A 57671-nucleotide genomic window follows, 5' to 3' on the forward strand; every position below is an offset into this window, starting at 1 on the left:
CCATGTTTTCTATCTTTCCAATATCATTCTTGTATTTCCTTGTTTTTGATATCTCATAATTAGCCGGCTTTATGAATACTATCTGATTATTAGCTTCAAGAAACAGATAGTTTTCCTCGCTCTCATAACCAGCATCTGCAGTTATGTTCTTATAATTGTTAATACACAGGCAAATAAAAAATTATTCAGTAATGCTCCACACTTCCCTATTACAGATGATTTGTCGGTAATGTATTACTTACAGATTGAACGTGGTGCTCCTGCAACTATTACTAATCAGATGTTAGACATATGGGGAATAGATAAAAATGATGCCGTAAATAAATTGTGGGATTATGCTTATAAGAATACTATGGAACAAAATACACCAGAATTTTTTAATATAGCAGAAAAGTTATACCCTTATATGGATAAAGATGATTTTGATACAAGCCTTTATGTGCTATCTAATAAAGACAGAACATTCGGGGTATCTTTATTGCTTTACGATAACACAGACATTTTAAAGGATTGTTTAAATAAGGTGAAGGATTAAACTGGTAATAATTGTAAAGGGCTATATGTTTTACCAAGCAGCATACACGAACTTATATTAGTTCCTGATAATGGTGATATGAATAAAAATTATATGATGCAGATAGTGCGTGAAGTTAATTCAACAGAAGTCAGACCAGATGAAATATAATGGTAAGAAATAATTGACGTTTAGCACTATGTGAGTTAGCATAGTGGTAGACAATTACTTCTTTGTATCACGCAAATCTAATTTCCGAAATTCTTCATAAAAAAGGAAATATAATTTTTCAAAAAGAAGCAAGGTGAAAAGAAGAAAATGAATTTATTTAATGCAAAACTGTGGAAAAGAAAGTGAAAAAATAAATTCCATTTTGGGGGCTAAAAAATGGAAAAATAGTTTCCCCTGATACAAAAGCCTGTTTAGAACATATATCAATTAAGAACCTTAAATATATCGTCCTGTTTTGGATATTGTAAAACTATGAGTGATTTATATGACAGAAAGAAGGTTAAATATGATAATTGAAAAGGAATATTTTGATTCAGAAGAAGTCAGGAAAGCGAATGCCATGAATGATAAGACGATGGCACCACCAAGAAGAATACGTCTTGCGACAACGGACAGTAACAAATATTATGCCAAAGCTGTATTTGTAGCCGATAAAGAAAATATAATTACCGGTGAGCTTCTTTACAGACCAGATTTTCAGGAGTCAGAAGAGGGAGTAGCATTCAGTGAGGTTGTTGTTAAGCAGACAGCAGATGTGGAAGAATATTTCAAGAATCTTATAAGGTTTGAAGGCTATAAAGTGATTCCGGAAGAATATGATGAGAGTGATATGCTTATACATTATGATGAGCTGAGCATACAGGCTAATAAGCTTTTGTTTCTTGAGAGCAGGGAGGAGTAGATATGACAGATACGCAGAATGAGGTGTTTAAGACACCATTAAACAAAATAAGGCTGTTTGAGCATGGGGCTCCGGGTTCGCAGAACCTTAAGCTTACAAGAAAATATTACACTGAAGATATGCCTGATGGAAGAGTAAAGCATATAGTGCAGAACATTACAGATCCGGATATTGTTCCTTATATACCTGATGGTATTGGTAACAGTACAGACAGACAAAGGATTCCGGCAGTATTGATTATTCCAGGAGGTGCGTTCAGACGCCTTGTATACAACTTTGAAGGTGAAGATGTTGCAAAGTGGCTTAATAGTATGGGAATAGCTGCATTTGTTCTTGAATGCAGACTTCCATCAGATGAACATGATAATGCGGAGGATGTCCCACTTATAGATGCTATGCGCGCAATGAGAGTTATAAGAGGAAGGGCGCAGGAATTCGGTATAGATGAAGCTAAGATAGGCGTTATGGGCTTTTCAGCAGGAGGCTTTATGGCAGCGTTATTATCAACAGCGTATGAAAGTGATGTGTATGCGGATTATAAGTATAAGGATGAATATGATAAACTATCAGCAAGACCAGATTTTGCTGTTTGTTCATATCCGGTTATAAGTATTGACGATTGTATTGAAGCAGGCAAAAGATATATGTCTGAGGAACAGGTGCTTGAGAGAATCAGTGACAGTAAGGCAAAGATACTGCATAAGTATAATCCGGATAAGCTTGTAAGACCGGATATGCCGCCAGTATTTATATGTGAAACGGATGATGACAGAACAACATTGTCTGAGAACAGTGTGGGCTTTTATATGGCAGCAAGAAAAGCCGGGGTAAGTGCTGAACTTCATATATTCAGAACAGGTGGCCATGGTTATGGCTGTGGTGATGATTTTGCACAGACTGGTGAGTGGAAAGTACTTTTTACAAAGTGGATTAAGAGTATTGGAATTATTAGTTAAGATGGATATAGTATACGAGGATAAAGATAAGATTATATTAAACATGCCGGTTGCTGGTGATGGAAAGTATGGTGGAAATATGGCAGTCCAGGCAGCTGAAAGGATAAAAGGCATACGTATTAAGCGTGGCTGCATAGCGTTATGTGCGGTTAGTCTTAAGGTTGATGGCAAGTTATACGAAGTGAAACCAGGATTTTAGATATAGGTATAAGATGGGGCTGTCGCACTAAGAAATTAGTGCGGTGCCCCTTCTTTTATGTTAAGGCGGTATATAATCTAAAAAATAAATCCCAGGCTTCGAAAAACCTGGGATTTATGGTAAAATATTAATATGCTATTACATAATAAATTACAAAAAGATTATACTTTAAATCAGAGTGGATATCAACTAAAACTTCCACTCGAATTAGAAACAATTATTCCTAAGAATGATTCTGTGCGGTTACTCAGTCAGTTTGTAGAGGAGATGGATTTGACTGATTTGTATTCTACTTATGATAGAATAAATTCTTTATCGCCAAGAACACTTTTGAAGATTGTTTTATACTCTTACATGAATGGCGATTATTCATCCCGTTCTATGGAATTAAACTGCAAAAGAGATATCAATTTCATGTTTCTTTTAGAAGGGCATTCTGCACCTGACCATGCAACACTTGCACGATTCAGAAGCATTCATTTTGCTCCCTTGTTCTAAGCGTATTCTCGCAGAAGTTTCAAATATTCTTTTTGATTTAGGTGAAATATCTGGTGAAACTATCTTTATTGATGGTACCAAGATTGAGGCAAATGCCAATAAATATACTTTTGTGTGGAAAAAAGCCGTTACAAAAAATCAGGCAAAACTGTTAATTAAATTAGCTGATTTTGTAGCTGAATGTGAACAACTTTATGACATAAAAATAGTTTATGGAAATGTAGTAAAAATCAAACATTTAAAGAGACTACGCAAGAAACTGTATGCTCTCAAAAATGCTGAAAATATCACATTCGTGCACGGTATAGGCAAAAGAAAAACACCATTACAAAAAAGTATCGAAACATTAGAAGAAGCTCTTTCTAAACTTAAAGAATACACTCAAAAAATACATATATGTGGGGAAAGAAACAGTTATTCAAAAACGGATAGCGATGCAACATTTATGAGAATGAAAGAGGATGCCATGGGAAATGGTCAATTAAAACCAGCATTTAATCTTCAGCAAGGTAATAACTACAAAACGCCATTAGGAGAAATAACCAAGGTATTACAAGTTGCAAAAACATTTATAAAACACAGAAAAGAGGATTTGGAACGAATCATATCTGATGAAGGGGTATTGTATCGGATGAACCGGAGCATTCAGGCCGAAGGCTCATTTGGAGACATAAAACAGGACATGCAGTTCAGAAGATACCTAAGCAAAGGGACTGAGAATGTACTCGCTGAAAGTACTCTTTTAGCAATTGCAAGAAACATAAATAAACTTCATAATAAGATTCAGAACGGGAAGACAGGAACACATTTATTTCCTTTAAAAAGTGCCTGAATTTAGAAATATCAAAATAAAAATTTTTAAAACCTGTATAGGTTTATTAAAGTACGCCAATTTTTGGAACATCCCATTCATTTTAATAAATAGTAACTTAAAAATCGTATTTTTATAGGAAAAAGAGGCTGGTACCTTAACAATTTTCAATCGTTAAAGCGACAGCCCCTTTTGTTATCTAAGAGAGCGCGAGACGGGGATCGAACCCGCGACCCCCTCCTTGGCAAGGAGGTGCTCCACCACTGAGCCACTCGCGCATATTATATTGTGTTGTTCGTTTGGTTTCTCGCGAACACAAGTGATATAATACACGCAAAAGTTAAAAGTGTCAAGCACTTTTTTGAAAAAATTTCAAAAAAATTAAAATAATTACTTTGTTGAGAAGAAAGCGACAGTAATTCCCCCAGGTCCAATATGTGTTCCGATTGTAGCTCCTACTTTTATTCTGGCCGGAACAGGAATCTTATTTTCCCATAAAGAGCTGCTGTCCTTAATGTATTTGTCGATAAGTTCTGTTGAACAGCCGGTGTAGCCAAGAAGGACAGGCATAGAATAATCAATTCCACCGTAGGTGTTGACCTGTTCAATTAAGAAGTTGTTGCCCTGCTTTGAGCCGCGGGCTTTACCTAATATGGCAACTTCACCATTATCAATTGCGATTACAGGTTTTATTTTTAATACATTTCCTAAGAAAGCGGCACTGCTTGATATTCTGCCACCTTTTTTAAGATATTCCAGAGTATCAAGAAGTGCTACAAGACGTATGCGTTTTTTCGCGGAGTTTAACTCATCAGCGATTGCTGTGGCTGACAGTCCATCATTAATAAGTTTTAAAGCATATTCAATTAGAATCTGTTCGCCTACAGTTACATTTTCGCTGTCTATAATATATATTTTCCCCTGGCTGCCGGCGTGTTCGCTTTCATAATCCTCGGCGGCTATGCAGGCACTCTGGTAAGTTCCCGATAATTTAGAAGAAAGAGTTATCACTATAACGGCATCAGAATGGGTGAGTGCAGTTTCATAGGCAGAGGTAAATGCGAAAGGACTTACCTGGCTTGTCTTAGGGAGAGTGTCGCTTTCGATGAGTTTCATATAGAACTCATCTGCTGAGAGTGTGACACCATCTTCGAATTGTTCATCTCCAAATGATATAGTCATAGGAAGAACTGTGACCTGATTGTGTAAATTTCTTGGCATATCCGATGCTGAATCTGTTATAATTGTTATCTTAGAAGCTGAATTCATAAATAATCCTCATTTCTGCGTACCATTGCTGACAGGCAGGTGCTGGTACGCAAAGCCACAAGCCTGAAAATAGTATTGCAATACAGGAAGTGTGTAAAACCCCAAAATTGAACGTGAAAATAGTATTGCAATATGGTCTGTAAATATACAGCTAAGATACATTTTCCAATTAAATCATAATAATATTATCAAATATTTTTATAATCAAAATATAACAAACGGGATTATATAACATATTACTTTGTATGTCAAACTATAATTGATTTTCTGGTTGAATTACTGTATATTAATATTGTTGTTTATGCGGCATATAAGTGTATTGAAATAACTGGAATATTCTGGTTAAGATATGGTATATGCTTACGGAAAGATGAGGAATATTAATGGACATAAGGAAGAAATTTGCTAAATATGTGTCACAGAACATATTCGGTATGCTTGGAATATCGTGTTATGTTGTTGCAGACACATTTTTTATATCTAAATTCGCAGGGGCAGACGGAATTACAGTTCTTAATCTTGTACTTCCTGTATTTAATGTTATATTTGCTGTTGGCTCAATGATAGGTGTTGGTTCGGCGATAAGATTTAAGATATTAAGAGCCAAGAATGATGAGAGGGCAGATGATTATTTTTCAAATGCAATAATGTGTGCGTGCCTGTTAAGCATAGTATTTATACTTGTGGGCCTGTTTGCACCAGATAGGCTTTTAAGGCTTATGGGTGCAGATGATACAATTACGGCACTTGGAACCTGCTATACAAGGACATTTCTTATGTTTACTCCATTTTTTATGTGTAATTACATTGTAAGTGCATATGTAAGAAATGATAATGATCCCTCAAGGGCGATGATTGCGACACTTTGTGGAAGTCTTTTTAATATAGTGTTTGATTATATATTTATGTTTCCAATGAAGCTTGGGCTGTTAGGGGCTGCGATGGCTACTGCAGCTTCACCTGTATGCAGTATATTGGTGTGCCTGACACATTTTTTTGGTAAGAATAATACGGTTGTGTTTAAATGGCACTTTCCGTCTTTAAAAATGCTCTGGGAGTCGTGTATGCTTGGAACAGCCGCATTTATTGGTGAGATAGCATCGGCGGTTACTACAACTGTATTTAATATGCTGTTACTGTCAATCACAGGAAATATCGGTATTGCAGCATATGGAGTTGTTGCTAATTATGCTTATATTGGAACAGCTATATTTAATGGTATTGCCCAGGGAACACAGCCGCTTATTAGTGAATGTTACGGCAGGGGTGACAGAAAAGATGCTGAAAGGCTGTACAGAATGAGTGCTGCTACAGCGGTTGCACTTTTTGCAGTAATATATATAATTGTATTTAGATTTACAGACCAGCTTGTTGCACTGTTTAACAGTGAGGGTGTTGAGACACTTGCTGTATATGCACATAGCGGAATGATAATATATTTTGCAGGATTTTTATTTGCAGGATTTAATATAGTATCTGCCGGATATTTTAGTGCAGTGGAGTGTGCTAAAGAATCATTTGTGGTATCATTATTAAGAGGAATTGTGCTTATGCTTATTATGTCAATCAGCCTTTCAAAGCTGTTTGGAATGACAGGAGTATGGAGCAGTTTTCCAGCAACAGAATTAATAACGGCAGTTGTATGCGTAGTATTTCTTATACTAAAGAATAACAGAATGCGAAATCATAATAATATATAGTCGGAGGATATGATATGGTTAATCCAGCATCAATTATGAAAATAATGAACTTAAAGAATAAATTTGCCGCAAACCATCCAAAGTTTGTGTCATTTATTAATTACTGCCTCAATGGTGGAATTCAGGAGGGAACAGTTATAGAGATAACTGTGACAAAGCCAGGAGAACAGCCGGTAACTTCTAATATGAAGGTTATGCAGTCTGATATAGATATTGTTAATGAACTTAAGACTTTATCCAAATAAGGTTTATTAAGCATTTGCTGGGGGTGTATATATGGGAAATATAATGGATTATCTTGACTGGCGTGGGGATATAACATTTGAACAGTCACCTTTTAATGAGGTTGATAATGTTATTCTTGCACAGCTTGCATACGTTAATTTCAGGGATATTATACCATCACCTGAGGAGAAGAGAAGCATTACATTAAAAGAAGCATCGCAGATGTTTTTTGATATGTATACAGAAAATGAACTAAAGCAGGATAAATCATTTATTAGTGAAGCTCCATTTCTTATGAAAAAAGCGGCAGCTTCCAAAAGATTTGGAAATCTGATTTTATCTAATTATGTAGATACAGTAGATGAAACCTTGGAAAAGCAGTTCGGGGCATTTCACATAAGAATAAGCCCTAAGCATACTTATGTTGTATTCAGGGGTACAGATGATACACTTGTCGGCTGGAAAGAGGATTTTAATATGAGCTTTATTATGCCTGTTCCGTCACAGGAGGCGGCGGTAGAGTATATTAATAGTACATGCCAGTACATAAGAGGAAGGCTTTATATAGGCGGACATTCCAAGGGTGGCAATCTTGCTATATATTCGGCTGTAAAATGCAGTGAGAGAGTAAGAAAAAAGATAGATTGTGTATACAATAATGATGGCCCTGGATTTGATGTGAATATGATAAAAAGTGCGAAATATCAGGCAATGTTACCGCTTATCAAAAGCATAGTCCCAGAGAATTCGATAGTAGGAATGTTACTTGAACACGATGAGGATTATATTATTGTTAAGAGTTCACAGAGCGGGCTTATGCAGCATGATGCAATGTCGTGGCAGGTGCTTGGTGCTTTTCTTGTAAAGGCTAAGAAATTAAGTGCACAGAGCAGAAGGCTTAATAAGGCATTAAGCAGCTGGATTAACAGCGTTGATAATGAACGCAGGGAGGAGTTCGTTGAAACTTTATTCGGACTTTTATATGCCAGCGGTGCTAAGAATTTGTCAGATGTGTCAGCAGACAGATTAAGAAGCACAAGGGAGGTTATACGTCAGTATGCCGGACTTGATAAGGACAGCAGAACACTTATTAAGAATATGCTTTTGTCGCTTACTGATAAGATAAGCAAGGCAAGATTTGAAAAATGATATTATAGAAATATTATAGAAGAAATGGAGATTAGATATGTCAGGAATTATTAATATTATACTTGGTGCAGTTGTACTATTTGTTGTAGTTGTATTGTTCCTGTGGGTTTCATCTAAGCACAAAGAGAGCGGACTTGGAGATACCTGTAGCGGCAATTGTTCTTCGTGCAGTGCCCATTGTTCAACTGGTTCTAAAGATAAGAAGTAAGAAAGAGAATAAATATGACTAATGAATTCAGGAAAAAGGCTGTCGAACTTGGAAAGCTAATGAATAACAAGTCTAAATTATCTGTACCGCTTGTAAAATGTATTATTGAGTGTTTTGAGATAGTATTCAGTGAGCAGGATATAGATTATATGCTTCTTATGAAGGACGGATATTACAGCAGGGATGAGCTTAAAGAATTGTGGCAGCTTGACGGTGAGGCATTTGAGAAAGTATTTACAAGCATAAGGGACAAAGGCGGAATATGGGAGAGCAGGCAGGAAGGTGTCTATGATATAACGCCGATATTTCCGGGCTGGGTTGAACTGTATGCCTCTGGACCGCTTAATGATAAGAGAAGACAGCTTCTTATTAAGTTTGCAGAATTTGAGGAGCTTCTTATAAAGCTTAATATAGCACCTGTAAGAATGTATATGAACCGTGTCAATGAGCGCAATATGCAAAGAGAGCAGGGAAGAATGTCAACGCTTATACCTGACTTTGCCAATAATCTGAGTGCTAAAAAGAGAATTATTAAGATTAATAAAAATGTAGATGCCGTGCAGGCTGTGTATACAGAGGGTGAGGTTATGGATATTCTTAACAGGAATAAAGAACATATTGCTGTTATGAACTGTTTCTGCCGCACCAAAAAGATGCTTGAGAATGGAAAATGTGACTATGATATGCCGATTGAGTCGTGTATGGCGGTTGGAAGAATGGCTGTACAGCTTGAAAAAGCTGGCGTTGCAAGACACATTTCCATAGATGAAGCCAGAAAGCTTATAGATACGCTTGAGAAAAAAGGCTGTATACATACATTATATCACTATGGCACATACTCTGGTAATGAAGAGATTGTGCTGTGCAACTGTTGTATAGACTGCTGTTTCTTATATGGAAGCTTCAGGGAGGGTGCTTTATCGCAGCTTATGATTAAGGCATTTTACAGACCACAGATAGTTGATAACGCGAAATGTACAGGCTGTAACAGGTGCGCCTGTTTCTGTCCGACCAATGCAACGTGGTATGATAAAGAGCGCGCAGAGCTTGTATATGATATAGACAGGTGCATAGGCTGTGGACAGTGTGTAACGCAGTGTCCGTCAGGTTACAGAAGTATGGTTAAAGATGAGAGAAACATTTTCGTAAAGACCAGAAAGAAGGTGGATTATGGTAGAAATCTATAAGACAGATAATAAGGTACTGCAAAAGCTTGATAATATAGAAGAAGGCTGCTGGGTTAATATGATTGACCCGACAAGCAGTGAATTATCCCTTGTATCAGGCTATTTTGAGATAGACTTAGCTGACCTTGCGACAGCACTTGATGAGGAAGAAAGTTCACGAATAAGTCTTGAAGACGGTTATACACTTATTCTTGTGGATATACCAACACCTGAGGTACGACACGAGAAAAAGATGTATACAACAATACCATTAGGTATTATATTAAAGAATGATGCAATAATAACGATATGCAGGGAAGATACACCCGTGCTTAACTATTTTGTGCGCAATAAGTTAAAAGAGTTCAGTACTAAGAAGAAAATGCGTTTTATATATGAAATGATGTTCCGCTCGGCTATGCTTTATCAGGCTTACTTACGTGGGATTGATAAGAAAAGAACTGAGATAGAAGAAAGAGTTGGCGATGATACACACGATACAGATATTATCGAGCTTCACGAATTAGAATCGACGCTTGTATACTTTGCTACATCTTTAAGGGCGAACAGCATTGTGCTTGAAAGATTGAGACGATACAAAAGACTTGAACAGTATCCGGAGGATATGGAACTGCTTGAAGATGTAACAGTCGAATACCAGCAGGCTATCGAGATGACGTCTATATACAGGGATATTATAGATGGTACAAGAGAGCTGTTGTCATCGGTTATTAATAACAGGCTTAATAATGTAATGAAAATTCTTACATCAATCACTATAGTTATGGCTATACCTACAATAATATCGGGAATATATGGAATGAATGTTGCCGGTGAGTGGATGCCTTTATCAGCAACCAGGTATGGATTTTATATAATTGTTGTAATAATATTTATTATATGTGTGTTTGTATTGTGGTTCCTTAAGAAGAAGAAAATGCTTTAAGGTGTTTAAGAAGATTTATTATATATAAAAAATATAATATACAATGGTAAAATTATATAATTTGTTTAATAAAAGCTGTGGAACAGTAATTATCTTTAAAAGTAGTCTTTATCCCGAAGTAGTCTTTATCCAAGAGTAATCTTTGCTTAAAAATAATCTTTTAAAGATAATGCTTGTCCACAGCTTTATAATTGCTAGTAATATTTGTTATTATACTTATATGCTTACTTGTAAACTTCCTGCCAGCGTGACACCATCTCTTCAGCTTCTGTCTTAGATGATACTTTTGTTACAATGACCCCGTCAAGATAAATCTCATATACCGGAAACTTCTTAGGACTGTCTCCGTGATACACCTCTACTCTGCTGAATTTCACACGCTCCATAATAAAAAACCTCCACATATTAAATTAATAATATATAATTGTTAAAACAAATTAACAATATGTTGTATTGTATCACATACATATTTAAAATAAAATACAAGATTTGCCATTGGTACTAAAGTACCAAAAAACAAATAAAATTGTTGCATATTTGTGCATTATAAACTATAATAATCGCAGGGTTATTTCGACAATTGAATTAAGGAGAAGGTTTAGATATGTATTCACAACAGAATGTTGGAATCGGGGATGACTATGTGACAGCACATAGACTGGACCGCCGGCTTGCGGTCATAGACAGATTTTATCTTACTAATGTAACGAACCGTGCCTTTAATGACTATTTTGGAAATACGTCATATGGCTGTCTTACGGAGTTCGTACATCCAGATGATAAAGAGAAGTTAATAGAGCTTATTGATTCGTTTGATGGAAGTCCTGTGGGTAAATGCTTTTTATTCAGGGACTATAAGGGGGAGTACAGACAGAATCTTATTAAGCTTTTGTCATTTGAGAATAATGATGCTCTGCGTAATATTGATATAGAGATGATCGATATAGATAGTGTTGTAGAGACTAATCGCAGGATATGTGACGATATCGCAATGGAAAGAGTAGTTATGGGACTCACAGGCGAGTATGTATTTGCGTATTCTGAGAAGACTGGGGATATTAAGATTGTAAGATATGAAGGCATTTCAAGAGAAGTAATAACTAGAATGCCTATTGATGAATGGGAAGCATATATGCTTGATGGCAGAATTCTTGAAGAGGACGTTGTTGAACTGAATAATCTGATAAGGTATATAAAGCTGTATACATCAGAGTTCAGTGTCAAGCTTACAACTAATATGAGAACATTTGGCAAAGCTATGGAAAAGGTTAAGTTCGTAGGAGCTGTATATACTAAGTATACAGGTGAGAATATGGTTATTGGAAGGATTATTCTTGCTGACGGAACTAACAGTATGGGTAATATTGTTGAGATTGCCGATGAACTTACTATGGATTCGCTTACCAAGGTGTATAATAAGAAGACTATAACAGAGTATGCACAGAAGCTTGTTAAGAAAGAGAAGATTAACAGGGTAAGCATAGTTATACTTGATGTTGATTATTTCAAGCAGGTTAATGACAGATATGGACATCTCTATGGAGATAAAGTACTTACAAGAGTAGCCAAGAAGCTTAAAGAGGTTGTTGGTGAAGATGGTGTTGTCGGACGTATAGGCGGAGATGAATTTATGATCGTCTTAAATGGAATTAATGACGATTATTCATTAAGAGGAATATTAAGAGCTATACGAACACAGGTTAAGTGGGAATTCAAGAATGATTATGAAAATTTTCAGGTCACGACATCAATAGGTGTTGCATTCAGTCCTAATAATGGACACGAATATGAAGAATTGTTTAAAAAGGCTGATTTCTGTCTTTATGTAGCAAAGGAAAAGGGCAGGGACAGGTATGTATTTTTCAGGGATGAGATACATAAAGAGTCTTATGAGAATTCTCTTAACCAGAAGGATAAGATATTTAATGACGGCAGGGAGATGCGCGAATTAAGATATCTTACAGACATTATGTTACAGTTTAACACAGACAGAAAGGGTGCTGTAAGCAATATGTTTGAACATATGATTCAGACTTACAAGGTGGACAGCATAAGCATTTATAAAGGTAAGGCTTTAAAGAGGTGTTTGACATTTGGACAGCAGCTTGAGGATGCGGAGTATCTGCCATATGTTAATACAGATGGCTTTAATAAGCTTATGGGAGATAAGAATTATATATCAGCCGATTTCGTCAACAGAAATCTGGATGTAGCTCCTGAATTTGTTGAGGAGATGAAGAAGCGGCATATATGTTCAACAATCCAGTGCTTTATTGGTGGCAGGGATGATATAAAAGGTGTTCTTACAATAGATAAGACCAAAGAAGCTTCACAGTGGGCAGAATATGAGATAGAGTGTGCTGTGATAACATCAACTTTATTGTATACAATAATAAGTGATGAAGAGCAGGATTATGTTGCAGCGATGAATATTACAGATTAAAAACAGCCCCTAATTACTATTGGCATAAGTAATTAGGGGAATTTTATATATTGCAGTATATTGTATTTATATTGTATTAAATCCACAACATATTGTGTTTGTATTGACTTGAAGATATATGTGATGTAAAATTTAAACTGCGCTATACAAGAGAACTCTTGTGTAGCGCATTATATACGATTAGGGTAGATAAAGCCCCAATATGATATATTTTATTATTAATAAATATTACGCGTAATTTTATTTGTATACTAAATGTGAATAGAAATTTATTGTCAGGTAAAAAGGGAGGGTTTACTAATTATGAAGATAATCAAACGTAGTGGATCAGAAGTTACATTTGATATTAGTAAAATAATGGCAGCAGTTGCAAAGGCAAATAAGGAGGTTGTACATAGCGAAAGACTTTCTGATGAGCAGATTGAAACAATATCTGATAATGTCGAGAGCATCTGCCAGGAGATGAACAGATCACTTAATGTTGAAGAAATTCAGGATCTTGTTGAGAACCAGATTATGAATATGAGGGCATTTGCAGTAGCCAGAAAGTATATCACATACAGATATAAGAGAGCTCTTGTAAGAAAGTCTAACTCAACAGATGAGCAGATATTAAGTCTTTTAGAGTGCAATAATGAGGAAGTAAAGCAGGAGAATTCCAATAAGAATCCTACTGTTAATAGTGTACAGAGAGATTATATGGCAGGAGAGGTAAGCAAGGATATTACTAAAAGATTTCTTCTTCCAGCAGATATTGTAGATGCACACGAGCAGGGGCTTATACATTTTCACGATGCAGATTATTTCGCACAGCATATGCACAACTGTTGTCTTGTGAACCTTGAAGATATGCTCCAGAACGGAACGGTTATAAGTGAAACAATGATTGAGAAGCCACATAGCTTTTCTACAGCCTGTAATATAGCTACACAGGCTATTGCACAGATTGCCAGCTCACAGTATGGCGGACAGAGCATTTCATTAGCACACCTTGCTCCATTTGTCCAGATAAGCAGGGAAAAGTTCATTAAACAGGTTGCAGAGGAATTCAAGGCGACTGGAATTGATGCAGGAGAAGATAAGATTAAGGAAGTCGCAGAATTAAGAGTAAGAGATGAAATTAAACGTGGTGTACAGATGATTCAGTATCAGGTCATAACACTTATGACAACTAATGGACAGGCTCCATTTGTTACTGTATTTATGTATCTTGATGAGGTTCCAGAAGGACAGACAAGAGAAGACCTTGCCCTTGTAATAGAGGAAGTTCTTAAGCAGAGAATACAGGGTGTTAAGAACGAAAAAGGTGTATGGATTACACCAGCGTTTCCTAAGCTTATATATGTGCTAGAGGAAGATAATATAAGAGAAGATTCAAAGTATTGGAACATTACACAGCTTGCCGCTAAATGTACAGCTAAGAGAATGGTTCCAGATTATATATCAGAAAAGATTATGAAGAAGCTTAAGGTTGATAAGTTTGGAGAAGGACATTGCTTCCCATGTATGGGTTGTCGTTCTTTCCTGACACCTTATAATGACCCGGAGAATGATAATAAGCCTAAATATTATGGACGTTTTAATCAGGGTGTAGTTACGCTTAACCTTGTAGATGTAGCCTGTTCATCAGGTAAGGATATGGATAAATTCTGGAAAATTCTTGATGAAAGACTTGAGCTTTGTAAGAGAGCACTTATGTGCAGACATTATAGATTAAAAGGTACTCCATCAGATGTTGCACCAATTCTCTGGCAGAATGGTGCACTTGCAAGACTTAAGAAGGGCGAAACTATTGATAAGCTTCTTTATGGTGGATATTCTACTATTTCTTTAGGGTATGCTGGTCTGTGTGAATGTACTTACTATATGAAGGGTGTTACACATACAGATCCTAATGGTACAGAATTTGCATTAAAGCTTATGACGTATTTAAGAGATACCTGCAACCGCTGGGCCAAGGAGACTAATATTGATTTCAGTCTTTACGGAACACCGCTTGAATCAACAACTTATAAGTTTGCTAAGAATCTTCAGAAAAGATTTGGCAAGATAAAAGGTGTTACGGATAAGAATTATATAACTAATAGTTACCATGTTCATGTAACAGAGAATATCAACGCATTTGACAAGCTGAAGTTCGAGGCTCAGTTCCAGGAGCTTTCACCAGGTGGTGCAATAAGCTATGTAGAAGTTCCAGATATGAATGATAATATACCAGCAGTTCTTTCTGTTATGCAGTTCATATATGACAATATTATGTATGCAGAGCTTAATACAAAGAGCGATTATTGTCAGGTATGCGGCTATACAGGACAGATACAGATTATAACTGATGATGATGGAAAGCTTATATGGGAATGTCCTAATTGTGGCAACCGTAATCAGGATAAGATGAATGTTGCAAGAAGAACATGCGGTTATATTGGAACACAGTTCTGGAATCAGGGACGTACACAGGAGATTAAGGAAAGAGTGCTTCATCTTTAATATTTAACAGTATATTAAAAGCCAGCCGGAATAATATCCGGCTGGCTTTTTGGTGTATTATTCATCAAATATACTAACGATTTCACCGTCCATAATTTTATTCATATTCTTAACGGCACAGAAATTACCGCACATAGAGCAGGTATCTTCTTTTTCTGGCTTGGCTTCCTGTCTGTAGCGTCTTGCTTTTTCTGGGTCTATGGCAGCATCAAATTGTGCATCCCAGTCAAGTACACGTCTTGCTTTATCCATCTTTAAATCCCAGTCGATTGCACCGGGAACACCTTTTGCAATATCAGCAGCGTGAGCTGCAATTCTTGCTGCAATAATTCCTTCTTTAACATCATTTAAGTCAGGAAGACGAAGATGTTCAGCAGGAGTTACATAGCAGAGGAAAGAAGCACCATATGTAGCAGCGATAGCACCACCGATAGCAGAAGTTATATGGTCATAGCCAGGTGCAATATCTGTAACAAGAGGTCCAAGTACATAGAAAGGAGCACCCTTGCATATGGTTTTTTGGATTTCCATATTAGCCTGAATCTGGTTGATTGGCATATGTCCAGGTCCTTCAATCATAACCTGAACGTCCTTTTCCCACGCACGTTTTGTAAGTTCACCTAGAGTAACAAGCTCCTCAATCTGTGATATATCAGAGGCATCCATAATACAGCCAGGCCTGCAGGCATCACCAAGACTCATAGTAACGTCATATTCACGGCATATATCAAGTACTTCGTCATAGTATTCAAAAAATGGATTTTCATTGCCTGTCATTTCCATCCACGCATAGATGATTGAACCGCCTCTTGATACAATGTTCATAAGACGTTTGTCGGCTCTGAATTTCTTAGCTGTAGCTTTGTTAATTCCACAATGGATAGTCATAAAGTCGACACCATCTTCAGCGTGCATTCTTACAATATCAAGCCATTCCTTAGCAGTAATTTCCTTAAGAGCCTTGTGATAATATACAACGGCATCATATATTGGAACAGTACCGATGATTGCTGGACATTCAGTAGTGAGCTTTCTTCTGAACTTCTGTGTGTCCCCAAATGAACTTAAATCCATTATGGCCTCAGCACCCATTTTTACTGCATTATTTACCTTATCAAGTTCCATATCAAGGTCAACACAGTCTCTTGAAGTACCAAGATTGACATTAATTTTAGTACGAAGCATAGAGCCTATTCCGTTAGGGTCAAGGCATTTGTGATTTTTGTTAGCTGGTATAATAACCTGTCCACAGGCTACGAGTTTTACAAGTTCATTAATATCCATGTGTTCTTTAGCTGCAACACATTCCATTTCTTTAGTGATAATGCCTTTTCTGGCGGCATCCATCTGTGTTGTGTATTCCATAAGTATCCTCCATTTCCACACATAATACAAAATAAAAATTCATAATAAGTATTGGTGCTTTCGTGTAATGTATTAATTAGGGAACTGACTGGAAGAATTAGGAAGATGAATATTTATACAGATTAAAAAATAGAACGTAACATAAAATTATAATATCTGCATTTAATTTAACATCATATATTTGATTAAAATGACTAGAGAATAATAATCTTCCTACGGTGGCATTATCCACATCAGGTATATGGGTCGGAACCGGATTCCCTCTCAGCCAGGCAAAAGCCTTCTGCTCCCCAGTTAATATCTTATGATTGATAGTATAACATCTGCCCGATAAAAGTCAATCTTATGTAAAGACTTTTATCGGGCAGGTTATAATAATATTATTGTTAGTCTGTTATAGACTGCTGCTGGCTTTCAGCTTCGCACTTTGCTTCTGTATTTCTTTCTGGCAGAATGTAAAGCATAAAATACATAAATGCCATAAGAACGATACCTCCGATAACATCATATACAGAGTGTTGTTTTAAGAATATTGTTGACAGGCATATAAGTATACATAATATAAGTGAAGCATTGACAATATATTTGTGCTCTTTAAGTGCCTTACACTTTGAAAGGGCAGTGTGGACGGCAATTGAATTATATACATGTATGCTTGGAAATACGTTGGTTGTCGTATCGGTAGCATAGAGTACAGCAACAAGCTTTCCAAATATATTATCAGGGATGTTATCAGGTCTTAATGTTAGACCATTAGGGTATATCATACATATAAACATAGATACCGACATACCGATAATAAGTGAAAGAGCAAATCTTATAAATTCTTTATTGTCTGCTTTCAGAACCATATATATGCATGAAGCAGCTATATAGACAAACCATAAAAGATAAGGGATTATAAATATCTCAAGGAAAGGTATATAGCTGTCGATTGTTCCGTTTAATATGTGAATTCCGGGATAATCCATAGTTATTTTATGCTCAAGATAAAAGAACCAGGGAAGATATATAAAAGCGTAAAGTGCAAAAAGTAGACGCCACCATATTTTTTTAAATGTTTTCATCATAACCTTCATTTCCAGCAGATAACCGCTATAATAAATAATATTAAGATGTTAGCATTGTTTCTAATCAAAAGCAATAGCAATTTGATTATGTGTTTACAAAGTTATAGATTTTTAATATAATATTTTGTTGTGATTTAATATTTAATAAAAAATTATTATAATAGTTAGAAAATGTTTGTAAAGTAAGTGATGGATTGGTATACAATTATGTTGTAGATGTCCGGATATATTAACGGCTGTCACTTAATTATATGATATGAATTGGAGAAAAATATGCTTAAATTAAGCCATATAAAAAAGAGCTATAAGAAGAATGAAGTTCTTACAGATATATCCTTTACATTTGAGGAGGGACAGATATATCCTATACTTGGTGGACCGGGAGCTGGAAGAACAACATTATTTGAGTGTATATGTGGAGATATATCTGTTGATGACGGAAGTATAGTTACAATTGATAAGTGTAAATATTTTTATGCGGCAAAGCAGAGTGTTCTTCCTGTATACATAACAGGTTATGAGTTTATAAGTATGCTTTGTGATATGGAGAGAGACGATCCTGAGCCAGAGGATATATTTGACAGAATTGGGTTCAGTGTTGCCAAGAGAGATGAGCTTATAGCGGATTATACATTTGAGGAGAAGAAGCTTTTACAGCTTGCCAGTATTCTTGTAATAAGACCTTATGTTGTGCTTTTTGATGAGCCACTTGATTATTGCAGTGAAGAATACATTAATAAGTTTATCGAAGTTATTAATACAATAAAAGAAGGCAGGATAATACTTATCTCAACAGGACTTCTAGAGATTTCCAAGAGGATAAGTGAGGATACGCTAGTCTTAAATAACGGAGAATTTAATCACATAGATAAAAAGACTATGGAAATTCCAGAGATAAGGAAGGCAGTTTTAGATATATTAGGGGAGACAGACAATGAGATTATTTAGGAAGCTGTTTGCTGAGAAGATTTTAAGGTTTTATGAGGGTACTAATGCAGGTATAAGATATATAAGTAATGCACCACTTATAGGCAGATGTGTTAAAGAGAATACATTTGCAGAGAATTCCAAGGCGAGATTATTTGTTGGAATTATGGCACAGTTATTTATGGTTTTATGGGAATTTATAAAGAAGTTTGCATATGTATTTATTCTTATATATATACCATATGTGCTTATAGGTCTTGAGTGTCCATTGATTAAGGCCAATCAGGAGCTTACAATTATATATATGTTTGTTATGCTTTCGGTTATATGCGGAAGTCTTTCTAACAACATATTATTTACTATAGGTGACAGGGATTACCTTATGATAAGAGTTATGTCAATAAGTCCATATATGAATTTTTTAGGAAAGCTTCTTTATAAGATGGCTACGGAATTCATATTTTATTTTATTATTCTTAATATATTCGGCGTTTCGTGGTTTCATTCGCTTATGCTCTGTATGCTTACAATATGCGTAAGACCTATAGGCGAGATGTTTGCGATTATGTCTTTTGATCATTTTATATGGGTATATGAGAATAGAAGCGTGTTTAATGGAACTGTTATGGCGGTATGTGTTTTACTTGCGTATGGTGTGCCATTTTTTGTAAGACGACTTTCCCATAGCTGGCTTTATGCAGTACATCCTTTTGTGGTGCTGGTATTTTTCCTTGCAGGAGCTGGTGCAATGTATTTCTTATGGTGGTATAAGTATTACAGAAAGATTGTCAGAGAGGCTATGCATTTAAAACACGAGAGCTGATTAGGATGATGGAGAACGAATATGAAGAAAAAGAACAGAGAAAAGTTAAGATTGATTACATTAAGGGTATGTATAGGGGTTCTTTGTGCTTTTGTTATAGCTGTATTCATACGTTCGTATTATTACAGAAGCAAGGAAAGTAATCTTGATATTAAGTCAAGGTATACTTTTACAGTGGATATAGATGCTTACGGGGATGTTATTGATGAGCAGTATCAGACAAGGGCAGCTATATATGATGATTCTAATATCATAAATACGGTGCCTGATGTATCACAGGTTAAGACAGAAACAGTGGCCAGGACGTGGCTTAATGAGTATGTTAATCAGTATATGAATGAGTATCTTCCGTATAATAAGTCAGTTAAGAGGATGACAATAGATGATATTAATGTATTGAATGAAGATGAACATACAGCGTTAATAAGTTTTTCGGTAATTCTTAAAAATGCTGCTTCTGATTATTTTCTTTCGTGGGACGGAGTTACTGATGATGACAGATTGAAATGTGAGTGGGTTGTATCTTACTATATTGATGCACATACTGACAACACTGCTACGGTGTATGTTACATCAGCATTAAGTCCGGAAGAATACGGAATAGCACAGTACAATGAGAAGGCAGCCCTGGCAGCAGATAGCGAGAACAAGACCAATGCTTCTACAGACCTGCTTGCAAGATATGTTATAAGAGATGATATATTGAGTGTAACTTATGATGATGGTGAGCATTATGCAACTGTTCCAGTAGATGTTGAAAATCTTATGTATGAAAGCGGAAGTACAAGCACGTTGAAGGATGGAAGCTATCTTATAACTACATCAAAGACTGCATTTTTATTTGGCGGCAGGATGGGAAGTTCTAAGAAAGTACCGGTAACTCTTATATATTCTGATGATAAAGGTGTTAACTGGACCAGCTGTGAACTTGATAATATATATAACGCAGAAGATTACTATGTTGATTTCTTTGATGAGAATAATGGTGTTATTGTATGTGGTTATGCCAGGACTGATAATGAAAAGGAGTCTTACAGGATATACCAGACAGCTAATGGTGGCGAGACGTGGACAACAGTTGGAAGCGGTCCTGCTAATTATATATTAAAAGGTGTTATGTATGTGGACGAAAATGTTGGATTTTTCTGTTACAATTATGCAGAAGGAATGGACGGCAATCTTTATATGACTAAAGATGGCGGCAAGACATTTTCTAAAGTGACACTTCCAGAACAGGAGCTTGACAGTACAGCTAAGTCATCAACGGCTTCAAGCACGGTAGCAGATGATGAGTTAAAATGGAATGATGTATACAAGGAAGCGTTAGTTCCTACAGTTGATGATAAAGGTATTATAACTGTATATCTTACACAGGGTTCTGATGGAACTTATAATGATGGAAAGACGGCGGCTAAGTATCAGTCATCTGATAAAGGTGATACATGGGTGTTCGTAAGGCAGCTTGAGATTACGCAGAATAATAATAAGCATAATTGACTTTTTGCTTGAATTATTATTCATTATATGATAATATTTATAGAGTTTAAGAAAAAAAGACATTTTTGTGTCTTTTTTTTTGCGCAAAAGTCAATTGAAACTATATAAAGACTATTAACAGTTGTGGTTTGCGCACTATAATCAATTTAATATACGAAAGGGAATAGGTGGCATTCATGAAAGCATTTTTAATACTTGAAGATGGAACAGTATTTAAGGGAACAAGTATTGGTTCCACTCGCGAAGTCATTAGCGAAATAGTTTTTAATACTTCGATGACAGGATATCTGGAGGTGTTAACTGATCCTTCATATGCAGGACAGGCAGTTACAATGACATATCCTCTGATTGGCAACTATGGCATATGCTATAAAGATATGGAGTCTGAAAAAGCATGGCCAGATGGATTTATTGTGAGAGAATTATCAAGGATGCCAAGTAACTTCAGAAATGAAGCTCCTATACAGAAGTTCCTTTTAGATAATGATATACCAGGTATCTGTGGAATAGATACAAGAGCCCTTACTAAGATATTAAGAGAAAAGGGTACTATGAACGGAATGATTACAACTAACGAAAACTATAATCTTGATGAAGTACTTCCTAAGATTAAGGAATACAAGGTTGCGGGAGTTGTAAGAAAGGTTACATGCAAGGAAAAGTATGTACTTAACGGAGATGGACCAAGAGTTGCACTTATGGACTTTGGTGCTAAGAAGAATATTGCTAAGTCTCTTAATGACAGAGGCTGTGAGGTTACAGTATATCCAGCGTATACTAAGGCAGAGGAAATCTTAGCTTCTAATCCAGATGGTATTATGTTATCAAATGGTCCTGGAGATCCTAAGGAATGTGTAGAGATAATAGAAGAGATAAAGAAGCTTTATGCAAGCAATGTGCCTATATTTGCCATATGTCTTGGACATCAGCTTATGTCTCTTGCGACAGGTGCTGATACACACAGATTAAAGTATGGACACAGAGGTGCTAACCACCCAGTTAAGGATCTTGCTACTGGAAAGGTATATATATCAACACAGAATCATGGTTATGTTGTAGATGAAGCAACACTTAATCCAGAGGTTGCAGAACCAGCATTTGAAAATGTTAATGATAAGACTAATGAAGGTCTATCTTATAAGGGTAAGAATATATTTACTGTACAGTTCCATCCGGAAGCTTGTGCAGGACCACAGGATACAGCGTATCTTTTTGACAGATTTATGGATATGATGAAGAAGGAGGACTAAGACAATGCCAAAGAATCCTAATATAAAGAAGGTTTTAGTAATCGGTTCAGGTCCAATCGTAATCGGACAGGCAGCAGAATTTGACTATGCAGGTACACAGGCTTGCCGTTCTCTTAAGGAAGAGGGAATAGAAGTATGCCTCGTTAACTCTAACCCAGCGACTATCATGACAGATAAGGATATTGCTGATGAAGTATATATTGAACCTCTTACTGTAGAAGCATTAAAGCAGATTATATTAAAGGAAAAGCCAGACAGCATCTTACCTACACTTGGTGGACAGGCTGGTCTTAACCTTGCTATGGAGATAGCAGAGACAGGTTTCCTTGAAGAGAATAATGTACAGCTTATAGGTACAACTGCACTTACAATTAAGAAGGCAGAAGACAGACTTATGTTCAAGGAAACTATGGAAAAGATAGGTGAACCTTGTGCACCTTCATTAGTTGTTAATGATGTTCCATCTGGTGAAGCATTTGCAGCTAAGATTGGTTATCCGGTTGTTCTTCGTCCTGCTTACACACTTGGTGGAAGCGGCGGTGGTATCGCCCATAACGTAGAAGAATTAAGAGAGATTCTTGAGAATGGTTTAAGACTTTCAAGAGTTGGTGAAGTTCTTGTTGAAAGATGTATATCTGGCTGGAAGGAAATCGAATATGAGGTAATGCGTGACAGCAACGGAACATGCATAACTATATGTAATATGGAGAATATCGATCCTGTTGGTGTACATACGGGTGATAGTATCGTAGTTGCTCCTTCACAGACACTTTCAGATAAGGAATATCAGATGCTTAGAACATCTGCCCTTAACATTATAGATGAGCTTGGTATCACAGGTGGATGTAATGTACAGTATGCACTTCATCCAGACAGCTTTGAGTATTGCGTTATCGAGGTTAACCCTCGTGTAAGCCGTTCTTCAGCACTTGCTTCTAAGGCTACAGGTTATCCTATTGCCAAGGTTGCAGCTAAGATTGCACTTGGTTATACACTTGATGAGATTAAGAATGCAGTTACAGGAAAGACATATGCAAGCTTTGAGCCAGCACTTGACTACTGTGTAGTTAAGATACCTAGACTTCCATTTGATAAGTTTATCTCTGCAAAGAGAACACTTACAACACAGATGAAGGCTACTGGTGAGGTTATGAGTATATCTGATAACTTCGAGGGTGGTCTTATGAAGGCTATACGTTCACTTGAACAGCATGTTGACAGCCTTATGTCATACGATTTTACAGGACTTACAGATGAGGAACTTTTAGAAGATCTTGCTGTAGTTGATGACAGAAGAATCTGGAAGATAGCAGAAGGCTTAAGAAGAGGCATAGAGCCAGCAGTTATGCATGACATAACAAAGATTGACAGATGGTTTATAGATAAGCTTCAGATTATCGTTGAGATGGAGAATTCTTTAAAGAAAGGTCCTCTTACAGAAGAATTATTAAGAGAGGCTAAGAGAATTGAGTTCCCTGATAATGTTATTGGAGAACTTACAGGACATACAGAAAGAGAAATAAAAGAACTTCGTGATAAGTATGATATTCACGCAGCATTTAAGATGGTTGATACTTGTGCCGCTGAGTTCGCAGCCACAACTCCGTATTACTATTCAGTATATGGCAGTGAGAATGAAGCTGCAGAGACTAAGGATAAGAAGAAAGTTCTTGTACTTGGTTCAGGTCCAATAAGAATTGGACAGGGTATTGAATTCGATTTCTGTTCAGTACATTGTACATGGGCATTTAAGAAAGAGGGTTATGAGACAATTATTATCAATAATAACCCAGAAACAGTATCAACAGACTTTGATATTGCTGATAAGCTTTACTTTGAGCCACTTACAGAAGAAGATGTTGAAAGTATTGTAGAATTCGAGAAGCCGGATGGAGCTGTAGTTCAGTTTGGTGGACAGACAGCTATCAAGCTTACAGAAGCTCTTATGAAGATGGGTGTGCCAATTCTTGGAACTAAGGCAGAAGATGTAGATGCTGCTGAGGATAGAGAGTTATTTGATGAGATTCTTGAAAAGACACAGATTCCTAGAGCAAAAGGACAGACAGTATTCACTGTTGAGGAAGCCCTTAAAGCTGCTAATGAACTTGGTTATCCTGTTCTTGTACGTCCTTCATATGTACTTGGTGGACAAGGTATGCAGATTGCTGTATCTGATGAAGATGTAGTGGAATTTATGGGAATTATCAACAGAATTAAGCAGGATCACCCAATCCTTGTAGATAAGTACCTTATGGGTAAGGAAATTGAAGTGGATGCCGTATGCGATGGCGAAGATATTCTTATTCCTGGTATTATGGAACACATTGAAAGAGCTGGTATTCATTCTGGAGATAGTATTTCAGTATATCCAGCTAAGTCAATCTCTCCAAAGATAACTGAAATGATTGCTGATTACACAGGAAGACTTGCGAGAGCACTTCATGTAAAGGGTATGATTAATATCCAGTTTATTGTATACAACGATCAGGTATATGTAATTGAAGTAAATCCACGTTCAAGCCGTACAGTACCATATATCAGCAAGGTTACTGGTATTCCTATTGTTAAGCTTGCAACTAAGGTTATTACAGGAGCTAAGATAAGAGATTTAGGTTATGAGCCAGGTCTTCAGAAGGCTGCTGATTACTATGCAATCAAGATGCCAGTATTCTCGTTCGAGAAGATCAGAGGTGCTGATATAAGCCTTGGACCAGAAATGAAGTCTACAGGTGAGTGCCTTGGTATATCTAAGAGCTTTGATGAAGCACTTTACAAGGCATTTGAGGGAGCTGGAATAAGACTTCCAAAGCATAAGCAGATTATTATGACTCTTGCAGATAAGGATAAGCAGGACGGTATTGATATAGCACAGAGATTTGAAGCACTTGGATACAAGATATATGCTTCAAGAGGTACAGCTAAGGTTCTTAAAGAAAATGGCGTACACGCTATTCAGGTTAATAAGATTGGACAGGAAGCTCCAACACTCCTTGACCTTATATTAGAGCATAAGATTGATCTTGTTATTGATACACCAGAAAATGGTATTGAGAGAGCAAAGGATGGTTTCCTTATAAGAAGATATGCTATCGAGACAGGCGTTCACTGCCTTACAAGTCTTGATACAGCTCACGCACTTATCTCAAGTCTTGAGCATGCATTTAATAATCAGGAACTTTCAATAGTAGATATTGCTACAATTGATAACAGAGGTTAATTGAATTAATGCAAATAGTATAATTATGCAGAGTGATATATATATAATGAGCACAAATGTGCTCATCCTAAAAGCTACGCAAAAATTGTGATATAATGTTTATATAATACATTTTATAATTAATATTATAGTCCTCCAGAAGCTAAGTAAGGCGAATGTGCCTTAAAAGCTTTTGGGGGACTTTTATAATCAGAGGGATTATGTTAAAATGCTTAATATGTCCTGAATAATATATTTGATAATCAGGGCAAAAAGGAGAATATATGAGATTATTGAATATAGGTGATAAGCTTATTAATCTAAAGAATAAATTGAAGTTAAAAAATGCAGTGTCAATAGCGGCAGCTGTTATGCTTGGTGTAACTTCACTTGCAGGCTGTGGCTTTGTGTCTAACCCGGTTGAATATATGAGCCAGGCAGATAATGAGAATGGTACGGTTAGCGATAACACTGATAAGATAACAGATAATAGTGGAAATAATGCGGGCGGTATGAAAGATAACAGCTCTGATGCCGGAAGTATTGTTAATGGCAGCGACAATAGTAATGGTAATAACCAGACCAGTGGTAAGCGAAAGGTTTGTATTGTTGGGACATATGGAAGTGTGAGCGAGCTTGTTAATACAGCAGATTATGAGGATAAAATAGATATTGAATTAATTCAGGAAAATAAAGATTTTGATGAAACAAAGGATTTAATATCATTAGCTTCTAAAGTCCAGGAAATATGTAGTGGTGATGCGGATATAGTTATCGTATCGGCAAGGAAAAGATTTGCAGACCAGATCAGATATTTTCTTACTTATACAATAGATACAGATAAGAGTATATATGTTGTTGAGGAAGATAATAACAATTATAAGACAGAAATAGCTGATATTGTTGATAATAAAGCGAATAAGGTTAATGATAGTGCAAAACATCATTTTGACGTGACAGAGATTAAGGATATGGGCTATGTCGGTATGGTTAATGATTATATAGGCAATGATGTGTATACAGCACAGAAAATAATGGCTTCATATGAGTCTGTAGTAGTAGTCAGCGATACTGCTGACGGAAGTCTGTCGCCAGCAATGACACAGCTTGTAAAAGATGTATCAGGTTATATTAAGGTAATTGTTGTTAATAATTCTGGCAGTGAATATGACTATGCGGCTGATGGTTTAAATGTCATCACAGCACAGACAATGACAAGCTGGCAGGCAAGAATAATGGCAATGTTATGTCTTACAGATAAGAATATAACTGACTGGCAGGAGTTCTTTAATTAATGGCAGCTGTGAAGCTGTAATGTGGCAGTGCAATTTGCAGATGCGGTATATTACATAATTCGTGCAGTTATATCAGGGCAGCTGAATTAAATAAAACAGAGTAAAGATTTTGTGAGTTGAATCATTAAATAAAGTTGAATTGATAATTGTACACAAATATGTTACTATTATACATATGATGCAATTCGGAAAGGGTATATATATTATGAATCAGACAAAAATACAGGACGTAATAAGACATATCAGCAAAGATGAAGACTACGGCGTAGATATGATGGAGAAGCTTTCTTTAGCTGATGCAGTAGAGGTTATGGCTGTTGTACTGCCATCTTTAAAGAAAAGAGCCAAGGAGATGGGCAATACTAACGATTTAGCATATTTTGGAAGAATTGAAGAGATATATGCAAAGGTTATAGCTGATAAATTAAGAAAAGAGGAACATTTATGGGTTGTATATTCAAGTACAACATCGTACCCATATATGGTAGACAGTGATTTATTTGTTCTTTTTAATCCTAAGAATTCTTCACTTATTGAGAAAAAGCTTAAGCTCAGTGGTTACGAGGTATCAGTTGGTGTTGAGAATAATGATGCGTTTGCTATGGAGTTATGCCATATGTATCGTAATGGATATAAGAATATAAGACTTACAGATGGCGACAAGCTTGAATATGTAATACCAAGAGAAGCATTTGGAACATATGATGAGTTCTTTAGGGATGATTATGTGACTAACCCAGGTTTACAGAATACAATGATTTCTTATTTTCAGGAGTTCAGAAAGAATACAGACAAAGATACAATAAAAGAGCTTCTTGATAAGAGAGAAAATGCTATGTTAAATGCTATGGTTAATTCTGAATATATGGTTCCATGTGTTAAGGAGGAGACAGAGGAAGAAGTATCTATAGCACATCATTTTATTGATGTTACAGACAGGGTTAAGCATAAGGAAGACGAGCAGGTTATAGCAATACCGGCATTTACAGATGGTTTTGAGATGGACAAATGCTATAAGGGACAGTATGAGAATATGCTCTATACATATAAGGAACTTGTTGAGGCTATAGACGAGCTTGGAGCTTCAGGAGCAATATTTAATCCACTTGGAATAAGTTATTATATTCCACTTGAAACACTTAAGAAAATAGAAAAAGATTTCAATAAATAGAATAATATGTAAGCCTGCTTGTATCGGGTTTTATGATTGTATCACAATTATGTGATATATTGTAAGATGTGATACTGGCAGGCTTTTTATGTAATAGGGAAATCTAATTAATTTAATTCATTATACATAAAAAGTCCTATATACAGGTTCGTACTGCAGTGCAAATATAGGCACCTATAATGAAAAATACTTATGTAAAAATACTTTTACAAAATTACTTTATGAAAGTGTTGGCAAATTACTTGTAATGATGTAAACTTAGATTAACTTAAGAAATATTATGTATGATTATGGAGGTAATGTTTATGTGGTTAGCTGATTTGGGCAATGGAAATTATAGGAATCCGATACTTTATGCAGATTATTCTGACCCTGATGCTATAAGAGTGGGAGAAGATTATTTTATGGTAGCATCAAGCTTTTCTAATTCGCCAGCACTTCCAATATTACATTCAAAAGATTTAGTGAATTGGAAGGTTGTTAATTATTGCTTGAAACACATTCCGGAATTCAGATATAACAATCCTCTGCACGGATGTGGTGTATGGGCACCATCTATAAGATACCACGAGGGTACATATTATGTATGTTTTCCAATGCCAGATGAGGGAATATATATGACAACAACCAAAGATCCGTTCGGTGAATGGAGCGAGCCTGTTAATATAAGACCAGGTGCAGGCTGGATTGACCCTTGTCCATTCTGGGATGATGACGGTAATGCTTATCTTGTGGCAGGTGTTGCAAAGAGCAGAATTGGATATAAGAGTGTTCTTCATATAGTAAGAATGAGACCAGACGGTATGGGGATATTTGGAGATGAAGTAAAGATATTTGATGGTAATGAGAATGATCAGATAACAATAGAAGGACCTAAAATGTATAAACGTAACGGATATTATTATATATTTGCACCAGCAGGCGGTGTTAAGACCGGCTGGCAGACAATACTCCGTTCCAAAAATCCATTTGGACCATATGAATATAAGGTTGTATTAAGACAGGGTGACTCTCCAGTCAACGGACCTCATCAGGGTGCGTGGGTAGATACAATTACTGGTGAGGACTGGTTCTTACATTTTCAAGATGTGTATGCCGCAGGCAGAATAACACATTTACAGCCAATGCATTGGGAAAATGACTGGCCAATAATTGGTGTTAATAAAGAGGGCAATGATTACGGTGAACCAGTTATGCAATATGTAAAGCCCAATATTGGAAAGACAGCAGAGGAGTTTAAGGACACAGATAAATATCCAGTATGTGAGCCAGACACAACAGATGAATTTGATACCGACAAGATGATGTTACAGTGGCAGTGGAATTCTAATTATGATGACAGCTGGTATGTGACTAAGACAGATGCCTATGGAAAGAAAACACCAGACGGCTCATATATAAGACTTAATGCACTTGCATCAACACCTCTTAGACCAGTGAGCGATTACAGAAATCTTCTCTTACAGAAATGGCCTGCACCTGAATTTGAGTGTGTTACTAAAATGTGCGTGAATGGTCTTGAAAATGGAGACTATGCCGGAATTGTGTCATTAGGCGTGGAATATGGAGCAGTTGGAATTGTCAAGAATTTCGGGGAATATGCAATAAGGACAGTCAGAGGCACCCAGAGCTTTGATTGTGAGGCGGCATATTCTAAGGAAGATTTTAAGGACTATCCTATAGCTAAGGATACATTTGCTGATAAGGAAAAGACTGTATATTTAAGGTATACAGTTAAGAGAACAGGAACTAAGGATACCAAGGAAATGGCACTGGCTGTTAAAAATGTTCCTGTAGAAGAGGTGACTTTGGAGATAAGCTTTGATGGAAAGGCTTATGAGAAGCAGGTGAGCTTTACAGCAAAGGCAGGACGCTGGGTTGGCGTTAAGAATGGAATGTTTGTTAATCATAATAATGAGATTAAGAATGAGAATCAGGGGGATGGATTTGTGACGGTTGATTATATCAGATATAGATGTATAGACAACGGGAGATTGGATTAAATTAACATAAGTAACAAAGATATGCTTTCGCTGAGTGTCGCTATCAGCGGTACTAAAGTGCTAAAGTACAGCACTTAAGTGCCGGCGGCTCCACATATGGCTGGGACATAGGATGTATGGCAGGAGTTATTTTAGTTGTTGGAGATGTTTAATTAAATAGTTATGAAGAGTGTGTATTTTGCTGTAGTGGCGGAGTGCACACTTTTTTGTGGGAAGGTTTGGAAGCTGACATTAGAATATTTATGAGGATTTTGCTTGCATTGGAGAGCAGGGTGGTATATAGTATCTTAAATGATAAATTTTATGAGATTTGAGTATAAATATTGCGATTTAAGGAAGTACTATGATGGTTAATTTAATAAGAAAGCAGTCGCCTGCAAGAATAATAGCGTTTGGGTTTATATTTGTGATTATAGCAGGGTCAGTGCTTTTGTCTTTGCCGTTTAGTGTTAGGGATGGTGTTGATTTAAAATACACGGATGCTTTGTATACATCAACGAGTGCAGTATGTGTAACGGGGCTTGTGGTGGTTGACTCATATGACACATTTACACCTGTGGGGCAATTTATACTAGGGGCACTTATTCAGATAGGTGGTCTTGGTGTGACAACTATGGGTGCCGGAATAATACTTGTTATGGGTAAAAAGGTAGATATAAAAGGACGTACTCTTTTAAAGGAAGCACTGAATATGGATACGGCAAAGGGGCTTGTAAGGCTTATACATAAGATATTTATTGTTACGCTTATATTTGAGGGGGCTGGTGCAATAGCAGGTTTTCTGGTGTTTATAAGAGATTATCCATTTTTTAGGGCATTGGGAATAAGCGTGTTTCATTCGGTAGCGGCGTTTAATAATTCTGGTTTTGATATTCTTGGAAATAACCAGAACCTTATTAATTACAGTGGTAATATAGCACTTAATATTATAACCTGTACGCTTGTATTTTTTGGAGGTATTGGCTTTTTTGTAATATGTGAATTGTGGGAAAAGAGATTTAAGTGGAAGAAATTCTCAATGCACACAAGGATTGTAATATCAGTGAGTATTGTGCTTATTATCGCTGGTGCTCTGCTTCTTAAGATTACAGAAAATATCTCGTGGATGGGAGCATTCTTTATGAGTGTATCAGCCAGAACGGCTGGATTTGCAACATATTCACTTGGGACATTTTCAAAATCGGGACTACTTGTGATTATAATACTTATGATTATAGGAGCTTCGCCGGGATCTACAGGAGGTGGAATAAAGACAAGCACATTTTTTGTCCTCATACAGGGTGTTAAGTCGGCAGCAACTAATAAGTCGGAGAAAGCATTTCATTATGCAGTACCTAAGGAAGCGTTCAGAAAGGCTTCGGTTATTATGATACTTGCTATGTGTGTTGTGACCGTGGGAGCTTATCTTATGGGAATATTTGAGCCGGATATTGATTTTATTGATATATTATTTGAGGTCGCAAGTGCATTTGGAACGGCAGGGCTTTCAACAGGAATTACACAACAGATAGGAATTGCAGGAAAGCTGTTATCTATTGTTATTATGTACATAGGAAGACTTGGACCGCTTACGATTGCTACATTGTGGCATTTCTCTAAGGGAGAGAGGATTAATTATCCGGAGGGTAATATAACTATAGGGTGATGATTGTGAAATATATGGGGCAACGGACGCTGGGCGGCTGGTAGAAGCAACGAAGACACGTTTGCACTGAGTGTCGCTCGCAGCGGTACTAAAGCGCTAAAGGACAGCGCTTAAGTGCCGGCGGCTCCCCATCGTCTTCTTATGCTTCTACCAGCCGCCCAGCTGGGTTGCGATTGCCATATGTTTAACAATTATCAGCGCCAGAACGGAGTGTGAAGAATTCGGGTGTGGTTTTGAGTGTGGATTTTTTGGTGATGGTGTCGTTTTTGTTATGGCATTAAGTTATGGTATATAAGATACGATATATATGTTATGGTTTTTAATTTAATTATATAGAAGATATAATATATATGTTAGGGCTTATAACTTATTATATAAAAGATATGATATATGTTATTGTTTGTGCATTATGATATATATATAAAATATGGTGTGTGAATGTATGTGGAGAGAGTATTGATGTGCTGGCTTGGTGTCCGCTGCGGTTTCAAGTAGCGAAAGCGTGCCCAGCGGTAATATAGTCCGCACTCACAACGTCCGTTAGCCAACACCCAATCATCAATACACACCCAACAATAATACGTGAATTCGGAGGTAATTATGTTTAAAACTAGAATATCAAATAAAAATACTACTTATGGAATTATAGGTTTAGGAAGATTTGGCGAGTCGCTTGCATTATCGCTTGCTAACAGCGGTGCTGAATTTATGGTTATAGACAAAGATGAGGAAAAGGTAAGAGAAATGCGCGATTATACGGAAAATGCCTATGTCGTGCAGACACTTGACAAGAAAAGCCTTAGCGCAACAGGAATACAGAATTGTGATGTTGCAGTTGTGTGTATAGGTGAACATATTGATACGTCAATTCTTACAACGCTTAATCTTGTCAGTATGGGAATAAAAAAGGTTATAGCGAAAGCAAGAGGTCTTGAACACGGAGAAATATTGGCTAAGCTTGGGGCAGAAGTTGTATATCCTGAGAAGGATATGGCAGAAAGACTTGCTAACCGTCTTATAGCTTCGCAGGTTATAGATGTCATTCAACTTAGTGAGAAAATTAATATATCTAAGGTTATGCTTCCTGACAGGCTTGAGGGCAAAACAGTTGTGGATATTAATATGCGTAAGAAATTTAATGTTAATATAATTGCAATTGAGAATAATGGGGAAGTTATGCAGGTTGTAAATCCAGAGTATGTGTTTAGAAATGGGGATATATTGTATCTTTCAGGTAGTTCGGAAGGGCTTAATAAGTTTGGTGAGTGGATAGGCTAGATAGGACAGACAATTACATTAAATCAACATAAGCAACAAAGACAAGCTTATGTTGATTTAATGCAGCCTGACACCTTACAGGGGTGCCTTTTTGGCAGGAGATGGTTAGCTAATAGAAGACATGGTCGCCTATTATTGTGCCGCCTTTATCGACAGTGCTGTCGTAGACGTGAAAGTACAGAGCGGCGATTGTTATATGACCATTAAGAACCTCATTAGCGGCTCTGGTACATTCAGCGTTAGCACCTCTGGCAAGGACAATTGCGAAACGTCCACTTGCGACAGGGCTGAACTGGAAAGGGGCGTAGAGTACGGATTGGATTGTGTTGCCAAATTTAGGACTGTTTACACGATTTACGATAACGCTTCCAACGGCAAGCTTGCCCTCATAAGGCTGGTTGGCAGCTTCACATTCTATCATAGCGGATACCATTGCAAGGTCGCTTGTATCATATGCTATAGGTGTATTATTAATGACTTCATCAACTGATGGGGTCATTTTTTTGATTTCTTCAAGCTGTCTTTGGATTTCTTCCTGACGGATACGTTCCTCGTATTCTAATGCAAGGGCTTCAGCTTTGGCAATATTTTCAGAGTTAGTATCTATTTTTGACTGCTTTGAAGCTATGAGCCTTTTAATATTATTAGACTCAGCTATTGACTGCTCTTTTAAAGACACAAGTTCTGTCATATTAGTCTGTAGACTTAGCTGGTTCTGGTTAAGCACAGCAATAAGAGAACTTAATTCTTCAAGCATTTTGCGGTCATATTGGGAAATGCGCGAAACATATTCGTTTCTTTGCAATAAATCAGCCATACTTGAAGAAGAAAGCAATACATCAAGAAAACTATAGTCGCTGTTCTCGTACATATATTGTATACGAAGCTTCATAGTATCGAACTGGTGTTGTTTCTCAATCTCCATATTGCTTATGTCTTCATTAAGGCTGTCAATCTGTTCCTGTGTATCAGCAATTCTGTCATTAATAGAGTTCAGCTTTTCACCAGCATTATCAAGCTCTGAATTAAGGTCGTTAAGTTCACTTGAGAGCTGCGACTGCTCATTTTTTAAGCGTTCAAGTTCTTTGTTATTATCATCATATTCTGTCTTGGTATCAGCAAGTGAATATACAGGTGATGTAACGGATATGAAAGTCAGGCAGACAATGAGTGCCAACGCTATGTATTTAGTTACTGCATTAAAATGTTTCAACTGCAAGTTATATCCTTTCTGATTCTATAAATTTGATGTCAGGAGTGGCTGAAAGTCAAAAGTCTTATCGTGCAGGCAAGAACAACTGTCAGACATTTTATACCTGATATCGTATTATTAATATTTTTTAGCTATAACACCAAAATCTTAATATAGTATAAAATGTGTCCACATAAATTGCAAGCAGCCACAACGGGTGTTATTATTAATTAGCATATCAAATTAATGGTAATGAGATGATGAGAGTTTTATCGTGGTATACTAAATTATAGAAAGAAAGAGGAATTATATGCTTGAATTAATTAATATTAAGAAAGATTATGAAACCGGTGATACAAAGGTTGCAGCTTTAAAGGGCATTAACTTAAGGTTCAGGGACTGCGAATTTGTATCAATACTCGGTCAGTCGGGCTGTGGTAAGACAACTATGCTTAATATTATCGGAGGACTTGATAAGTATACAAGTGGTGATTTAAGAATTAATGGTGTGTCTACTAAAGATTATAAGGACAGGGATTGGGATGCGTACAGGAATAATTCAATTGGTTTTGTATTCCAGAGCTATAATCTTATACCACACCAGACAGTTCTTTCTAATGTAGAGCTTGCACTTACATTATCAGGTGTATCAAAGGCAGAGAGAAGGAAAAGAGCAGTTGAGGCACTTGAGAAGGTAGGACTTGGTGAACAGATTCATAAGAAGCCTAACCAGATGTCAGGTGGACAAATGCAGAGAGTAGCCATAGCGAGAGCACTTGTCAATAATCCTGATATTCTTCTTGCAGATGAACCGACAGGTGCACTTGATACAGAGACAAGTGTACAGATTATGGAGCTTCTTAAGGAGATTTCCAAAGACAGGCTTATAATTATGGTTACGCATAACCCGGAACTTGCTATGAAATATTCAACAAGAATTGTAAGGCTTCTTGACGGAACTATTGTTGATGACTCAGATCCATATACAGAGGAACAGCTTAAAAAAGACATAGCAGAGGGAACAGATAAGTCAGGCACAGCAACAGCCAATGGTTCAGCATATAATTCAGGCGTGTCAGGTCAGGGAACAAGTATATCTGTCTCAAAGACTCAAAGAAAGAAAAAGACAAAGACCTCAATGTCATTTTTTACAGCATTATCTTTAAGTTTTAACAATCTGATGACGAAAAAGACAAGAACAATTCTTACAGCCTTTGCAGGAAGCATAGGAATTATCGGTATAGCACTCATTTTATCAATATCAAATGGTATCCAGTTATATATTGACAGGGTGCAGAGGGATACATTATCAAGTTATCCAATCCAGTTACAGTCAGAAACTGTAGATATAAGTAGTATGGTTTCAAGTATGACAGATAATGGCGGCAGTGGTGAAACACATGAGGATATGGATAAAATATATAGCAACAATATAATGTCTGATATGATGAATACTATGGTTGCAGAGGTTCAGAGCAACAACCTTAAGGAATTCAAGCATTATATAGAGAATGGTGGAAGCGATATAAAGGATTATGCGAGTGCCATAGAATATACTTATGATATTCCAGTTAATATATATAAGTCAGATACATCTGATAAGGTAACACAGCTTAACCCTAATACAATGTTTGATGCGATGTATGGTGGTTCTTCACAGAGCAGTATGAGTGGAATGAGCATGTACTCTAATTCAAGTGTATGGTCACAGTTATTTGATAATAAAGAGATACTTGAGTCGCAGTATACTGTACTTGCCGGACACTGGCCGGAAAGCTATAACGAGGTTGTGCTTGTTGTAAATGAGAACAATGAAATTGATGATTATACTTTGTATTCAATAGGACTTAAAGACCCTGACGAGATTACAGAGATGATTAAGGCTATGATGTCAGGAAAGAGCTATACTCTTGATAATGATGAAACAACTTACACATTTGACGAGATATTAAATACAACATTTAAGCTTATACTTCCAACTGATGTATATTCGTATAATGAAAGTAAGGAAATCTGGGAAGATAAGTCTGATAATGATATATTTATGAAAAATGTTGTCAACAACGGAACAGATATAAAGATTGCAGGAATTATTAAACCTTCAGAAGAAGCAGTAAGTACATCTTTAAGCAGTGGAATTGGTTATACAAAGGAACTTACAGAATATATTATCAATGGTGTTAATGACAGTGCTATAGCTAAGGCACAGCTTGCAGATGAGGATACAGATATATTCACAGGTGTTCCATTTGATAATAATAAAGATACACCTATAACAATGGATGATGTGCAGGCATATCTTGAGAGTCTTCCATCAGATGAGCAGGCACAGACAAGAATGTTCTTATCGACGATGACAGATGAGCAGATACTTGATATGTTCTCGCAGTCAGTTAAGGCACAGACAACTGATGCGACACTGGGAACTAATAAAAGCAAGCTTGGAATAACTGATTTGGATGATCCGTCAGGAATTAATATATATCCATCAGATTTTGACTCTAAGGAGCATATTCAGAACATAATATCAGATTATAATACAAGCCAGCAGAAAGATGGCAAGGATGAAAATGTTATCAACTACACAGACTATGTAGGAATAATAATGTCATCAGTAACAGTTATAATTAATGCTATTTCATATGTATTAATAGCATTTGTTGGAATATCACTTATCGTATCTTCAATAATGATAGGAATTATCACTTACATTTCAGTTCTTGAAAGAACTAAGGAGATTGGCATACTTAGAAGTATAGGAGCATCAAAGAAGGATATTTCAAGAATATTTAACGCAGAGACACTTATTGAAGGCTTTGTTGCAGGCGCACTTGGTATAATTGTCACACTTATTTTATGTGTGCCAGCTAATGCAATTATTAAAAATGTTACATCGATTGCGAATGTTGCACAGCTTCCTGTTGCAGGTGGAGTTATTCTTGTTATAATAAGTATGCTTCTTACGCTTATTGCAGGACTTATACCGGCACGACTTGCAGCAAAGAAAGACCCGGTAGTTGCATTGCGTTCGGAGTAGAAACGAGGATTAATATGAGATTTACATTAGATACACATACGCATACAATTGCAAGCGGACACGCATATAATACAATAGACGAGATGGCAGTATATGCTGCAGGATATGGGGTTACACATCTTGCAATAACAGACCACGCACCTAAGATGCCGGGAAGTGCAGGTGTATTATATTTTTCTAATATGGGAATAATTCCAAGAAAGAAATATGGCGTTAATATATATATGGGCTGTGAAGTTAATATTATGGATTATGACGGCAGAATAGACTTATCAGAGTATGGACTTAAGGGCTGTGATGTAGTTATAGCAAGCCTTCACATTCCGTGTATTAAGCCAGGAAGCATTGAACAGAATACTAAAGCTTTAATAAATGCTATGGATAATCCATATGTTAATATAATAGGACACCCTGATGATTCAAGATACCCGGTTGATTATGAACAGCTTGTAAGGGCAGCGGGGGAAAAGCACGTCTTATTAGAACTTAACAATACATCATTATCACCTACAGGACCAAGACAGGGAGCATATGATAATGATGTTACAATGCTTAAGCTTTGCAAAGAAGCCGGCGTATGTATATCTATTGGAAGTGATGCCCATATTAAAGAGTCAATATGTGATTTTGACAGGGCTTATAAGGTGATTGAGGAAGTAGGTTTCCCGAAGGAGCTGATTGTGAACAGTAATACAGAATTATATGAGTCATATATAGGAAAAAGACAGTAAAATTAATAAAATGTATTTACTGTAGGACTTTACTGTGTTAAACTGTACAATATATTATAAATGCAGATTAGCAAAAGTTGAGGGTTAATATGAACGATAAGTTAAAATCAAAAGAAGTTGAGCAATTATTTGAGGCTATATTAAGTCTTAATGATGTTAAAGAGTGCTATGATTTTTTTGAGGATGTATGCACAATTAATGAACTTTTATCTTTAGCTCAGAGATTTGAGGTAGCCAAAATGTTAAGAGAACAGAAGACATATCTTGAGATAGCGGAAAAGACAGGTGCTTCAACAGCTACAATAAGCAGGGTCAACCGTTCGCTTAATTATGGCAATGATGGATATGACAGGGTATTTGAAAGACTTGGTATATTATCAGATAAGCAGTAAAGATGCTGATAAGATTATTATTATAAATTATGATTCCAGGAATAAGTTATTACTATAAGAACGAGTTATTACTATAAGATGGATAATCTCCCTCTTGATATATGGTTTTTAATACTATATAATATGATACAAGTATTAAAAATGTAAAGTGATGTTTTTGTATACAGAGACATCATTTTGTATTTGATATATTTTATATTTAGATAATTACAGACGGGTTGTGATATATCATAGGAAGTATGTGGCTGTCTAAGTTATTATTGGTTAGGAGTGGAGTATTATGAACAAAGATAATCAGGAATTCGTTAATTCTTTATTACAAAGACTTGCGAAGCTTAATTATATTAAACCGGGCGATGTGCCTAATATAGATTTATATATGGATCAGGTCACAACATTTATGGACGAACATTTATCAGATGTCAAAAGGTATGAGGATGATAAAATTCTTACTAAGACTATGATTAACAATTATACTAAGAATGACCTGCTTCCACCTCCGGTAAAGAAAAAATATTCTAAAGAGCATATATATGTTCTTACTTTTATATATTATCTTAAGAATATTCTATCTATAAGCGATATTCAGAAGCTTTTAAATCCATTGACAGACAAATTCTTTAATAAAGAAGAACTTCCGGATCTGGAATATATATATAGTGAAATATACAATATGGAAAAGGCACAGATAGCAAGCCTTTCTAAAGATGTTGTTGAAAGAACGCAGGTTGCCAAGGAAGCATTCTTAGATGTGGAAAATGAGGAGGATAAGGATTTTCTTCAGTTATTCAGCCTTGTGGGACTTTTAAGCTTTGATGTATATATGAAGAAAAATATAATAGAAAGCCTCATAGATGATTATACTAACAAGGCAAATGTATTATCGTCTGGTAAGGGAAATGTCAAAGAAGACAAGAAGGAAGTTAAGAAAAGAACGAAAAATTGATAATATTTTATAAAGATTTCTGACAAGTATTGATAAATTAACGTGACTTTTAATTATCTATATAGTATAATTACCTTATTGGTTCTAAATATAAGGAATCATATAATATTGATTTGATATATGGGAGGATTTTATGGGTATTTTAACAAGATTTAAGGACATTATGAGCGCTAATATTAATGCACTTCTTGATAAGTGTGAAGATCCAGAGAAGATGATTGACCAGTATATGAGAAATCTTGAAAGTGATCTTGGCAAGGTTAAGGCTGAGACAGCATCTGTTATGGCAGAGGAGACAAGAGCTAAGAGAGAACTTGATGAGTGCACAGAGCAGATTAACAAGATGCAGGCATATGCAGAGAAAGCATTAAAGGCTGGTAATGAATCAGATGCCAGATCATTCCTTGAGAAGAAGCAGCAGCTTGCAACAACACAGGCAGCTTTAACACAGGCTTACAATGTGGCAGCAGATAATGCAGCTAAGATGCGTCAGATGCACGATAAGCTTGTTAAGGATATATCTTCACTTGAAGCAAGAAGAACTGCTATTAAGGCTACAGTAAAGGCAGCTAAGGCACAGGAAAGAATTAACAAGGTTGGTTCAAGTGTTGTGGGTGCAAGCAATAGTATGGATGCTTTCAATAAGATGGAAGCTAAGGCTAACAAGATGCTTGATGAAGCTAATGCTATGGCTGAACTTAATGCATCAGCAGAGGATTCTAATATTGATAATCTTGCAGCTAAGTATGATGCTGAGCCAGCTAATACTGCAGTTGATGATGAACTTGCTGCACTTAAGGCACAGATGGGAATTGAATAGAATTAATTGATAATTGGAGGACACCATGGGTTTATTTAAGAGTCAGTTATCTAATATTGTAGAATGGGAAGAATACAAGGACGATTGTATATTCTGGAAGTGGACTAATAAAGAGATTAAGAAAGGTAGCCGTCTTATAATCCGTCCCGGACAGGATGCAATATTTCTTTACAATGGCAAGATAGAAGGAATATTTAAGGATGAAGGTGAATTCGATATAGAATCACAGATTATTCCATTTCTTTCAACACTTAAAGGCTTTAAATTCGGTTTTAACAGTGGTATGAGAGCGGAAGTTCTCTTTGTTAATACTAAGGAATTTAATGTCAACTGGGGAACTAAGAATCCTATAGCTATTCCAGCAGCTAACCTTCCAGGAGGTATGCCAATAAGAGCATTTGGCAATTTTGCATTTAAGGTAACTGATTATGTATGCTTAATTGATAAAGTTGCAGGCGTTAAGCAGATGTATGTTGTTAATGATGTTAAGGAAAGAGTTGTAGCAGTGTTAGACCAGCTTCTTATGAAGTGGATAACTAAGGAAGGCAAGGATATGTTCAACCTTCAGGCTAATGCTTTTGATATTTCATCAGGAATTAAAGACGACCTTGATATGCAGATGAGCAAGCTTGGAATTGAGATTACAGATTTTAATATAGCAAGCTTCTCTTATCCAGAAGAGATACAGAAGATGCAGAATAAGGCAGCTTCACAGTCTATGGTAGCAGATATGGGAAAGTACAGCCAGGTGGCTATGGCAGATAATATCGGCAAAGGTGGCAATAACATTGCTGGTGATATGATGAGCGTACAGATGGGTATGGCAATTGGACAACAGATGATGAAGAATGTTGATATGAATAATAGTTTAGAATCAGCGGGTACATACAAGTTCTGTCCTAATTGTGGGACACCTGCGAATGGTGCTAAGTTCTGCTCTAACTGTGGAACAAAGTTATCATAAATAGCAGTATAAATAGCAAAATGCCAGATAACATAATTAAGAATTATATTGTTATGCAATAAGGTTATATATAATGGGTTATATGTGGACTTAAGTCTGCATATAACCCATTTATGTTTCTTTATATATATGCTGCAATAGTTGGAATGACTATTAATCTTGGACATATGTGGAGCATAGCAGAGACATTTAATGGACTTATGACTATACTTAATCTTATTGCCGTATTCTTGTTGTCAGTCGTTGTAATTAAGCTTGTAAAAGAGTATTTTAATGGGTGAGGTAACATTAAGGGAAGTAATAAAATGTGCTAAGAAAGGGAGAAGACTATGGATGATAAACATGTAATTAATTGTAATGATGTGCCTGAGATTGATATGACACGACAAGATGGCGGATTGGAACATAAGGCAGGTGTGTATACATATCAGATAAGGAGGAGCTGCCGCACGGATGGAGATTATACATATAACCACGCACCTATGCTTACTGCTTTTAATAACAGGCTTGTGCTTTCATATATAAGCGGTAAGCGTGATGAGCACGGTGCACCTGATGAAATCGTGTATACAACATCTAAAGACGGCTGTGTATGGGATAAGGAAAAGGTACTTTTTCCATATATGTTAGCGGACACAGATGGATATACAGGACCTGATAAAGAACTTCTTCCTAAGAAAGCACCGGCAATAGTGCATTTTAGAATGTGTTTTTATAAGGCTTCCAATGGAAAGCTTATTGCAACAACATTTTATGGATTCTCACCAGACAGCCACAGAGCCCCTAATAATGGTTATGGTGCAGCACGTCTTGTAAGAGAAGTGTATAAAGATTACACATTGTCAGATATGTATATTATTAAATATAATGAGGCTGGTGGATTTAATGGGGACAACACAATATTTTATTCACCAGAGGGCAGTAATGAACAGCTTGATATTCCATATTATGTTCATTCTTCGGATAAAGAATTCGTTAAAGCCTGTGATGAGCTGCTTACTAAGAAGCTTATACTTGAGCAGTGGTATGAGGAGGAGATGTATGATAAATCATATAAGACACACGGCAGGGCTGTTTCCCTTTATGAAGATGCCTATGGCAATATAGTAGGGCTTTGCAAGAAAGGTGAGGGGTATCTGTTTGATAAAGAGGGGAATGTTCTTATAGATGAGAAAATACCCTCTCTTATAACTAATACTGCTAAAGTATGGGGACAAAAGACACCTGATGGAAATTATATTATATGTTATAATCCAACAACGGATGGTTCTCACAGATGGCCTTTAGCAGTTATGGAAAGTAACGACGGCAGGGAATATTATAATATGAAAGCACTTATTCCAGAGATACCTCCTTATAAATATCAGGGTAATATTAAGAATCTTGGTGCACAATATATGCGTGGAATATGTTCATATAATGGAAATTTTGATAAAAATGTGTGGATAACCTATAGCTGTAATAAGGAAGATATATGGATAAGCAAGCTGACAAAAGATAATAAATATTCAATAATGAAACCTTTATGGTGTGATATTAACTATGAACATAATCCAAAACCATATTCAGACAGGGATAAATTCACCGATTATGATGATAAATATGAGATTATTGACCGCGATGCGTGTGCAAGAGCAATAATAGAATATTTTCCGCAGAATAAGGATATTATCAGATTACAAGTTGAAGTTGACAGAATGTCGGATGACAATGGCGTGAAAGTTCAGTTTGTTGGAAAAAATAATAAAATTATTCAAGAAGTAGTATGTATCAAAGGGAATACGCCAATTGAGGTAGATAACCGTTCAGGAGATATAAATAGTGTGATAATATACTCTAAAAATATATTGAAATTAAACACTATAGATGATGATGGAAGAGATTCAACCCTTTTTGATATGCCTGAGGCTGAAAGAAAAGATTATTATATACAATTTAAAGTATTGATATTTTGATTGTGAAATATGCACCTAGAGATAAAGAAAGGTAGATGATCTTATGATGAAAAAGTTACACCAACAGAATCTTATTATCATATGGTGTTCGGTAGTGGCATTAAGTCTTGTATCTGTATTCGGATATGGGATGACAGCAATGGCACTTAAAGGAAGTATGATAGTTATTGTGTCAGGAATTATTTCAACCATTGGGTATTTCCTCCCAATATCAGATTCCAGAAAAGCATTAATATTAGCACTGCCACCAGCAATAGGAACTTTGTTCTATTCGTGGGTATCAGGAGGAAATTCTATACCTTACATAGCAAATTTCGTATTACTTGCAATGACTGCAACATATTTTATTGAGAAAGTAATAATTTCGTTTGCAGTTCCATTTACAATTATTTCGGTTATATTCGGTATTGTTAGTCCACAGACTATAGCAGGTATTGAATATACTGTTGCAGGAGTTGTATCAAGAATTCTATTGTTTGGAATAACTGCGTTGATACTTTATTTTGCAACTAAGAGAGGTGCTTCAGTTGTAAAAAGTACGGAAGAAGCACTTTATATTGTACAGCAGAATGCAAAGCTGGCTAATGACATAGCAGATGACCTTAGTGCTACGATTAACACAAGCAAGATCGCAGTTAATGAACTGGCAGACGGAAGCAGTAATGTTAATCAGGCGGCAAGACAGATGCAGCAGATAGTTGAAGAAGCTGCAAAGTCAACAGTAAATGTTATGGAAAAGGTTAATGCGGCAACAGAGGAAGTTGGAAATAATTATGAACTGGCTGGACAGCTTGATAATGGCTTTAACAATGTTAAAGAAGCTGTAGAAAAAGGTAATGAGGCTGTTGAAGAAGCTAAGAGTACGATTGCTTCTGTTAAGAGTACAGTAGGAGCAGCACATAAGACTACAAGTGAGCTTCTTACACAGATGAAGAAGATTACAGACATTCTTGGTGAGATTAATTCAATTGCGGCACAGACTAATCTGTTATCACTCAATGCGTCTATTGAAGCGGCAAGAGCAGGTGAACACGGAAAAGGTTTTGCTGTTGTTGCGGATGAAATCCGTGCATTATCAGAAGAGAGTGCAAAGTCCGCTGGAAATATACAGAATATACTAAAGTGGCTTACTGATACTACCAGACAGGTTGATGATGAGATTACACAAGGTACCAATGCGGCGGCGGAGAGTGTTGATACTATTGATGGACTTCTTGAATACTTTAAGAATATTAATAATGCCACAGAGCAGGCAAGTGATATTGTCAAAGAAGAGTATAGCATTATTGATAATATAAAGCAGAGCTTTGGAACTATACAGGAAGAAATGCAGACTTTGGTTGCAACATCAGAGGAGAATTCAGCAACAATCGAAGATATATCACAGACTATTGTTGCACAGAATAATTCGATTGGTAATATTCTTAGTGATATTGAGAATATTTCAGAAGTATCAGAAAAACTTCAGAAGCATTTTGAAATATAATATTGGGGTAACTTAATAAGGGAATTGTATTGAATTAATATAAATAGGGCTGCGACAACCCTGTTGAATAAAAGGCGTTTTATAGTACTGTGTAAGTGACAGCTATAAAACGCCTTGTCGATTATTATAATAAATGTATTACAAATTATTGCCGGATATATACAGTGTTGTATGAATATAATTATATTTATTTAACTACAGGAAGTCCTGCGTAATCAAGGAATTTCTGTAATTCGATATCCCAGAATTTCCATTCGTGTCCAAGTCCTTCAAGTTCATCATAGGTGTAATTGTAGAAATCATTATGTTCAAGGAAATAATCTCTTACAATATGGTTCATGTCAAGCCAGGGATCAAGACTTCCACAGGCGTGATATATATCAGGGGCAAGTGCCTTCTTATTATCAGTTATAAGCTTATCCGCAAGATATGTAAGGCAGTAATCTGTATTGTGGATATCTTTGTCACCGAATAATAATATGCGGTTTTTGGCTTTAGTACTGTTATCATTAACAAATACAGAATCGGCTTTATCACCAGCAGAAAAAGCACCAACCTTTGAGAAAGTTGAAGGATATTTGAGGGCTGAATGTAAACAGCCATAGCCTCCGTTGGAAAATCCAGACACATAATTATATTTTCTGTCATCAGAGATACACGCAAACATATTATGTATAGTAGATGGCAGTTCTTTGGCAACAAAGCTTTCGTACTTGTCGCCTATATTCATATTGACAAAGCAGGATTCAAATACTTCTGGCAGAACAGCCGCAAAATGGCGTTCGTTAACAGTATCCACCAAAGAAGTGTGATAGAGCCATTCCGTATGGTCACCACTTCCGCCGTGGTAAAGCCATACGCAGGGAAGCTTTTCATCATCGTTAATCTTATCAGGAAGAACGACAGTTACATCAATAGTTCTCCTTAACATCATAGAGAATAAGTTAATATTAATTACCGACATAATGACCTCCATTCTGCACCTTTTGCATTGTATATATAATCAATTGTATTTTTAATACATCTGTCCCAGTATTCCCAGTTGTGACCACCATCTGTTTCGTAATAAGACGTGTTAATTCCGGCGGCTGAAAGAGCATTATTAAATTTACAGCTCATATGTATTCTTGGGTCCTGCAATCCGCAGGTTATTACAAATTTGGTATCGTTATATTGAGTGTCAGAAGCCTTAAGCTTTTCGTTCTCCTTAGCATAGGCGTCAATAAGGCTGTATAAATCCAGCTTGTTATTGATAAGGTCATCACGGCTTCCGAATACAGGGAACATATCAATTCCCTGAGGATTATCGTAGCGTTCAAGTATATTAAGAAGACCTGAATATGAAAATGCGGTGTTATACATAGAAGGATTATTAAGTGCTGCATAAAATGCACCATATCCGCCCATTGACATACCGGCAATATAGCGGTCTTTAGGGTCGCGGCTTATGTTAAACCACTGTTCACACTGTGTTATAAGTTCCTTTACAGCATAAGTATAATAGTCCTTGCCGTGAATATTATTGATATAGAAACGGTTATTGCCAGATGGCATAACTACAGCAATATCAGTAGTATTTACATAATCTGCAATACGGGTGTTAAGTACCCAGCTTGAGTGGTCACCGCCTGCACCATGCAAAAGATACAGGACTTTATAATTCCCTCTTCCCTGAGGTATAAGGACATCAAGCATAATAGGCATATTGAGGGCAGAAGATTTGTAATTAATAGTTAAGTGAGCCATAATAATCTCCATTTCTGTGCATATTTTTGCACATATAAAGTTTGTGGCTGTGCACGTTTTTTGTGATAACAATTTTATGTCATATGTGCACAGGCACTAATCTTAAGGGTTAAAATATATTTTTACGCTGATAAGTAGCAGTCATTAATTATTCTTTAAAGTACTCAGCATAATTATCTTTTATAGAATTAATATTCTCAGTATATCTGTTTAAGTGACGTTTAGATATTTCACGGGCTTTATCAGTCTCCCTGTTCTCAATGGCAGCCACAAGTTCCTCATGGTCTGATAAAATATGGCCAACAGATATACATCTGAAACTAAGAATAGTAGTTCTGTCAAAATGTGGTGAGATATTATTCACTAATTCATACCAGTAATTCTTATTGCACATTTTATATAATGATTTGTGGAATTCTTTATCAAGCTGGAATATCTTTTCTTCGTCATTACGTTTCATATACATCTGCCATAAAGCGACATTTTCCCAGAGCATATTAATCTGCTCTTTGTTAAGAGTAGTACAGGCAAGAGCTGCAAGCTCAGCTTCCAGCACGCTTCTTAATTCCCTTACTTCCTCGACAATATTGGCATCAATCAATGATACATAAGCACCAATCTTAGGCTTGATTTCAATAAGACGTGTCTGTGAAAGTTCAAGCTCTGCCTCACGTATAGGGTTCTTGCTGACATTAAGAAGTTCGCTTATCTCGTCAGAGTCAAGCTGCTGTCCCGGTGTAAGATTGATGTGGACAATGTTATATACAAGTTGTCTTACAACATAATCTTTAGCAGATTCTTTAGGGAGTCTTTCATCAATTTTAAACATAGATGTAATTCCTTTCTTAAATCGTGATATATCTAAACGTGTTAAATATACGCGTTGATTTATGAATAGAGTATAGCATATATATTTCAAGATATTAAGCATTTTTAGGTATAAAACCTGTTACAAATATGTATTTCTTATCTGGTGCCTTGCCGATAATTCTAACAGCTTTTGTTGATACTTTGTCTTTAATTGTGTTATTTATATTGCTATAATACTACTATTGGATTTATAATTAAATTATATTAGCAGGATTTTAACAGACTTTCAAGGTTGAATATTCATAATAAATATAATATATAAAAGTGTAAATAGCAGGGAAGGATACAGATGATATATACAGTTAAGGATATTGAAGAACCGGATTTTGGCTGTGAGGGTCTTATGGATGGACAGCAGGTTATTGATAAGGTTACACTTATAGATGAGAAGGGAAATCTTCTATATATAGAAGCGGCAGATATGTATCTTTATGATAAGGGTATAGATGTCGGCGATAAAGTAATTATACAGGACAATCTGTTAGTTAAGGCTGGGCAGGAATAATAAAATAATACATAGAAAAGAGGAATATTATGGTTAAGGTTACATTAGGAAGTACAGGAATAACAGTTAATAAAAATGGATTTGGCGCACTGCCAATCCAGAGAATTAGCAGCGAGGCATCTGCCCATTTGTTAAGAAAGGCATATGAGGCGGGGATAGATTTTTATGATACAGCAAGATTTTATACAGACAGCGAAGAAAAGATTGGTGAAGCTTTGTCAGATGTAAGAGATAATATTTACATTGCAACAAAGACAGCGGCACAGAATTCAGAGGATTTCTGGAAGGACCTTGCAACAAGCCTTAATAATTTAAAGACAGATTATATTGATATTTACCAGTTCCACAATCCATCATTCTGTCCAAAGCCGGGTGATGGAACAGGACTTTATGAAGCTATGCTTGAGGCAAAAGCACAGGGAAAGATAAGACATATAGGAATTACTAACCACAGGCTTAATGTTGCTATGGAGGCACTTGAGTCAGGACTTTATGAAACATTGCAGTTTCCATTTAACTATCTTGCAACAGAAAAAGAGCATAAGCTTGTTGAAGTCTGTCGTGAGAAAAATATCGGATTTATAGCAATGAAAGCACTTTCTGGAGGACTGATAACTAATTCCAAGGTTGCATATGCTTATCAGGCACAATACGATAATGTTCTTCCAATATGGGGTGTCCAGAGGGAAACAGAATTAGATGAGTTCATAAGTTACATAGATAACCCTCCAGTTCTTGATGAAGAGATTAAAGCGGTAATTGAAAATGATAAGAAAGAGCTTGCTGGCAACTTTTGCAGGGGATGTGGATATTGTATGCCAACGTGTCCAGCACATATAGAGATTAACAATTGTGCAAGAATGTCACTGCTTCTTAGACGTTCACCATCAGAGCTTCAGCTTACTAAGGAGGTGCAGGCTAAGATGAAGAAGATAGAGGATTGCATACATTGCGGAGCGTGCAGTGCTCATTGTCCATATGGGCTTGATACACCTAAGCTGCTGGAGGATAATTATAAGGATTATAAGGAAGTGCTGGCAGGAAAGCCATTATAATAAGAGTAAAAGAAGACGAAAGAGAAGAACTTAAGAAAATGCTGTGTTACTAAATAGTAAATGAATTTAATCAATAAAAATAAAGTAAAGCAAATAGAAAAAGGAAAGAGGCTGTCATATCAGATATTGTTCATATAATATATAAACTGTAAGTAATGACTAACAGATATATTGTATGGATTATGCCTGATGTGACAGCCTCTTTTCTTGTATGTCCGCTATCAGTAAGTATACTCGTGGTGAGGACAATAATAAAATGACTGTAACTGGCTCTTATTATTGTAAGTAACAGTATAGCAGTCAGCAGGTGCATTGTTGTAAGCTTCAAAAGCAATCTTCATATTCATTGTCTGGCTATGAGGCTTTTCACCGCTTTTATGTTCAGCACTTGTATTATCGCGTCCTATACCTTTAAGATTACTGATGGTCTGGACAGGGTACACTTTTGAATTGCTAATAACTCCATTTACTGCAATAATCCCTCCTTGGACCTTATTTCAAAATGTTACTTTTATATTATATATCGACAAAATATGACAGATTATAACATACAAATATAAAAAGATGTTCATACTTCTATTAAATTTTTTTAAAATTTTTAAAATTTATATTTTCTTTTGATATATTTTATTGACAGATTAAAGCTTAGCATTTATACTTGAAATAGTTTCCTAACGAACTAAATACTGCATAATATTTTAAGGAAGGTTAACAATGGATGCCTATGATTTAATTACATCAGGGTTGCAGCTTAGAAAGCTTCTTGCTAAAAGGGTTGAACCTATTATGGAAGAATATGGATTAAGACCAGTTGAACTGGATATTCTTGAATTCATCACCAAAGAGAATATCGACACAGCTAAAGAGATTATACACAGAATACATTTATCAAAGTCGCATATTTCTAAGTCGTTGGAACATTTATTAGAAAAGGGGCTTATTAATATGAAAGAAGACGAAGATGACCGCAGGGTAATGAGAATTACGCTGACAGAGGCTTCTTATAAGGTCATAGATAAAGTTAATGTTGCATATGAACAGTGCAGGCAGATACTTACGGAGGGGGTTTCAGAAGAGGAGTTGCAGGTATTTAGAAGAGTCATAAGACAGATGAATGACAATGTTAATGGTGAACTTGAGTAACTAAAGTTGTATATGTGCTGGACGTAGCACAGGTTTATGTTAGTTTGATAGGAAAGGAAGGCATATGATGGAAAGGTGGAACAAAACTATGGAGAATATTAATGATTATTCAAAGAAACAGGCTGATATGTGCATTGATAATGACAGCATTCCAAAGGCTTTATATACAGATTACGGAGTTAAGAAGGGTCTTAGAGATGAAAATGGACAGGGAGTTCTTACAGGACTTACTAATATATCAAGTGTAAGGGCATTTGATGTAATAGACGGAGAGAAAGTACCTTGTGATGGAGAACTTTTATATAGGGGTTATGATGTAACTAAACTTGTAAAAGGTGCTGGCGATAAGAGATTTATATTTGAGGAAAGTGCATATCTTTTATTATTTGGTGAACTGCCAGATGCCACACAGCTTGAAGAATTCAGACATATAATTGCTAACTGTATGGAGCTTCCGACTAACTTTACAAGAGATGTAATTATGAAAGCACCTTCAGCTGATATTATGAACTCAATGACAAGAAGTATTCTTACACTTGCATCTTACGATGACAGGAAAGATGATCTTAGCATAGAAAATGTATTAAGACAGAGCATACAGCTTATAAGTACATTTCCAATGCTTGCTGTATATGGTTACCACGCATACAATCATTATGAGAGAGATGATAGTATGTATATCCACAGACCAGATAAGGAATTATCACTTGCTGAGAATTTTTTAAGAATGTTAAGACCAGATATGAAATATACACCACTGGAAACACATGTACTTGATATTGCACTGCTTCTTCATATGGAACATGGTGGTGGTAATAATTCATCATTTACAACAAGAGTTGTTACTTCCTCAGGTTCAGATACATACTCAGCAATTGCAGCAGCTATGTCATCACTTAAGGGAAGAAAGCATGGTGGTGCTAATCTTATGGTTATGAATATGATGGAAGATATAAGGGCACATATTAAGGATTATCACGATGAAGAGGAAATAGAGCATTATCTTGATAAAATTCTTAATAAAGAAGCATTTGATAAGAAAGGTCTTATATATGGTATGGGTCACGCAGTATATTCATTATCAGACCCAAGAGAAAGAGTGTTCAAGGGATTTGTTGAGCAGCTTGCTAATGCAAAGGGAAGAGCTGAGGATATGGCATTGTACAATAATATAGAGAGGATTGCACCAATGCTTATTGCCAAGGAGAGAAAGATATTCAAGGGTGTAAGTCCTAATGTTGATTTCTATAGTGGATTTGTATACGATATGCTGGATATACCAAAGGAACTCTATACACCGCTTTTTGCAATAGCAAGAATTGTTGGCTGGAGTGCACACAGAATAGAAGAACTTGTTACAACTGACAAGATTATCCGTCCAGCATATAAGAGCCTTGTTACTAAGAGGGAATATGTTGACAGAAGCCACAGGGATTAATCATTATGAGCAGCACTTTGGTAATTATTAATAGCAGATAATAATATTGATAGTATAAGTCAGTATATGAAATTGCAATATTAAATAAAAATATCAGATAAAAGGAGGTTTTAAATATGCCAAAGGAACGAGAAGATAAACAGTTTAAGTCTTCTAGCGGAATATGTAATATCCACGCGGTTATATGGTATCCGGACAGTGACGTGTATAAGAAGCCTGTAGGTGTAATACAGATTGCACACGGAATGATAGACCATATTGAAAGGTTTGAAGAGATGGCAGAATACTTTACAGGCAAAGGCTTTGTAGTTGCAGGTAATGATCATTTAGGACACGGAGATTCAGTTAATAGTGATGAAGATCTGGGATATTTTGCCAAGGGTAATCATGGTGCAGACTTTTTAATTAAAGATATGCACAGGCTTACACTTATAATGAAGAAGAATTATCCAGACCTTCCATATGTTCTTATCGGTCATAGTATGGGTTCATATATGTCAAGAAAATATGCCAGCATATATGGAGATGAGCTTGACGGGGTTATATTCTTAGGAACAGGCAACCAGCCTAAGGCAGTTGTTGACAGCGGACTTAAGCTTGCACATATTGCGAAGCTTGTAAGGGGAGAAAGATATAGAAGTGAACTCCTTAATACGATTATGTTCGGTGCATATAATAAGAGAATTAAGGACAACAGGACAGCTAACGACTGGCTTACTAAGGATACTAAGATAGTTGATGAGTACCTAAGCGACCCTAAGTGTTCTTATAAGTTCACAGCCAATGCGTATATAGGATTTTTAAATGTTATTAAATATGATATTGATAAGAAGAATATAGCAAAGACACCGGATAAGCTTCCTGTATTATTTGCATCAGGACTTGAAGACCCGGTAGGAGATTATGGTAAGGGTGTAAAGAAGGCATTTAAAATGTATACTAAATATGTGGATAATGTTGAACTTTATCTTTATGAAGATGACAGACACGAACTTCACAGTGAAACAGACCGTGAGGATATATTCAGCGATTTATATGAATGGATTGAAGAAAATGTGTAATTGAATAGCTGTTTAATTGTATATAATATAATGAGTGCATTACAGTATTAAAATCATATTATATAGTAATGAAAGCTATATCACATAGTGATAAGAGAATGCAATATAATAATTAGAACTATATTGAAAGATATTAAAGCTACATTTTGGAGTATTAACTCTACATTTTGTTGACAAACAGGTTGCAGAGGGGTACAATACAACAAATTGTAGCTTTTTGCTTTATATCTTATTCTATAAAGCAGATAGTGATTGGAGATGATAATATTATGAAGGCTGACAGAACTATATATTATAGTTCATACACAGATGATGTTGTTAAAAGCCACAATCAGAGTTTTAAGTTAAAGACTAATTACGAATGGATAAATAACAGCTTATTATTTAAAATGGCTTCAATGGTTATATATGTATTGGCAATAGTTATAGGTTACATATGCTGTAAGTTATTTTTTAATATAAGCTACAAGAATAGAAAGCTTTTAAAGAAGTGTAAGAAAGATGGCTATTTTGTATATGCCAATCACACACAGCCTGTAGGAGATGTTGTAATACCAGCACTTGCGTGTGTAGGAAAGAGAGTATATGTAATAGTAAGCCAGGCCAATTATGGAATACCCGTTATAGGTAAGATACTTCCAGAGCTTGGTGCACTTCCTGTTCCGGATTCCATAAGCCAGTATAAGAAGTTTACAGAAGCGTATAAGAAGCACATTGAGCAGGGTCATCCTGTTATTATATATCCTGAGGCACACGTCTGGCCGTATTATACACAGATAAGACCATTTGAGAAGACGTCATTCCGTTTTCCAGCGGAGCTTAATAAACCGGTGTATGTGATGACGACAACATATACGCATAGACATTTTCTTAAGAACATTATAAAAAGACCAAAGGTCAATGTGTATATTGATGGACCGTTTTATCCAGACACAGGTGCAGGAATAAAGGATAACCAGAAGATGCTTCACGATAGGGTATATGAAGTTATGAAGTCGCGAAGTCATCTTAGCGATTATGAATATATAAGATATGAAAGAAAGAATGTTATGTAATAGCATTGCAGGATTACAGATATGAATATATTGTTTTGTGGAGATAAGAATATACAGAATGGGCTTCTTATAGCGGTTATATCATTATTGGAACACACCAAAGAAGACCTTGATGTATATGTATTAACGCTTAATATGTCTGTTAATGATAAGCATTATGAGCCGATAGATGGCAGACTTTCTGACTATTGTAATACAGAATTATCGAAGAAATATGATAACAGGCTTCGTATTAAATTTATTGATACGTCCGGTTTATTCAATAAAGAAGTGCCTCTTGCCAATATGTCGACAAGATTTACGCCATGCTGTATGTTAAGATTATTTGCAGATGAGATAGCAGAGCTTCCAGACAGGCTGTTGTATCTTGATACTGATATAATATGCAGAAAAGATTTTACAGAATTTTATTATCAGAATATGGAAAATGTAGAGATAGCTGGAGTTCTTGATTATTACGGAAGCTGGTTTTTTAGAAAGAACATTTTTAAAAGAGATTATCTTAACTCGGGAGTGCTTCTTATGAATATGGTACAGTTAAAGAAGACAGGACTTTTAAAGAAATGCCGTGAAATGTGTACTTCAAAGCAGATGTTTATGCCAGACCAGTCGGCACTTAACAAGCTATCGGTTAACAAGAAAATATGTGAAAGAAAATATAACGACCAGAGAAGACTTCACAGTGATACAGTATTCCAGCATTTTACAACACATTTTAAGTTCTTTCCTTATGTCAGGACAGAAACAGTGAAGCCGTGGCAGACAGAAGAAGTATTTGGGGTGCTGAAAATCCCAAGAGAAGAATACGAGGTATTGTTTAATAAATACAAAAATGCTTTGGCAGAGCTTGGCAGCTATGAAATATAATTATTATTTATGAGTATTTGTACAGATTAATGAAATTAAAATATGTAAATAAAAATATTAAAATAATTAAAATAATAAAGATAATTGGAATGGAGAATTAATATGATTAACAAGAATGAGATAATACCAATATTTTTTACAATTGATGATGCATATGCACCATATCTGCATGTTGCATTAATATCACTTATTGAAAATGCTTCAAAGGACAGAAACTACAAGATAATAGTAGTTTACCAGGAGCTTAATGAGGAGAATAGAAATAATCTTGCTGAACTGGTTAAGGATCATCCTAATTTTGAGATGGAATTTAAGTATATGAAGCAGAGCCTTGATATGATAACAGACAGAATTGAGAACAGACTTCGTTCAGATTATTTCACAATGACAATATATTTCAGAATATTTATTCCAGATATGTATCCGGAATATGATAAGGCTATATATATAGACAGTGATATAGTTGTTCCTGGCGATATATCAGAGCTTTATGATACAGATATGCACGGCAATCTTATAGGAGTGTGCAAAGATAGTTCGGTTAATGATGCTCCTGAACTGCAAAGATATATGACAGAATCTCTTGGTTTAAAGCTTGGTGATTACTTTAATTCAGGTATGCTTCTTATGAATATGAAGGCTTTAAGAGAGGCTAAGCTTGCAGAGCATTTCTTATATCTTCTTAATAAGTATCATTTTGACTGTATTGCACCAGATCAGGATTATCTTAATTCTATGTGCTATGGTAAGATAGAATATCTTGAATCTTGCTGGGATGCAATGCCTAACAGAAACAAGCCTGAGAATCCATCACCTAAGATAATTCATTATAATTTATTTGATAAGCCTTGGTGTTATGACGGAATTCAGTACGAGAATTATTTCTGGGATTATGCTAAACGTTCTGTTTATTTTGAAGACATTGTTAAGAGCAAAGAGAATTATTCAGATGAACAGAAGGCAGAAGATAAAGAGCATATGGCTGATCTTTTCAGAAGAGCAGGAGCTAATGCAGATACAGAAGTAACATTTAGAAAAGTGCTTGAAAGTGGAGAAAAGATAAGATTATGATAATAGGTGGAAGCAAGAAGGAAGTTGTTGCTAATATTAAAAATGCGGCAGATAACGGAAGGTTTAATGACAAAGTAGAAATCGGCGATCCGGAACTTGACAGTACAAGAAGAAAAAAGCTTCTTGGCAAATATGTAAAACAGCGTAATGAAATTCCATATCATTACAGGAACTGGCTTGCAAGAAGAATTGTTGATTTTATAACTTTTGGCGTTAATGCTAATACAAAGGTTGTAGGTGCAGAGAAGATTAAACATATTAAATCAGGAGCTATTATAACAAGTAATCATTTTAATCCTGTTGATACAACGATTATAAGATATGGAATTAAGAAGGCAAGAAGATACAGAATGTTTATCGTAAGTCAGGATACTAACTTTGCAATGAAAGGTTTTCTTGGTTTTCTTATGAGATATGCAGATGAAATTCCAGTCAGCAAAGATAAGGATTATATGGAAAGACATTTTTATAGAACACTTAATAACCTTCTTGTTAATAAGAAAGAGTATATTCTTATATATCCAGAGCAGGAAATGTGGTTTAATTACAGAAAGCCTCGTCCACCAAAGAGGGGGGCATACTTTTATGCAGCCAAGTTTAATGTTCCGATTATATCGTGCTTTGTTGAGATGAAAGATATGGATAAGGATGATACAGAGGAATTTAAAAGAGTTAAGTATGTTCTTCACATATTAGACCCTATATATCCAGACCCGGAAAAGAATGAGCGTGATAACAGCTTTGATATGATGAAAAAAGATTATGAGCAGAAGAAAGCAGCTTATGAGCAAATATATAAAAGGCCTCTTGATTATGCTTTTAGTGACAGTGATATCGCGGGCTGGAAAGGGACAACAGAATAGCAGAGGCAATTTTGTACTGTGACTTTAATAGTCCTTGTACAGGAAAATAACAGAAAAAAGAATATTAAAAGTAAAGTGTGTATCTGACAGGCAGCTATAATTGGGTAGTTATCTGACGGATACACATTTTTTGTGTAATAGTGAATTCTGATAGAATTCATTTTAAAATTAAAATGCCTTAAATGAGAAAAATTATCCTTGCAAAATACCCACAGGGGGTATATATTATAGATGATGATATTAACACAGTAATATAGCAGGCGAAAGGAGTGGTTGAATGGCAGAAGATAAACAATGCTGTTGTGGCAGCAAGATGAAAGAAAGAAGTGATTCAGAGAAGAAGCTTCTTCTTAACAGATTAAAAAGGATAGAAGGCCAGATAAGAGGAATATACGGTATGGTTGAGAATGATGCCTACTGTATAGATATTCTTAATCAGGCACTTGCCGCTAACGCGGCGCTTACTGCATTTGATAAAGCATTACTTTCTAATCATATTAAGACCTGCGTAGTTGATGACATAAAGAATGGTGATGATGAGGTAGTTGATGAACTTATTATTACAATGCAGAAGTTTATGAAGTAAGAAAAGAGGTATATATGGGAACAGCGATAATAATTGTAGTATTAGTTATTATAGTAATATTTGCAGTAAAAAGCGGCATAAAGCACGGCAAAGGAGAAGGCGGCTGCTGTGGCAGCGGTGGAACAATGAAAGAGGACAAGAAAGTGCTTGAAGGTGACATAATTGCAACTAAGCTTGTAACAATTGAGGGTATGCACTGCGATAACTGCAAGAACAGCATAGAACATCAGATTAACAGAATAGATGGAGCGGCCTGTGAAGTTAATTTAAAGAAAAAGACAGCTGCAATACAGCTTGATAAGCCTGTTGATGATGATTTAATAAGAAGAACTATAGAAAGATTAGATTTTAAGGTAGTAGATATTAAGACAATATAATTAATGTGCTTAACAGATTAAGGGAGGAGATGATACATTTTGAAACAATACAATGTTACAGGGATGACCTGTGCCGCGTGTCAGGCAAGAGTTGAGAAAGCTGTATCCAAGGTTCCTGGTGTAACTAGCTGTTCAGTCAGTCTGCTCACTAATTCAATGGGCGTTGAGGGTGCAGCCGCAGACGAGCAGATAATAAAGGCAGTAACCGATGCAGGATATGGTGCAAGCATAAGAGGTTCAGAAAGTTCAGGTAGTAAAAGTGAAGGCAATCAAACAATAGCAGGACTTGAGGAATCGCTTAAAGATACAACAACACCTAAGCTTGCCAAAAGACTTGTGGCATCGCTTGTATTTCTGCTTATACTTATGTATTTCAGTATGGGACATATGATGTGGGGCTGGCCGCTTCCAGGTGTACTTGAGAATAACCATATAGCTATGGGACTTATACAGATGCTTCTTACAATAATAATTATGGTTATTAACCAGAGATTTTTTATAAATGGT

The 57671-nt window shown here is 36.0% G+C and carries 49 protein-coding genes, 1 tRNA gene, 4 pseudogenes and 1 riboswitch (1 of these 55 running past the window's edge); of the genes and pseudogenes, 44 read left to right on the forward strand and 10 right to left on the reverse strand.

Going from position 1 to position 57671, the window contains the following annotated elements:
• Nucleotides 1-151 (reverse strand): annotated as a pseudogene (locus WMO42_RS07465) (IS5/IS1182 family transposase); the annotation flags it as partial.
• Nucleotides 152-208: 57 nt separating this feature from the next.
• On the opposite strand from WMO42_RS07465, the pseudogene WMO42_RS07470 reads away from it, so the two are divergent.
• The 5 genes and pseudogenes from WMO42_RS07470 to WMO42_RS07490 all read left to right on the forward strand — a co-directional run bounded on the left by WMO42_RS07470 (nucleotide 209) and on the right by WMO42_RS07490 (nucleotide 3912).
• A pseudogene (locus tag WMO42_RS07470) lies at nucleotides 209-685 on the forward strand (DUF5688 family protein).
• A gap of 346 nt (nucleotides 686-1031) precedes the next feature.
• On the forward strand, nucleotides 1032-1427 hold the full coding sequence (locus WMO42_RS07475) for a hypothetical protein (RefSeq protein WP_349191927.1): 396 nt from the start codon (nucleotides 1032-1034) through the stop codon (nucleotides 1425-1427).
• 2 nt (nucleotides 1428-1429) lie between these two features.
• Nucleotides 1430-2383, forward strand: coding sequence for an alpha/beta hydrolase (locus WMO42_RS07480; protein WP_349191929.1), 954 nt, complete (start codon nucleotides 1430-1432; stop codon nucleotides 2381-2383).
• A complete protein-coding gene (locus tag WMO42_RS07485) occupies nucleotides 2367-2582 on the forward strand; it encodes a hypothetical protein (RefSeq protein WP_349191930.1) in 216 nt (71 codons plus the stop codon). The genes WMO42_RS07480 and WMO42_RS07485 overlap by 17 nt, the downstream gene beginning before the upstream one ends.
• Before the next feature lie 132 nt (nucleotides 2583-2714).
• Nucleotides 2715-3912: pseudogene (locus WMO42_RS07490) on the forward strand (transposase).
• Between the two features lie 185 nt (nucleotides 3913-4097).
• Here WMO42_RS07490 and WMO42_RS07495 read toward each other — a convergent pair.
• Nucleotides 4098-4169 (reverse strand) — tRNA-Gly (locus WMO42_RS07495).
• 112 nt (nucleotides 4170-4281) lie between these two features.
• Complete coding sequence (locus tag WMO42_RS07500) at nucleotides 4282-5160, reverse strand: DegV family protein (RefSeq protein WP_349191931.1); 879 nt, start codon at nucleotides 5158-5160, stop codon at nucleotides 4282-4284.
• A 383-nt stretch (nucleotides 5161-5543) separates the two neighbouring features.
• Here WMO42_RS07500 and WMO42_RS07505 point away from each other — a divergent pair, with 383 nt between their 5' ends.
• From WMO42_RS07505 to WMO42_RS07530, 6 genes are read left to right on the forward strand one after another with little or no spacing between them, the layout of a single operon-like run.
• Entirely contained in the window at nucleotides 5544-6860 is a 1317-nt protein-coding gene (locus tag WMO42_RS07505; RefSeq protein ID WP_349191933.1) for an MATE family efflux transporter, read from the forward strand.
• A 14-nt stretch (nucleotides 6861-6874) separates the two neighbouring features.
• On the forward strand, nucleotides 6875-7105 hold the full coding sequence (locus tag WMO42_RS07510; RefSeq protein WP_022502536.1) for a hypothetical protein: 231 nt from the start codon (nucleotides 6875-6877) through the stop codon (nucleotides 7103-7105).
• 31 nt (nucleotides 7106-7136) lie between these two features.
• The gene (locus WMO42_RS07515) at nucleotides 7137-8234 is read left to right on the forward strand and encodes a DUF2974 domain-containing protein (RefSeq protein WP_022502537.1); all 1098 of its coding nucleotides are present in this window, start codon (nucleotides 7137-7139) and stop codon (nucleotides 8232-8234) included.
• Between the two features lie 37 nt (nucleotides 8235-8271).
• The gene (locus tag WMO42_RS07520) at nucleotides 8272-8442 is read left to right on the forward strand and encodes a FeoB-associated Cys-rich membrane protein (protein ID WP_022502538.1); all 171 of its coding nucleotides are present in this window, start codon (nucleotides 8272-8274) and stop codon (nucleotides 8440-8442) included.
• A 14-nt stretch (nucleotides 8443-8456) separates the two neighbouring features.
• A complete protein-coding gene (locus WMO42_RS07525; protein WP_349191934.1) occupies nucleotides 8457-9629 on the forward strand; it encodes a 4Fe-4S dicluster domain-containing protein in 1173 nt (390 codons plus the stop codon).
• The gene (locus WMO42_RS07530) at nucleotides 9613-10554 is read left to right on the forward strand and encodes a magnesium transporter CorA family protein (protein WP_022502540.1); all 942 of its coding nucleotides are present in this window, start codon (nucleotides 9613-9615) and stop codon (nucleotides 10552-10554) included. Before WMO42_RS07525 ends, WMO42_RS07530 begins: the two co-directional genes overlap by 17 nt.
• A 224-nt stretch (nucleotides 10555-10778) precedes the next feature.
• Here WMO42_RS07530 and WMO42_RS07535 read toward each other — a convergent pair whose 3' ends face one another.
• Nucleotides 10779-10940, reverse strand: a complete 162-nt coding sequence (locus WMO42_RS07535; RefSeq protein WP_022502541.1) for a hypothetical protein — start codon at nucleotides 10938-10940, stop codon at nucleotides 10779-10781.
• A 218-nt stretch (nucleotides 10941-11158) separates the two neighbouring features.
• Here WMO42_RS07535 and WMO42_RS07540 point away from each other — a divergent pair, with 218 nt between their 5' ends.
• Complete coding sequence (locus tag WMO42_RS07540) at nucleotides 11159-12997, forward strand: GGDEF domain-containing protein (protein ID WP_349153323.1); 1839 nt, start codon at nucleotides 11159-11161, stop codon at nucleotides 12995-12997.
• Between the two features lie 303 nt (nucleotides 12998-13300).
• Nucleotides 13301-15484: an anaerobic ribonucleoside-triphosphate reductase gene (gene nrdD, locus WMO42_RS07545; RefSeq protein WP_055306187.1), complete on the forward strand. Its 2184-nt coding sequence runs from the start codon at nucleotides 13301-13303 to the stop codon at nucleotides 15482-15484.
• Between the two features lie 57 nt (nucleotides 15485-15541).
• Here the strand turns inward: nrdD and thiC are convergent, their stop codons facing one another.
• Both thiC and WMO42_RS07555 read right to left on the reverse strand, forming a co-directional pair.
• Nucleotides 15542-16849 carry a phosphomethylpyrimidine synthase ThiC gene (gene thiC, locus WMO42_RS07550; RefSeq protein WP_349191937.1) on the reverse strand — a complete coding sequence of 436 codons (1308 nt, stop codon included), beginning with the start codon at nucleotides 16847-16849 and terminating at the stop codon, nucleotides 15542-15544.
• A 193-nt stretch (nucleotides 16850-17042) separates the two neighbouring features.
• A riboswitch (TPP riboswitch) is annotated at nucleotides 17043-17152 on the reverse strand.
• A gap of 83 nt (nucleotides 17153-17235) precedes the next feature.
• Entirely contained in the window at nucleotides 17236-17919 is a 684-nt protein-coding gene (locus tag WMO42_RS07555; protein ID WP_022502544.1) for a phosphatase PAP2 family protein, read from the reverse strand.
• 273 nt (nucleotides 17920-18192) lie between these two features.
• On the opposite strand from WMO42_RS07555, the gene WMO42_RS07560 reads away from it, so the two are divergent.
• The 10 genes from WMO42_RS07560 to WMO42_RS07605 all read left to right on the forward strand — a co-directional run bounded on the left by WMO42_RS07560 (nucleotide 18193) and on the right by WMO42_RS07605 (nucleotide 33004).
• On the forward strand, nucleotides 18193-18867 hold the full coding sequence (locus WMO42_RS07560) for an ATP-binding cassette domain-containing protein (protein WP_349191939.1): 675 nt from the start codon (nucleotides 18193-18195) through the stop codon (nucleotides 18865-18867).
• Nucleotides 18854-19669, forward strand: a complete 816-nt coding sequence (locus tag WMO42_RS07565; protein ID WP_349191941.1) for a hypothetical protein — start codon at nucleotides 18854-18856, stop codon at nucleotides 19667-19669. Before WMO42_RS07560 ends, WMO42_RS07565 begins: the two co-directional genes overlap by 14 nt.
• A gap of 21 nt (nucleotides 19670-19690) precedes the next feature.
• On the forward strand, nucleotides 19691-21166 hold the full coding sequence (locus WMO42_RS07570) for a sialidase family protein (RefSeq protein ID WP_022502547.1): 1476 nt from the start codon (nucleotides 19691-19693) through the stop codon (nucleotides 21164-21166).
• Between the two features lie 176 nt (nucleotides 21167-21342).
• On the forward strand, nucleotides 21343-22416 hold the full coding sequence (locus WMO42_RS07575; RefSeq protein ID WP_022205620.1) for a carbamoyl phosphate synthase small subunit: 1074 nt from the start codon (nucleotides 21343-21345) through the stop codon (nucleotides 22414-22416).
• Between the two features lie 4 nt (nucleotides 22417-22420).
• Entirely contained in the window at nucleotides 22421-25633 is a 3213-nt protein-coding gene (carB, locus tag WMO42_RS07580) for a carbamoyl-phosphate synthase large subunit (protein WP_055174057.1), read from the forward strand.
• A 263-nt stretch (nucleotides 25634-25896) separates the two neighbouring features.
• A complete protein-coding gene (locus WMO42_RS07585) occupies nucleotides 25897-26907 on the forward strand; it encodes a hypothetical protein (RefSeq protein ID WP_349191943.1) in 1011 nt (336 codons plus the stop codon).
• Nucleotides 26908-27112: 205 nt separating this feature from the next.
• Nucleotides 27113-28078, forward strand: coding sequence for an SseB family protein (locus WMO42_RS07590; RefSeq protein ID WP_055174059.1), 966 nt, complete (start codon nucleotides 27113-27115; stop codon nucleotides 28076-28078).
• A 305-nt stretch (nucleotides 28079-28383) separates the two neighbouring features.
• Nucleotides 28384-30081, forward strand: coding sequence for a glycoside hydrolase 43 family protein (locus WMO42_RS07595; RefSeq protein ID WP_055306184.1), 1698 nt, complete (start codon nucleotides 28384-28386; stop codon nucleotides 30079-30081).
• Between the two features lie 343 nt (nucleotides 30082-30424).
• On the forward strand, nucleotides 30425-31726 hold the full coding sequence (locus tag WMO42_RS07600) for a potassium transporter TrkG (protein WP_082421511.1): 1302 nt from the start codon (nucleotides 30425-30427) through the stop codon (nucleotides 31724-31726).
• Between the two features lie 600 nt (nucleotides 31727-32326).
• Complete coding sequence (locus WMO42_RS07605) at nucleotides 32327-33004, forward strand: TrkA family potassium uptake protein (protein ID WP_055174061.1); 678 nt, start codon at nucleotides 32327-32329, stop codon at nucleotides 33002-33004.
• Between the two features lie 109 nt (nucleotides 33005-33113).
• Here the strand turns inward: WMO42_RS07605 and WMO42_RS07610 are convergent, their stop codons facing one another.
• Nucleotides 33114-34217 carry a cell wall hydrolase gene (locus WMO42_RS07610; protein ID WP_349191945.1) on the reverse strand — a complete coding sequence of 368 codons (1104 nt, stop codon included), beginning with the start codon at nucleotides 34215-34217 and terminating at the stop codon, nucleotides 33114-33116.
• 289 nt (nucleotides 34218-34506) lie between these two features.
• On the opposite strand from WMO42_RS07610, the gene WMO42_RS07615 reads away from it, so the two are divergent.
• The 9 genes and pseudogenes from WMO42_RS07615 (at nucleotide 34507) to WMO42_RS07655 (ending at nucleotide 44527) form a co-directional block, all read left to right on the forward strand.
• Nucleotides 34507-37233, forward strand: coding sequence for an ABC transporter ATP-binding protein/permease (locus WMO42_RS07615; protein WP_349191947.1), 2727 nt, complete (start codon nucleotides 34507-34509; stop codon nucleotides 37231-37233).
• Nucleotides 37234-37247: 14 nt separating this feature from the next.
• Nucleotides 37248-37964, forward strand: coding sequence for a phosphatase (locus tag WMO42_RS07620; RefSeq protein WP_349191948.1), 717 nt, complete (start codon nucleotides 37248-37250; stop codon nucleotides 37962-37964).
• 89 nt (nucleotides 37965-38053) lie between these two features.
• Nucleotides 38054-38356 (forward strand): YerC/YecD family TrpR-related protein, encoded by a 303-nt coding sequence (locus WMO42_RS07625; protein WP_022502557.1) that lies wholly within the window; start codon nucleotides 38054-38056, stop codon nucleotides 38354-38356.
• 280 nt (nucleotides 38357-38636) lie between these two features.
• Nucleotides 38637-39302: a DUF1836 domain-containing protein gene (locus tag WMO42_RS07630; protein ID WP_055174065.1), complete on the forward strand. Its 666-nt coding sequence runs from the start codon at nucleotides 38637-38639 to the stop codon at nucleotides 39300-39302.
• Between the two features lie 133 nt (nucleotides 39303-39435).
• The gene (locus tag WMO42_RS07635) at nucleotides 39436-40122 is read left to right on the forward strand and encodes a PspA/IM30 family protein (RefSeq protein WP_022502559.1); all 687 of its coding nucleotides are present in this window, start codon (nucleotides 39436-39438) and stop codon (nucleotides 40120-40122) included.
• Nucleotides 40123-40147: 25 nt separating this feature from the next.
• Nucleotides 40148-41086 carry an SPFH domain-containing protein gene (locus WMO42_RS07640; RefSeq protein WP_349191949.1) on the forward strand — a complete coding sequence of 313 codons (939 nt, stop codon included), beginning with the start codon at nucleotides 40148-40150 and terminating at the stop codon, nucleotides 41084-41086.
• A 107-nt stretch (nucleotides 41087-41193) separates the two neighbouring features.
• Nucleotides 41194-41367: pseudogene (locus tag WMO42_RS07645) on the forward strand (alanine:cation symporter family protein); the annotation flags it as partial.
• 48 nt (nucleotides 41368-41415) lie between these two features.
• Complete coding sequence (locus WMO42_RS07650) at nucleotides 41416-43041, forward strand: hypothetical protein (protein WP_349153314.1); 1626 nt, start codon at nucleotides 41416-41418, stop codon at nucleotides 43039-43041.
• Between the two features lie 43 nt (nucleotides 43042-43084).
• Complete coding sequence (locus WMO42_RS07655; protein WP_090140996.1) at nucleotides 43085-44527, forward strand: methyl-accepting chemotaxis protein; 1443 nt, start codon at nucleotides 43085-43087, stop codon at nucleotides 44525-44527.
• A gap of 187 nt (nucleotides 44528-44714) precedes the next feature.
• Here WMO42_RS07655 and WMO42_RS07660 read toward each other — a convergent pair whose 3' ends face one another.
• The 3 genes from WMO42_RS07660 to WMO42_RS07670 all read right to left on the reverse strand — a co-directional run bounded on the left by WMO42_RS07660 (nucleotide 44715) and on the right by WMO42_RS07670 (nucleotide 47102).
• On the reverse strand, nucleotides 44715-45491 hold the full coding sequence (locus WMO42_RS07660) for an alpha/beta hydrolase-fold protein (RefSeq protein ID WP_349191951.1): 777 nt from the start codon (nucleotides 45489-45491) through the stop codon (nucleotides 44715-44717).
• The gene (locus WMO42_RS07665; protein WP_349191952.1) at nucleotides 45482-46273 is read right to left on the reverse strand and encodes an alpha/beta hydrolase family protein; all 792 of its coding nucleotides are present in this window, start codon (nucleotides 46271-46273) and stop codon (nucleotides 45482-45484) included. Before WMO42_RS07665 ends, WMO42_RS07660 begins: the two co-directional genes overlap by 10 nt.
• Before the next feature lie 148 nt (nucleotides 46274-46421).
• Nucleotides 46422-47102: a GntR family transcriptional regulator gene (locus tag WMO42_RS07670; RefSeq protein WP_022502566.1), complete on the reverse strand. Its 681-nt coding sequence runs from the start codon at nucleotides 47100-47102 to the stop codon at nucleotides 46422-46424.
• 330 nt (nucleotides 47103-47432) lie between these two features.
• On the opposite strand from WMO42_RS07670, the gene WMO42_RS07675 reads away from it, so the two are divergent.
• The 12 genes from WMO42_RS07675 to WMO42_RS07730 form a co-directional block, all read left to right on the forward strand.
• The gene (locus WMO42_RS07675) at nucleotides 47433-47648 is read left to right on the forward strand and encodes a hypothetical protein (RefSeq protein WP_022502567.1); all 216 of its coding nucleotides are present in this window, start codon (nucleotides 47433-47435) and stop codon (nucleotides 47646-47648) included.
• A 29-nt stretch (nucleotides 47649-47677) separates the two neighbouring features.
• Nucleotides 47678-48703 (forward strand): aldo/keto reductase, encoded by a 1026-nt coding sequence (locus WMO42_RS07680; RefSeq protein WP_022502568.1) that lies wholly within the window; start codon nucleotides 47678-47680, stop codon nucleotides 48701-48703.
• Between the two features lie 714 nt (nucleotides 48704-49417).
• A complete protein-coding gene (locus WMO42_RS07685) occupies nucleotides 49418-49846 on the forward strand; it encodes a winged helix DNA-binding protein (RefSeq protein ID WP_022502569.1) in 429 nt (142 codons plus the stop codon).
• A gap of 88 nt (nucleotides 49847-49934) precedes the next feature.
• Nucleotides 49935-51284, forward strand: coding sequence for a citrate/2-methylcitrate synthase (locus WMO42_RS07690; protein ID WP_022502570.1), 1350 nt, complete (start codon nucleotides 49935-49937; stop codon nucleotides 51282-51284).
• Between the two features lie 116 nt (nucleotides 51285-51400).
• Entirely contained in the window at nucleotides 51401-52345 is a 945-nt protein-coding gene (locus tag WMO42_RS07695; RefSeq protein ID WP_022502571.1) for an alpha/beta hydrolase, read from the forward strand.
• Nucleotides 52346-52614: 269 nt separating this feature from the next.
• On the forward strand, nucleotides 52615-53400 hold the full coding sequence (locus tag WMO42_RS07700) for a lysophospholipid acyltransferase family protein (RefSeq protein WP_055174071.1): 786 nt from the start codon (nucleotides 52615-52617) through the stop codon (nucleotides 53398-53400).
• A 21-nt stretch (nucleotides 53401-53421) separates the two neighbouring features.
• The gene (locus WMO42_RS07705; RefSeq protein WP_022502573.1) at nucleotides 53422-54267 is read left to right on the forward strand and encodes a glycosyltransferase; all 846 of its coding nucleotides are present in this window, start codon (nucleotides 53422-53424) and stop codon (nucleotides 54265-54267) included.
• A 102-nt stretch (nucleotides 54268-54369) separates the two neighbouring features.
• The gene (locus WMO42_RS07710; protein WP_022502574.1) at nucleotides 54370-55338 is read left to right on the forward strand and encodes a glycosyltransferase family 8 protein; all 969 of its coding nucleotides are present in this window, start codon (nucleotides 54370-54372) and stop codon (nucleotides 55336-55338) included.
• Nucleotides 55335-56201, forward strand: coding sequence for a lysophospholipid acyltransferase family protein (locus tag WMO42_RS07715; RefSeq protein ID WP_022502575.1), 867 nt, complete (start codon nucleotides 55335-55337; stop codon nucleotides 56199-56201). Before WMO42_RS07710 ends, WMO42_RS07715 begins: the two co-directional genes overlap by 4 nt.
• 277 nt (nucleotides 56202-56478) lie before the next feature.
• A complete protein-coding gene (locus WMO42_RS07720; protein WP_349191957.1) occupies nucleotides 56479-56787 on the forward strand; it encodes a metal-sensing transcriptional repressor in 309 nt (102 codons plus the stop codon).
• Nucleotides 56788-56801: 14 nt separating this feature from the next.
• Nucleotides 56802-57164 (forward strand): heavy metal-associated domain-containing protein, encoded by a 363-nt coding sequence (locus WMO42_RS07725; protein WP_349191959.1) that lies wholly within the window; start codon nucleotides 56802-56804, stop codon nucleotides 57162-57164.
• Between the two features lie 39 nt (nucleotides 57165-57203).
• Nucleotides 57204-57671: the 5' portion of a heavy metal translocating P-type ATPase gene (locus WMO42_RS07730; RefSeq protein ID WP_349191961.1), read on the forward strand. It continues 2205 nt past the right edge of the window; 468 of the gene's 2673 nt are visible here — the first part of the coding sequence; its start codon is at nucleotides 57204-57206; the stop codon falls past the right edge of the window.

The sequence above is a fragment of the Lachnospira sp. CLA-JM-H23 genome (genome assembly GCF_040096425.1).
Lineage (GTDB): Bacteria > Bacillota > Clostridia > Lachnospirales > Lachnospiraceae > Lachnospira > Lachnospira rogosae.

Bases quoted from the DNA above. Each gene is read 5' to 3' on its own strand.
- WMO42_RS07475 (WP_349191927.1), top strand. From the start codon at position 1,032: ATGATAATTGAAAAGGAATATTTTGATTCAGAAGAAGTCAGGAAAGCG.
- WMO42_RS07480 (WP_349191929.1), top strand. From the start codon at position 1,430: ATGACAGATACGCAGAATGAGGTGTTTAAGACACCATTAAACAAAATA.
- WMO42_RS07500 (WP_349191931.1), bottom strand. From the start codon at position 5,160: ATGAATTCAGCTTCTAAGATAACAATTATAACAGATTCAGCATCGGAT.
- WMO42_RS07505 (WP_349191933.1), top strand. From the start codon at position 5,544: ATGGACATAAGGAAGAAATTTGCTAAATATGTGTCACAGAACATATTC.
- WMO42_RS07510 (WP_022502536.1), top strand. From the start codon at position 6,875: ATGGTTAATCCAGCATCAATTATGAAAATAATGAACTTAAAGAATAAA.
- WMO42_RS07515 (WP_022502537.1), top strand. From the start codon at position 7,137: ATGGGAAATATAATGGATTATCTTGACTGGCGTGGGGATATAACATTT.
- WMO42_RS07520 (WP_022502538.1), top strand. From the start codon at position 8,272: ATGTCAGGAATTATTAATATTATACTTGGTGCAGTTGTACTATTTGTT.
- WMO42_RS07525 (WP_349191934.1), top strand. From the start codon at position 8,457: ATGACTAATGAATTCAGGAAAAAGGCTGTCGAACTTGGAAAGCTAATG.
- WMO42_RS07530 (WP_022502540.1), top strand. From the start codon at position 9,613: ATGGTAGAAATCTATAAGACAGATAATAAGGTACTGCAAAAGCTTGAT.
- WMO42_RS07535 (WP_022502541.1), bottom strand. From the start codon at position 10,940: ATGGAGCGTGTGAAATTCAGCAGAGTAGAGGTGTATCACGGAGACAGT.
- WMO42_RS07540 (WP_349153323.1), top strand. From the start codon at position 11,159: ATGTATTCACAACAGAATGTTGGAATCGGGGATGACTATGTGACAGCA.
- nrdD (WP_055306187.1), top strand. From the start codon at position 13,301: ATGAAGATAATCAAACGTAGTGGATCAGAAGTTACATTTGATATTAGT.
- thiC (WP_349191937.1), bottom strand. From the start codon at position 16,849: ATGGAATACACAACACAGATGGATGCCGCCAGAAAAGGCATTATCACT.
- WMO42_RS07555 (WP_022502544.1), bottom strand. From the start codon at position 17,919: ATGATGAAAACATTTAAAAAAATATGGTGGCGTCTACTTTTTGCACTT.
- WMO42_RS07560 (WP_349191939.1), top strand. From the start codon at position 18,193: ATGCTTAAATTAAGCCATATAAAAAAGAGCTATAAGAAGAATGAAGTT.
- WMO42_RS07565 (WP_349191941.1), top strand. From the start codon at position 18,854: ATGAGATTATTTAGGAAGCTGTTTGCTGAGAAGATTTTAAGGTTTTAT.
- WMO42_RS07570 (WP_022502547.1), top strand. From the start codon at position 19,691: ATGAAGAAAAAGAACAGAGAAAAGTTAAGATTGATTACATTAAGGGTA.
- WMO42_RS07575 (WP_022205620.1), top strand. From the start codon at position 21,343: ATGAAAGCATTTTTAATACTTGAAGATGGAACAGTATTTAAGGGAACA.
- carB (WP_055174057.1), top strand. From the start codon at position 22,421: ATGCCAAAGAATCCTAATATAAAGAAGGTTTTAGTAATCGGTTCAGGT.
- WMO42_RS07585 (WP_349191943.1), top strand. From the start codon at position 25,897: ATGAGATTATTGAATATAGGTGATAAGCTTATTAATCTAAAGAATAAA.
- WMO42_RS07590 (WP_055174059.1), top strand. From the start codon at position 27,113: ATGAATCAGACAAAAATACAGGACGTAATAAGACATATCAGCAAAGAT.
- WMO42_RS07595 (WP_055306184.1), top strand. From the start codon at position 28,384: ATGTGGTTAGCTGATTTGGGCAATGGAAATTATAGGAATCCGATACTT.
- WMO42_RS07600 (WP_082421511.1), top strand. From the start codon at position 30,425: ATGATGGTTAATTTAATAAGAAAGCAGTCGCCTGCAAGAATAATAGCG.
- WMO42_RS07605 (WP_055174061.1), top strand. From the start codon at position 32,327: ATGTTTAAAACTAGAATATCAAATAAAAATACTACTTATGGAATTATA.
- WMO42_RS07615 (WP_349191947.1), top strand. From the start codon at position 34,507: ATGCTTGAATTAATTAATATTAAGAAAGATTATGAAACCGGTGATACA.
- WMO42_RS07620 (WP_349191948.1), top strand. From the start codon at position 37,248: ATGAGATTTACATTAGATACACATACGCATACAATTGCAAGCGGACAC.
- WMO42_RS07625 (WP_022502557.1), top strand. From the start codon at position 38,054: ATGAACGATAAGTTAAAATCAAAAGAAGTTGAGCAATTATTTGAGGCT.
- WMO42_RS07630 (WP_055174065.1), top strand. From the start codon at position 38,637: ATGAACAAAGATAATCAGGAATTCGTTAATTCTTTATTACAAAGACTT.
- WMO42_RS07635 (WP_022502559.1), top strand. From the start codon at position 39,436: ATGGGTATTTTAACAAGATTTAAGGACATTATGAGCGCTAATATTAAT.
- WMO42_RS07640 (WP_349191949.1), top strand. From the start codon at position 40,148: ATGGGTTTATTTAAGAGTCAGTTATCTAATATTGTAGAATGGGAAGAA.
- WMO42_RS07650 (WP_349153314.1), top strand. From the start codon at position 41,416: ATGGATGATAAACATGTAATTAATTGTAATGATGTGCCTGAGATTGAT.
- WMO42_RS07655 (WP_090140996.1), top strand. From the start codon at position 43,085: ATGATGAAAAAGTTACACCAACAGAATCTTATTATCATATGGTGTTCG.
- WMO42_RS07660 (WP_349191951.1), bottom strand. From the start codon at position 45,491: ATGTCGGTAATTAATATTAACTTATTCTCTATGATGTTAAGGAGAACT.
- WMO42_RS07665 (WP_349191952.1), bottom strand. From the start codon at position 46,273: ATGGCTCACTTAACTATTAATTACAAATCTTCTGCCCTCAATATGCCT.
- WMO42_RS07670 (WP_022502566.1), bottom strand. From the start codon at position 47,102: ATGTTTAAAATTGATGAAAGACTCCCTAAAGAATCTGCTAAAGATTAT.
- WMO42_RS07675 (WP_022502567.1), top strand. From the start codon at position 47,433: ATGATATATACAGTTAAGGATATTGAAGAACCGGATTTTGGCTGTGAG.
- WMO42_RS07680 (WP_022502568.1), top strand. From the start codon at position 47,678: ATGGTTAAGGTTACATTAGGAAGTACAGGAATAACAGTTAATAAAAAT.
- WMO42_RS07685 (WP_022502569.1), top strand. From the start codon at position 49,418: ATGGATGCCTATGATTTAATTACATCAGGGTTGCAGCTTAGAAAGCTT.
- WMO42_RS07690 (WP_022502570.1), top strand. From the start codon at position 49,935: ATGGAGAATATTAATGATTATTCAAAGAAACAGGCTGATATGTGCATT.
- WMO42_RS07695 (WP_022502571.1), top strand. From the start codon at position 51,401: ATGCCAAAGGAACGAGAAGATAAACAGTTTAAGTCTTCTAGCGGAATA.
- WMO42_RS07700 (WP_055174071.1), top strand. From the start codon at position 52,615: ATGAAGGCTGACAGAACTATATATTATAGTTCATACACAGATGATGTT.
- WMO42_RS07705 (WP_022502573.1), top strand. From the start codon at position 53,422: ATGAATATATTGTTTTGTGGAGATAAGAATATACAGAATGGGCTTCTT.
- WMO42_RS07710 (WP_022502574.1), top strand. From the start codon at position 54,370: ATGATTAACAAGAATGAGATAATACCAATATTTTTTACAATTGATGAT.
- WMO42_RS07715 (WP_022502575.1), top strand. From the start codon at position 55,335: ATGATAATAGGTGGAAGCAAGAAGGAAGTTGTTGCTAATATTAAAAAT.
- WMO42_RS07720 (WP_349191957.1), top strand. From the start codon at position 56,479: ATGGCAGAAGATAAACAATGCTGTTGTGGCAGCAAGATGAAAGAAAGA.
- WMO42_RS07725 (WP_349191959.1), top strand. From the start codon at position 56,802: ATGGGAACAGCGATAATAATTGTAGTATTAGTTATTATAGTAATATTT.